The 57405-nt window shown below is 59.8% G+C and carries 49 protein-coding genes (1 of these 49 only partly in view); 31 read left to right on the forward strand and 18 right to left on the reverse strand.

What is annotated here, in order from left to right:
* Both ACTZWY_RS02235 and ACTZWY_RS02240 read left to right on the forward strand, forming a co-directional pair.
* On the forward strand, window positions 1-1106 hold a 1106-nt coding region (locus ACTZWY_RS02235; protein WP_444789046.1), incomplete at its 5' end, for an FtsX-like permease family protein.
* A gap of 9 nt (window positions 1107-1115) precedes the next feature.
* Window positions 1116-1826, forward strand: a complete 711-nt coding sequence (locus ACTZWY_RS02240) for an ATP-binding cassette domain-containing protein (protein ID WP_444789047.1) — start codon at window positions 1116-1118, stop codon at window positions 1824-1826.
* A gap of 39 nt (window positions 1827-1865) precedes the next feature.
* Here the strand turns inward: ACTZWY_RS02240 and ACTZWY_RS02245 are convergent, their stop codons facing one another.
* Entirely contained in the window at window positions 1866-2606 is a 741-nt protein-coding gene (locus ACTZWY_RS02245; protein ID WP_444789048.1) for a cyclic nucleotide-binding domain-containing protein, read from the reverse strand.
* Window positions 2607-2864: 258 nt separating this feature from the next.
* Here ACTZWY_RS02245 and ACTZWY_RS02250 point away from each other — a divergent pair, with 258 nt between their 5' ends.
* The 10 genes from ACTZWY_RS02250 to mog all read left to right on the forward strand — a co-directional run bounded on the left by ACTZWY_RS02250 (window position 2865) and on the right by mog (window position 15442).
* A complete protein-coding gene (locus ACTZWY_RS02250) occupies window positions 2865-3338 on the forward strand; it encodes a universal stress protein (RefSeq protein ID WP_444789049.1) in 474 nt (157 codons plus the stop codon).
* 46 nt (window positions 3339-3384) lie between these two features.
* On the forward strand, window positions 3385-5028 hold the full coding sequence (locus ACTZWY_RS02255; protein ID WP_444789050.1) for an MFS transporter: 1644 nt from the start codon (window positions 3385-3387) through the stop codon (window positions 5026-5028).
* A 57-nt stretch (window positions 5029-5085) separates the two neighbouring features.
* Window positions 5086-6477 (forward strand): NarK family nitrate/nitrite MFS transporter, encoded by a 1392-nt coding sequence (locus ACTZWY_RS02260; protein WP_444789051.1) that lies wholly within the window; start codon window positions 5086-5088, stop codon window positions 6475-6477.
* Between the two features lie 57 nt (window positions 6478-6534).
* Entirely contained in the window at window positions 6535-10269 is a 3735-nt protein-coding gene (locus ACTZWY_RS02265) for a nitrate reductase subunit alpha (protein ID WP_444789052.1), read from the forward strand.
* 3 nt (window positions 10270-10272) lie between these two features.
* Entirely contained in the window at window positions 10273-11796 is a 1524-nt protein-coding gene (narH, locus tag ACTZWY_RS02270) for a nitrate reductase subunit beta (RefSeq protein ID WP_444789053.1), read from the forward strand.
* The gene (narJ, locus tag ACTZWY_RS02275; RefSeq protein ID WP_444789054.1) at window positions 11793-12491 is read left to right on the forward strand and encodes a nitrate reductase molybdenum cofactor assembly chaperone; all 699 of its coding nucleotides are present in this window, start codon (window positions 11793-11795) and stop codon (window positions 12489-12491) included. Before narH ends, narJ begins: the two co-directional genes overlap by 4 nt.
* A gap of 12 nt (window positions 12492-12503) precedes the next feature.
* The gene (gene narI / locus ACTZWY_RS02280) at window positions 12504-13226 is read left to right on the forward strand and encodes a respiratory nitrate reductase subunit gamma (protein WP_444789055.1); all 723 of its coding nucleotides are present in this window, start codon (window positions 12504-12506) and stop codon (window positions 13224-13226) included.
* 54 nt (window positions 13227-13280) lie between these two features.
* Window positions 13281-14063: a peptidylprolyl isomerase gene (locus tag ACTZWY_RS02285; RefSeq protein ID WP_444789056.1), complete on the forward strand. Its 783-nt coding sequence runs from the start codon at window positions 13281-13283 to the stop codon at window positions 14061-14063.
* 343 nt (window positions 14064-14406) lie between these two features.
* Window positions 14407-14916 carry a DUF2478 domain-containing protein gene (locus ACTZWY_RS02290; protein ID WP_444789057.1) on the forward strand — a complete coding sequence of 170 codons (510 nt, stop codon included), beginning with the start codon at window positions 14407-14409 and terminating at the stop codon, window positions 14914-14916.
* Window positions 14906-15442 (forward strand): molybdopterin adenylyltransferase, encoded by a 537-nt coding sequence (gene mog, locus ACTZWY_RS02295; protein WP_444789058.1) that lies wholly within the window; start codon window positions 14906-14908, stop codon window positions 15440-15442. Before ACTZWY_RS02290 ends, mog begins: the two co-directional genes overlap by 11 nt.
* On the opposite strand, the gene ACTZWY_RS02300 is transcribed toward mog, so the two are convergent.
* The 6 genes from ACTZWY_RS02300 to ACTZWY_RS02325 all read right to left on the reverse strand — a co-directional run bounded on the left by ACTZWY_RS02300 (window position 15439) and on the right by ACTZWY_RS02325 (window position 21542).
* Entirely contained in the window at window positions 15439-15729 is a 291-nt protein-coding gene (locus tag ACTZWY_RS02300; protein ID WP_444789059.1) for a hypothetical protein, read from the reverse strand. The genes mog and ACTZWY_RS02300 overlap by 4 nt on opposite strands.
* A gap of 339 nt (window positions 15730-16068) precedes the next feature.
* Window positions 16069-17544, reverse strand: coding sequence for an aldehyde dehydrogenase family protein (locus ACTZWY_RS02305; protein WP_444789060.1), 1476 nt, complete (start codon window positions 17542-17544; stop codon window positions 16069-16071).
* A 13-nt stretch (window positions 17545-17557) separates the two neighbouring features.
* Entirely contained in the window at window positions 17558-18853 is a 1296-nt protein-coding gene (locus ACTZWY_RS02310) for a TRAP transporter large permease (RefSeq protein WP_444789061.1), read from the reverse strand.
* A gap of 10 nt (window positions 18854-18863) precedes the next feature.
* Window positions 18864-19349: a TRAP transporter small permease gene (locus ACTZWY_RS02315; RefSeq protein ID WP_444789062.1), complete on the reverse strand. Its 486-nt coding sequence runs from the start codon at window positions 19347-19349 to the stop codon at window positions 18864-18866.
* Between the two features lie 163 nt (window positions 19350-19512).
* On the reverse strand, window positions 19513-20541 hold the full coding sequence (dctP, locus tag ACTZWY_RS02320) for a TRAP transporter substrate-binding protein DctP (RefSeq protein WP_444789063.1): 1029 nt from the start codon (window positions 20539-20541) through the stop codon (window positions 19513-19515).
* Between the two features lie 107 nt (window positions 20542-20648).
* Window positions 20649-21542 (reverse strand): LysR family transcriptional regulator, encoded by an 894-nt coding sequence (locus ACTZWY_RS02325; protein WP_444789064.1) that lies wholly within the window; start codon window positions 21540-21542, stop codon window positions 20649-20651.
* Window positions 21543-21633: 91 nt separating this feature from the next.
* On the opposite strand from ACTZWY_RS02325, the gene ACTZWY_RS02330 reads away from it, so the two are divergent.
* Genes ACTZWY_RS02330 through ACTZWY_RS02345 form a run of 4 tightly spaced genes read left to right on the forward strand, consistent with a single transcriptional unit; the run spans window position 21634 to window position 28067 of the window.
* The gene (locus tag ACTZWY_RS02330) at window positions 21634-22446 is read left to right on the forward strand and encodes a coniferyl-alcohol dehydrogenase (RefSeq protein ID WP_444789065.1); all 813 of its coding nucleotides are present in this window, start codon (window positions 21634-21636) and stop codon (window positions 22444-22446) included.
* Entirely contained in the window at window positions 22443-24629 is a 2187-nt protein-coding gene (locus ACTZWY_RS02335) for a cytochrome P450/oxidoreductase (protein WP_444789066.1), read from the forward strand. Before ACTZWY_RS02330 ends, ACTZWY_RS02335 begins: the two co-directional genes overlap by 4 nt.
* Window positions 24629-26293 (forward strand): sulfatase-like hydrolase/transferase, encoded by a 1665-nt coding sequence (locus ACTZWY_RS02340; protein ID WP_444789067.1) that lies wholly within the window; start codon window positions 24629-24631, stop codon window positions 26291-26293. The genes ACTZWY_RS02335 and ACTZWY_RS02340 overlap by 1 nt, the downstream gene beginning before the upstream one ends.
* Window positions 26262-28067: a SulP family inorganic anion transporter gene (locus ACTZWY_RS02345; RefSeq protein ID WP_444789068.1), complete on the forward strand. Its 1806-nt coding sequence runs from the start codon at window positions 26262-26264 to the stop codon at window positions 28065-28067. The genes ACTZWY_RS02340 and ACTZWY_RS02345 overlap by 32 nt, the downstream gene beginning before the upstream one ends.
* 48 nt (window positions 28068-28115) lie before the next feature.
* Here ACTZWY_RS02345 and ACTZWY_RS02350 read toward each other — a convergent pair whose 3' ends face one another.
* Window positions 28116-28700 (reverse strand): carboxymuconolactone decarboxylase family protein, encoded by a 585-nt coding sequence (locus tag ACTZWY_RS02350; RefSeq protein WP_444789069.1) that lies wholly within the window; start codon window positions 28698-28700, stop codon window positions 28116-28118.
* A 541-nt stretch (window positions 28701-29241) separates the two neighbouring features.
* Between ACTZWY_RS02350 and ACTZWY_RS02355 the strand changes: the two genes are divergently transcribed.
* The 4 genes from ACTZWY_RS02355 to ACTZWY_RS02370 are packed head-to-tail and all read left to right on the forward strand — an operon-like array spanning window position 29242 to window position 36585.
* On the forward strand, window positions 29242-30393 hold the full coding sequence (locus tag ACTZWY_RS02355) for an acyl-CoA dehydrogenase family protein (RefSeq protein WP_444789070.1): 1152 nt from the start codon (window positions 29242-29244) through the stop codon (window positions 30391-30393).
* Window positions 30393-32459 carry an acetate--CoA ligase family protein gene (locus tag ACTZWY_RS02360; protein ID WP_444789071.1) on the forward strand — a complete coding sequence of 689 codons (2067 nt, stop codon included), beginning with the start codon at window positions 30393-30395 and terminating at the stop codon, window positions 32457-32459. The genes ACTZWY_RS02355 and ACTZWY_RS02360 overlap by 1 nt, the downstream gene beginning before the upstream one ends.
* Window positions 32456-34507 (forward strand): 3-hydroxyacyl-CoA dehydrogenase NAD-binding domain-containing protein, encoded by a 2052-nt coding sequence (locus ACTZWY_RS02365; RefSeq protein WP_444789072.1) that lies wholly within the window; start codon window positions 32456-32458, stop codon window positions 34505-34507. The genes ACTZWY_RS02360 and ACTZWY_RS02365 overlap by 4 nt, the downstream gene beginning before the upstream one ends.
* The gene (locus ACTZWY_RS02370) at window positions 34504-36585 is read left to right on the forward strand and encodes an acetate--CoA ligase family protein (RefSeq protein ID WP_444789073.1); all 2082 of its coding nucleotides are present in this window, start codon (window positions 34504-34506) and stop codon (window positions 36583-36585) included. Before ACTZWY_RS02365 ends, ACTZWY_RS02370 begins: the two co-directional genes overlap by 4 nt.
* Window positions 36586-36591: 6 nt before the next feature.
* Here ACTZWY_RS02370 and ACTZWY_RS02375 read toward each other — a convergent pair whose 3' ends face one another.
* Window positions 36592-37005, reverse strand: coding sequence for a PaaI family thioesterase (locus tag ACTZWY_RS02375; protein ID WP_444789074.1), 414 nt, complete (start codon window positions 37003-37005; stop codon window positions 36592-36594).
* A gap of 163 nt (window positions 37006-37168) precedes the next feature.
* On the opposite strand from ACTZWY_RS02375, the gene ACTZWY_RS02380 reads away from it, so the two are divergent.
* The 3 genes from ACTZWY_RS02380 to ACTZWY_RS02390 all read left to right on the forward strand — a co-directional run bounded on the left by ACTZWY_RS02380 (window position 37169) and on the right by ACTZWY_RS02390 (window position 40196).
* Window positions 37169-37618, forward strand: a complete 450-nt coding sequence (locus ACTZWY_RS02380; protein WP_444789075.1) for a tripartite tricarboxylate transporter TctB family protein — start codon at window positions 37169-37171, stop codon at window positions 37616-37618.
* The gene (locus ACTZWY_RS02385; RefSeq protein WP_444789076.1) at window positions 37618-39135 is read left to right on the forward strand and encodes a tripartite tricarboxylate transporter permease; all 1518 of its coding nucleotides are present in this window, start codon (window positions 37618-37620) and stop codon (window positions 39133-39135) included. Before ACTZWY_RS02380 ends, ACTZWY_RS02385 begins: the two co-directional genes overlap by 1 nt.
* 107 nt (window positions 39136-39242) lie before the next feature.
* On the forward strand, window positions 39243-40196 hold the full coding sequence (locus ACTZWY_RS02390; RefSeq protein WP_444789077.1) for a Bug family tripartite tricarboxylate transporter substrate binding protein: 954 nt from the start codon (window positions 39243-39245) through the stop codon (window positions 40194-40196).
* A 51-nt stretch (window positions 40197-40247) separates the two neighbouring features.
* On the opposite strand, the gene ACTZWY_RS02395 is transcribed toward ACTZWY_RS02390, so the two are convergent.
* Together ACTZWY_RS02395 and ACTZWY_RS02400 are read right to left on the reverse strand one after the other, a co-directional pair.
* Window positions 40248-41246, reverse strand: a complete 999-nt coding sequence (locus tag ACTZWY_RS02395; protein WP_444789078.1) for a D-2-hydroxyacid dehydrogenase family protein — start codon at window positions 41244-41246, stop codon at window positions 40248-40250.
* Complete coding sequence (locus ACTZWY_RS02400; RefSeq protein ID WP_444789079.1) at window positions 41243-42361, reverse strand: AbrB family transcriptional regulator; 1119 nt, start codon at window positions 42359-42361, stop codon at window positions 41243-41245. Before ACTZWY_RS02400 ends, ACTZWY_RS02395 begins: the two co-directional genes overlap by 4 nt.
* A 119-nt stretch (window positions 42362-42480) precedes the next feature.
* Between ACTZWY_RS02400 and ACTZWY_RS02405 the strand changes: the two genes are divergently transcribed.
* The 4 genes from ACTZWY_RS02405 (at window position 42481) to ACTZWY_RS02420 (ending at window position 46523) form a co-directional block, all read left to right on the forward strand.
* Window positions 42481-43410: a LysR substrate-binding domain-containing protein gene (locus ACTZWY_RS02405; RefSeq protein ID WP_444789080.1), complete on the forward strand. Its 930-nt coding sequence runs from the start codon at window positions 42481-42483 to the stop codon at window positions 43408-43410.
* A gap of 104 nt (window positions 43411-43514) precedes the next feature.
* A complete protein-coding gene (locus ACTZWY_RS02410) occupies window positions 43515-44306 on the forward strand; it encodes an SDR family NAD(P)-dependent oxidoreductase (RefSeq protein ID WP_444789081.1) in 792 nt (263 codons plus the stop codon).
* 4 nt (window positions 44307-44310) lie between these two features.
* Window positions 44311-45699: an MmgE/PrpD family protein gene (locus tag ACTZWY_RS02415; protein ID WP_444789082.1), complete on the forward strand. Its 1389-nt coding sequence runs from the start codon at window positions 44311-44313 to the stop codon at window positions 45697-45699.
* Between the two features lie 5 nt (window positions 45700-45704).
* Window positions 45705-46523: an enoyl-CoA hydratase/isomerase family protein gene (locus ACTZWY_RS02420; protein WP_444789083.1), complete on the forward strand. Its 819-nt coding sequence runs from the start codon at window positions 45705-45707 to the stop codon at window positions 46521-46523.
* A 91-nt stretch (window positions 46524-46614) separates the two neighbouring features.
* On the opposite strand, the gene ACTZWY_RS02425 is transcribed toward ACTZWY_RS02420, so the two are convergent.
* Both ACTZWY_RS02425 and ACTZWY_RS02430 read right to left on the reverse strand, forming a co-directional pair.
* Window positions 46615-48033, reverse strand: coding sequence for an amidase (locus ACTZWY_RS02425; RefSeq protein ID WP_444789084.1), 1419 nt, complete (start codon window positions 48031-48033; stop codon window positions 46615-46617).
* Window positions 48034-48044: 11 nt separating this feature from the next.
* Window positions 48045-48245: a hypothetical protein gene (locus tag ACTZWY_RS02430; protein ID WP_444789085.1), complete on the reverse strand. Its 201-nt coding sequence runs from the start codon at window positions 48243-48245 to the stop codon at window positions 48045-48047.
* Between the two features lie 473 nt (window positions 48246-48718).
* Here ACTZWY_RS02430 and ACTZWY_RS02435 point away from each other — a divergent pair, with 473 nt between their 5' ends.
* Together ACTZWY_RS02435 and ACTZWY_RS02440 are read left to right on the forward strand one after the other, a co-directional pair.
* Window positions 48719-48931 carry a hypothetical protein gene (locus ACTZWY_RS02435; RefSeq protein ID WP_444789086.1) on the forward strand — a complete coding sequence of 71 codons (213 nt, stop codon included), beginning with the start codon at window positions 48719-48721 and terminating at the stop codon, window positions 48929-48931.
* Window positions 48928-50367: an amidase gene (locus ACTZWY_RS02440; protein WP_444789087.1), complete on the forward strand. Its 1440-nt coding sequence runs from the start codon at window positions 48928-48930 to the stop codon at window positions 50365-50367. The genes ACTZWY_RS02435 and ACTZWY_RS02440 overlap by 4 nt, the downstream gene beginning before the upstream one ends.
* A gap of 46 nt (window positions 50368-50413) precedes the next feature.
* On the opposite strand, the gene ACTZWY_RS02445 is transcribed toward ACTZWY_RS02440, so the two are convergent.
* The 4 genes from ACTZWY_RS02445 to ACTZWY_RS02460 form a co-directional block, all read right to left on the reverse strand.
* Window positions 50414-51355: an acetamidase/formamidase family protein gene (locus tag ACTZWY_RS02445; protein WP_444789088.1), complete on the reverse strand. Its 942-nt coding sequence runs from the start codon at window positions 51353-51355 to the stop codon at window positions 50414-50416.
* Window positions 51356-51375: 20 nt separating this feature from the next.
* Window positions 51376-52275 carry a DMT family transporter gene (locus tag ACTZWY_RS02450; protein ID WP_444789089.1) on the reverse strand — a complete coding sequence of 300 codons (900 nt, stop codon included), beginning with the start codon at window positions 52273-52275 and terminating at the stop codon, window positions 51376-51378.
* Between the two features lie 241 nt (window positions 52276-52516).
* Window positions 52517-53965 (reverse strand): amidase, encoded by a 1449-nt coding sequence (locus tag ACTZWY_RS02455; protein WP_444789090.1) that lies wholly within the window; start codon window positions 53963-53965, stop codon window positions 52517-52519.
* Window position 53966: 1 nt separating this feature from the next.
* Complete coding sequence (locus ACTZWY_RS02460) at window positions 53967-54173, reverse strand: hypothetical protein (protein ID WP_444789091.1); 207 nt, start codon at window positions 54171-54173, stop codon at window positions 53967-53969.
* Window positions 54174-54756: 583 nt separating this feature from the next.
* On the opposite strand from ACTZWY_RS02460, the gene ACTZWY_RS02465 reads away from it, so the two are divergent.
* The gene (locus ACTZWY_RS02465) at window positions 54757-56355 is read left to right on the forward strand and encodes an ABC transporter substrate-binding protein (protein WP_444789092.1); all 1599 of its coding nucleotides are present in this window, start codon (window positions 54757-54759) and stop codon (window positions 56353-56355) included.
* Here ACTZWY_RS02465 and ACTZWY_RS02470 read toward each other — a convergent pair.
* On the reverse strand, window positions 56333-56506 hold the full coding sequence (locus ACTZWY_RS02470) for a hypothetical protein (RefSeq protein ID WP_444789093.1): 174 nt from the start codon (window positions 56504-56506) through the stop codon (window positions 56333-56335). The two genes, ACTZWY_RS02465 and ACTZWY_RS02470, sit on opposite strands and share 23 nt — an antisense overlap.
* Here ACTZWY_RS02470 and ACTZWY_RS02475 point away from each other — a divergent pair.
* On the forward strand, window positions 56505-57405 hold the 5' portion of the coding sequence (locus ACTZWY_RS02475) for an ABC transporter permease (protein WP_444789094.1). Its footprint extends 56 nt past the window's final position; only the first 901 of its 957 coding nucleotides appear in the window; it begins with the start codon at window positions 56505-56507; the stop codon falls past the right edge of the window. The two genes, ACTZWY_RS02470 and ACTZWY_RS02475, sit on opposite strands and share 2 nt — an antisense overlap.

The following is a 57405-nucleotide window of genomic DNA, read 5'->3' on the forward strand; positions in this document are numbered from 1 at the left end:
GGGGCCGCTTCATGGCGGCCCTGTCGGGTGTTGCCTTCGCCAATGTTCTGGTCTTTGTGCAACTGGGCATCATGAATTCCATGGCCACGGCAACCCTGCGCCCCTATGCGTTTTTCAATGCCGACATCATGATTTCGGCGGGGGATGCGAACGCGCTTGCGGTGGGGGGCAATGTCGCGCGGCAATGGATGCTGCAAGCCTTCGCTGACCCCGATGTGATTGCCGGAACAGGTCTGTTCATCGCCAATACCCCCCTGAAGCGCGACGATACCGAGATCAGCCTGACCACTTTCGGGGTTGACCCCGCCCAACCTGATTTCATTGCCCCCCAGAACGCGGGGGACATTGCGTTGTTGCAGGTGCGCGATGTAGCAATTCTTGACAGGCTTGCGCGCGGCATTCCCAAGGACGAGGCGGCGGCCATCCGGCCCCAAACGCCGCTGTCTTTTGAAACGCAGGGCCGGACCCTTGCGGCGCTGGCCACGTTTGCCGGTGGTGGCGGTTTTGGCGGGGTTGGTTACATGTTCGTGTCTGACCAAACCTTCCTGTCGCTATTTGCGTCGCGCAGTTCCACGGCACCCGACCATATTCTGTTGCGCCTGCGTCCGGGCGCAGATGTCGCGGTTGTGGCCGCGCGGCTGCGCGGGCTGATATCTGACAACACCCTGCGCATAAGAAGTGACGCAGACGCCGCGCAGGAAGATTTGCGCTACCAGCAGACGCAACGCCCCGCAGGTGTCATCTTCGGCTTTGGTGTGCTGATCGGGGTTTTGGTGGGGTTGGTGATTGTGTATCAGGTTTTGTCGGCGGATGTGGCCGACCATTTGCGCGAATACGCAACCTGCAAGGCAATGGGCTATGGCCCGCGGTTTTTCCTTGGCATTGTCGTGGAAGAAGCGCTGGTGCTGGGGGGTCTGGGCTTTTTGCCGGGGCTTGTCGTGGGGACTGCCATTCTGACATTGATGGCCAAGGTTACGACCCTGCCGCTGGTGATGACGCCCTCCATGGCGGTTGCGGTGTTTGTGGGCACAGTGGTCTTTTCGGTCCTGTCAGGCGTCATTGCGACCCGCCGTTTGGCGGCGGCTGACCCTGCCGATTTGTTTTAAGGGGCCATCATGACCAGCCAGACGATTATTGCAGCGCGGGGGCTGAACCACTGGTTCGGCCATGGCGAGGCGCGCAAGCAGGTTTTGTTTGACATCGATCTGACGCTGGCGCGTGGCAGCTTTACAGTGCTGATGGGGCCGTCAGGGTCGGGCAAGACCACGGTTCTGACCTTACTGGGGTGTCTGCGCGGGGTGCAGGATGGGTCAGTGCAGGCGATGGGGCAGGAATTGCACGGCGCGGGGGATGCGCAACTGACCAAGCTGCGCCAGCGGATGGGCTTTATCTTCCAGTCGCATAACCTGCATGAAAGCCTGAGTGCGCTGCAAAATGTCATCATGGGCGTTCAGGTGCGCCCCGGCGTGGACGATGCCCTTGCGCGGCGCGCGGGTGCCCATGCACTTGGGCTGGTGGGGTTGTCCGACCGTCTGGATTATTTGCCTGCCAACCTGTCGGGGGGGCATAAGCAGCGCGTTGCAGTGGCCCGCGTGCTTGTGGGAAACCCTGCCATGGTGCTTGCGGATGAACCGACAGCGGCGCTTGACAAGGACAGCGCGGCAGATGTTGTTGATTTGCTCAAGCGGCTGGGAACACAACGGGGCACAACGACCCTGCTTGTGACACATGACCCCCGGATACTGGATCGTGCGGACAGCATTCTGACGCTGGAAGATGGCAAGATCGTCTCTTGCACGGGGGGGCGCACCGGAAGCCGCGCTTGATTCATTGCGTTACAGGCTTGCTCGGGCGGGAAAGCCGTTTTAGCTGCTTGCGCCCGGCAGGTCCGATCCATTGGCGTCAGCAAGTGCGTCGGGGCCATCAATCAGCTTGTCGGGTTGTGCAAGTGCTGTCAGCTTTTCGCGGTCGGTGATGATGACCCGTGCGCCGTCCATCTTTACCCCGTCAGCTTCCAGCAAGCGCAGGGTGCGCGACAGGTTTTCGGGCGTCATGCCAAGGTAGGATGCGATCAGGCGTTTCTCAACAGGTAGGGTATAGGATGTTGCGCCGCCCGCCAGCATGGATTGACGCAACAGGTAGGATGCAACCCGTTCGCGCGAATTGCGCAGCTTCAGGGATTTGGCACTGCGCACGACAGACCGATAGCAGGCCGCAAGTTCGGCGATCACGGATACCGCGAATTCAGTGTCGCGCCGGAACATCGCGCGCAGGTCGGCGGCAGGCACCAGAATGATGCGCGTGCGTTCCAGTGTGCGCGCCGACATAAGATAGGGCGCGTCCCGAATGCTGGCGGCAAGAATGAACGTGGAAACCGGCTGCACCACGGCCATGGTGCAGTCGCGCCCGGACCATTGCGCGAATAATTCCACCGACCCTTCCAGCACGATATGCAGAAAATCGGCCGGGTCACCCTGCCGAATGATTTCCAGCCCTTGGGGGAAATTTTGTGCATAGGAACTGGCCATCAGGCTTTCAAAGCTGGCCTGCGTCATGTCGCGGAACAGATGCAGATGGCGAATCTCTGGCAATTCTTCGGGTCGCAAGGGGGCTGCCTGATAAGTTTTGGATTTTTGCTTGATTAACATCAAGCGGCGAGCGCAGCAAGATCAAGCCTTCGGAAAACATATATTGGCGGGTTGGGCCACGGATTTCTGACAGGAAAATGACGAATTCCAAATCCGGCACGATTGTTGGATTCAGGTGCAGGGACTTTGATCTCGATCAAATTTTTCCGTGGCGCGCTATGACTGGGTGCTTGCGAACGGGTGGTCAAGAACACCTGAACCGCCAAGGAGATGCCCATGCATGTGATGCTGGCCTATGATAATTCCCGCAACGCCCGGATTGCGCTGGATGGCGTGCGCGGGCTGCTATCCGCGTTGAACCCCAGCATCACGCTGATTTCGGTGGTCGAGGATGTGGGCAGTGCAACCGCAGGTGCGGACGAGCTGTTTTCCGAACAATACGCCGAGCAGAAGGCAGGAACCGAAGCGGCAGCGGCAGAACTTGCCGCAGCCGGGTTCAATGCCTCTGTGCTTATTGCGGAAGGGGATGCGCGCAAGATGATCCTGCGCGCCGTGGAAGAACGCAAGCCCGACCTGCTGGTTATGGCGCGCCACAGCCACAAGCCCGACCCCGGCCCGCTGAATTTCATCACCCGCAAGATTGATGCGCTGGTCGAGGAATTCGACCACATGACCTTCGGTTCGGTCAGTGCATTTCTGGCGCGGCGCGCGTCCTGCCCGTTGCTGATCATCCCGACACATTCCGACTGACGCGTTCGCAACACCCATAGCCGTCTTCAAACCTTCGAGGTCTGACATGCAAGTCAGTGATATTTTCCGCTTCAAGAACGCCGAGATAAAGGCCCTCCATCTGACATGGATTGCCTTTTTCATATCGTTCTATGTCTGGTTCAACATGGCGCCGCTGGCGTCGTCCATGCTGCGTTCTGTCGACTGGCTGACGCGCGAGGATCTTCGCCTGTTTGCCATCGCCAATGTCGCGCTGACCATTCCTGCGCGCATCATCGTGGGCATGGCGCTGGACAGGTTCGGGCCGCGCCGGGTGTTTTCGGTGCTGATGGTGCTGATGGCTGTGCCCACCTTCGTCTTTGCCTTTGGGGACACGCGCGAAGTGCTGTTCATGTCGCGTCTGGTGCTGTCGTCCATCGGGGCCAGCTTCGTGGTGGGCATTCATATGACCGCGCTGTGGTTCAAGCCGCGCGATATTGGTTTTGCGGAAGGGTTCTATGCGGGGTGGGGCAATTTCGGGTCGGCGGCAGCGGCAATCACGCTGCCCACCATCGCGCTGACGCTGTATGGCGGTGATGATGGCTGGCGCTACGCGATTGCCACTTCGGGCGTTGTCATGGCCGCATATGGCGTGTTCTACTGGTTCGCCATCACCGACGGGCCCAGTGCCGATACCCACAAAAAGCCGCGCAAGGCGTCGGCGCTGGAAGTTTCCAGTTGGCGTGATCTGGTGCTGTTGTGCATTTTCACGGTTCCTATGGTGGGCATTCTGTCGATCCTTGTCTATCGCGTGCAGATGATGGGCTATATCGACCCGATGACCGCAGTGTTCATCCATGCGGCGATTGCGATAGTCGTGACCTGGCAGGTCTGGCAGGCGATCCGCGTCAACGTGCCGATCCTGAAGCGCGGTGTGCCGGAAGATGACAAATACCCGTTCAGTTCGGTCGCGGCGCTGAACGCCACCTATTTTGCCAATTTCGGCGCCGAACTGGCCGTGGTGTCCATGCTGCCCATGTTTTTTGAGGAAACATGGGGCCTGACGGCTGCCGCTGCGGGGCTGATTGCTGCCAGCTTCGCCTTCGTCAACCTGTTCGCGCGGCCCATGGGCGGGCTGGTGTCCGACCGTTTCGGCAACCGCCGTTTCGTGATGCTGGCCTATATGTTTGGCATTGCCATAGGCTTTGTGCTGATGGGGCTGCTGAATTCCAACTGGCCGCTGATCATTGCGATTGCGATCACCATCATGTGCTCTTTCTTCGTGCAAGGCGCCGAAGGGGCAACTTTCGGGATCATCCCGTCCATCAAGCGGCGTGTGACGGGCCAGATTTCGGGCATGGCCGGGGCTTACGGCAATGTTGGCGCGGTGTTTTACCTGTTCGTGTTCATGTTCGTCACACCGCAGCAGTTCTTCTTCATCATCGCGGCGGGCGCGCTGATTTCATGGGTCATCTGCTATTTGTGGCTGAAAGAGCCGGAAGGCGGGTTTGGGGATGAATACATCATCTCCTCCGTCGACCGGGAGATTGCCTTGGAAGCCGCAGAAAAAAAGGCGGCCATGTCCGAAGTCGAAAAGGTGTTCGCCAAATCCGTCAAGGTCGAACTGACCGATCGTGGCGGGGAAGTGCACCTGAAGGCGCAATTCAAATCCATAAATGACCTGCGCGCGGCGCTTGCTGGCCTTGATGGCGCAGCGCGCACCGCAGGCTGACATATCCGCAGGCCCGCCAGCCCGGACCTGCCCCCAAACCTACAAGGAAGACACGCAATGTCCATCACAGCCACCCACGCAGCCAAAGGGCCGATCCTGACGGATTGGCGGCCAGAAGACAGTGACTTCTGGCAAAGCACCGGCAAACGCGTCGCCAATCGCAACCTGATGATTTCTGTCCCCTGCCTGCTTCTGGCCTTCGCGGTGTGGATGGTCTGGTCCGTCGTGGTGGCGCGCCTGCCCGCAATCGGATTTGCGTTCACAACCGACCAGTTGTTCCTGCTGGCGGCCCTGCCGGGGCTGTCGGGCGCGACATTGCGCATTTTCTACAGCTTCGTCATTCCCATCTTTGGCGGCCGGCGCTGGACGGCGATTTCCACAGCCTCGCTTCTGCTGCCTGCGCTGGGTATCGGCTTTGCGGTGCAGAACCCCGAAACGCCCTATACGATTTTCGTGATCCTTGCGCTTTTATGCGGGTTCGGGGGCGGTAACTTCGCCTCGTCCATGTCGAACATCAATTATTTTTTCCCCAAGGCACAAAAGGGCAATGCGCTGGCCGTGAATGCGGGGCTGGGCAATCTGGGGGTGTCGGTGGTCCAGTTCGTGGTGCCCGTCGTCATCACCATGGCGGTTTTCGGGGCCATGGGGGGGCAGTCGCAAACCATTTCCGGCGGGGGGGAATTGTGGCTGCAAAATGCGGGCTTTGTCTGGGTGCCGTTTTTGGTGATCTTCACGCTGGCCGCATGGTTCGGGATGAATGACCTGGCAGATGCGAAAGCCAACCTGTCCGACCAACTGACCATCCTGAAGCGCAAGCATAACTGGATCATGTCTTTCCTGTATATCGGGACATTTGGCAGCTTCATCGGCTATTCGGCGGGCTTCCCGCTGCTGATGCGCACCCAGTTTCCTGCCGTGGACGCGCTGCATTTCGCCTTTCTTGGGCCGCTTGTCGGTGCCTTGTCGCGGGTGTTCACGGGCTGGATTTCCGACAGGTTCGGGGGCGGGCGCGTGACGCTGTGGGCCTTCGTTGCGATGATTTTTGCAGTGGTCGGCGTGATCTGGTTCCTGCCGCTGGCGGGCAGCGAAGGGAACTTCTGGGGCTTTTTCGCCTGCTTCATGGCGCTGTTTTTCCTGACAGGTGTGGGCAATGCATCCACCTTCCAGATGATCCCGGTGATCATGCGCAAGGAAATCCCGCTGCTGATGCCGCATCTGGACAAGGCGGCGGCGCTTAAGACCGCTGAACGCGAAGCGGGCGCGATTATCGCCTTCACCTCTGCGATGGCGGCGTATGGCGCGTTTTTCATTCCCAAATCCTACGGCACGTCAATCGCCATGACCGGCGGCCCTGCGGGCGCATTATGGGCCTTCGCGGGCTTCTATGTCCTGTGCGTGCTGGTGACATGGGTCTTCTACACCCGCAAGGGCGCCGCAACGCCCTGCTGAGACATGCGCGGGCGCAAAGGCGCGCCCGCCCCACACAAACTTTGAACGGAGACAGCGATGAGCCATCTTCTTGATCGCCTGAACTTTTTGAAATCCAACCGCAAGGATACGTTTTCAGACGGCCACGGCCAGACCACAACCGAAAACCGCGATTGGGAAGACGTGTATCGTGACCGCTGGCGGCATGACAAAATTGTGCGTTCGACCCATGGTGTGAACTGCACAGGGTCCTGTTCGTGGAAAATCTACGTCAAATCGGGCATTGTGACATGGGAAACCCAACAAACCGATTATCCGCGCACGCGCCCTGACCTGCCCAACCATGAACCGCGCGGCTGTGCGCGCGGGGCGTCCTACAGCTGGTATCTTTATTCGGCCAACCGCGTGAAAACGCCGCTGGTGCGCGGCGCGCTGATGCGGCTGTGGCGCGAAAAGCGCAAGACGATGACGCCGGTTCAGGCATGGACGGCGATTCAGCAAGACCCGATCGCGCGCGCCAGCTACACGGCCAAGCGCGGCACAGGCGGCTTTGTGCGTGCCACATGGGACGAAGTGACCGAAATTACCGCCGCCGCCAATGCCTATACCGCCAAGCAATACGGCCCTGACCGCGTGTTCGGGTTTTCGCCCATTCCCGCCATGTCGATGGTCAGCTACGCGGCCGGGTCGCGCTATCTGTCGCTTCTGGGCGGCACCTGCATGTCGTTTTATGACTGGTATTGCGACCTGCCGCCTGCCAGCCCGATGACCTGGGGCGAACAGACCGACGTTCCCGAAAGTGCCGACTGGTATAACGCGGGCTACTTGCTGTTATGGGGGTCAAACGTGCCCCAGACGCGGACGCCGGATGCCCACTTCTATACCGAGGCGCGCTATCGCGGCACAAAATCCGCGGTCATCTGCCCGGATTATTCGGAAGCTGCAAAATTCGGCGATGTCTGGCTGAACGCCAAGCAGGGCACGGACGCGGCCATCGGCATGGCCTTTGGGCATGTCATCCTGCGCGAATTCCATCTGGACCGCCAGACGCCCTATTTCGAGGAATACTGCCGCAAATATTCCGATATGCCCATGCTGGTGCAACTGGACAAGAAGGGCGACAGCTATTTGCCGGGCCGCCAGTTGCGCGCAAGTGATCTGGCCGACAACCTGGGCGAGGCGAACAACGCGGAATGGAAAACCATCTGCATTGACGAAACCACCGGCCAACTGGTCGCGCCCAATGGGTCCATCGGGTTTCGCTGGGGCGAACAGGGCATGTGGAACCTTGAGGAGAAGGCCAAGGGCGCGGACATCAGGCCCAAGCTGTCGCTGATCATGGACGAAGACCGCGACGATGTGGTGGGCGTAGATTTCCCCTATTTCGGCGGCATGGCCACAGGCCAGTGGGAAAACGACGCGCGCGGCGACGTGCTGACACGCAATCTGCCGGTCAAGGTGATCACGCTCGCTGACGGGTCCGAGGCACTGGTCACAACCGTGTTCGACCTGTTCTGCGCCAATTACAGCCTTGATCGCGGCCTTGGTGGCGATCATGTGACGGATGACTACAACGCTGATGTGCCCTTCACGCCTGCATGGGCTGAACGTATTACCGGCGTGCCTGCCGACAAGATCATCCATGTGGCCCGCGAATTCGCGGGTAACGCCGAAAAGACCAATGGTAAATCCATGGTCATCATCGGGGCGGCAATGAACCACTGGTATCATATGGATATGAACTACCGCGCGGTCATCAACATGTTGGTGATGTGCGGGTGTGTGGGCCAGTCGGGCGGCGGTTGGGCGCATTATGTGGGGCAGGAAAAACTGCGTCCGCAAACTGGCTGGACGGCGCTTGCCTTTGCGCTGGACTGGGCGCGCCCGCCACGGCACATGAATTCAACCAGCGCGTGGTATGCCCATACCGACCAGTGGCGTTATGAAACGGTGACCGCAAAAGATATCCTGTCGCCCACGGCACCCGCAGGCGATTGGGAAAGCCTGAGCCTGATCGATTATAACATCCGGTCGGAACGCATGGGCTGGCTGCCATCTGCGCCACAGTTGAAAACCAACCCCCTGCAGGTGGGCGCGGCAGCGAAAGCGGCGGGCAAGGATATTCCCGCCTATGTCGCCGAGCAGTTGAAGGCTGGCGCGCTGGAAATGTCCTGCGAAGACCCGGATGCGCCGGAAAACTGGCCGCGCAACCTGTTTGTGTGGCGGTCCAACCTGCTGGGGTCGTCGGGCAAGGGGCATGAGTATTTCCTGAAACACCTTCTGGGCACCAGCCACGGTGTTCAGGGCAAGGATCTGGGCCACGAAGGCCGCCAAAAACCCGTTGAGGCCAAGTGGCATGATGAAGCACCAGAGGGCAAACTCGACCTTTTGGTGACGATTGACTTCCGCATGTCCACAACGGCGGTCTATGCCGATATCGTCATGCCGACGGCCAGCTGGTATGAAAAGGATGATCTGAACACCTCCGACATGCACCCTTTCATCCACCCGCTGCAAGCGGCAGTTGATCCCGCGTATGAGAGCAAGACCGACTGGGAAATTTTCAAGGCGATTGCCAGGAAATTCTCCGAAGTTGCGCCGGAAATTCTGGGTGTCGAAACCGATGTGGTGCAACTGCCGTTGCAGCATGACAGCCCCGGCGAATTGGCGCAGCCTTTTGTCCAAGACTGGAAGAAAGGCGAATGTGACCTGATCCCCGGCAAGACGGCCCCGGCCTATATCGCGGTCGAACGCGACTATCCGAACCTGCACGCGCGCTTCACGGCGCTTGGGCCGCTGATGGAAAAGGTCGGCAATGGCGGCAAGGGCATTGCCTGGGACACGAAAACCGAAGTGCACCACCTGAAGGCGCTGAACGGCACCCATACGGACGGGCCGACCAAGGGCATGGCGAAAATCGACACAGCGATTGACGCTTGCGAAGTGGTGCTGATGCTGGCACCTGAAACCAACGGCGAAGTGGCGGTCAAAGCGTGGAAGGCGCTGGAAAAGGCCACTGGACTCGAGCACGCCCATCTGGCCGATGTCAAGAAAGACGAGAAGATCCGCTTCCGCGACATCGCAGCACAACCGCGCAAGATCATTTCCTCGCCCACATGGTCGGGCATTGAATCCGAAGAGGTTTGCTACAACGCAGGCTGGACCAATGTGCATGAACTGATCCCGTGGCGCACGGTTTCGGGCCGCCAGCAACTGTATCAGGACCACGAATGGATGCGGGCCTTTGGCGAATTCTTCGTCACATGGCGTCCGCCTGTCGATCTGAGGACGATCACGGTCGATGCGACCAAATCACTGAAATCGGCGGAAAAGCATGTGGTGCTGAACTTCATAACCCCGCACCAGAAATGGGGCATCCACTCAACCTATTCCGACAATTTGCTGATGCTGACGCTGAACCGTGGCGGGCCGGTTGTCTGGCTGTCGGAAGTAGACGCGGCCAAGGCTGGCATTGTCGATAATGACTGGGTTGAGGTGTTCAATTCCAACGGTGTGATTGCCGCGCGCGCGGTGGTCAGCCAGCGGATGAAGGACGGCACGCTGTTCATGTATCACGCGCAGGAAAAGATCGTGAATACGCCCGGCAGCCAGATCACCGGCCAGCGCGGGGGCATTCACAACTCGGTCACGCGCACCGTGCCCAAACCCACGCATATGATCGGGGGCTATGCGCAACTGTCCTACGGTTTCAACTACTACGGAACTGTGGGCGCGAACCGCGATGAAATGGTCATCGTTCGGAAAATGGAAAACGTGGATTGGCTGGATCAGCCCGCAAAAGTGGAGGCGTAGGACATGAAAGTACGTGCCCAGATCGGTATGGTGCTGAACCTTGATAAATGTATCGGGTGTCACACCTGCTCTGTTACCTGCAAAAACGTCTGGACCTCGCGCGAGGGGGTTGAATATGCGTGGTTCAACAATGTCGAAACCAAGCCCGGCATTGGCTACCCGAAGGATTGGGAAAACCAGAAACGCTGGAATGGCGGCTGGAAGCGCGACCCGTCAGGCCAGCTGGTGCCCAAACAGGGCGGCAAATGGCGCATTCTGGCAAATATCTTCGCCAATCCCGACCTGCCTGAAATTGATGATTTCTATGAACCCTTCGATTTCGATTATGACCACCTGAAATCCGCGCCCGAAATGCAGGCGTTCCCCACTGCGCGCCCGCGTTCCAAGATCACCGGCGAGCGGATGGAAAAGATTGAATGGGGGCCAAACTGGGAAGAAATCCTAGGCGGCGAATTTGCCAAACGCTCGCAAGATTACAATTTCGAGGGGATTCAGAAGGATATTTACGGGGAATATGAAAACACCTTCATGATGTATCTGCCGCGCCTGTGCGAGCATTGCCTGAACCCCGCTTGCGTGGCCTCCTGCCCGTCAGGCGCGATCTACAAGCGCGAAGATGACGGCGTTGTTCTGATCGATCAGGAAAAATGCCGGGGCTGGCGGATGTGCGTGTCGGGCTGCCCCTACAAGAAGATTTATTACAACTGGTCTTCTGGCAAATCCGAGAAATGCACCTTGTGCTATCCGCGTCTGGAATCCGGTCAGCCCACGGTATGTTCGGAAACCTGTGTGGGGCGTATCCGCTACTTGGGGGTCATGCTGTATGACGCCGACAAGATCAGTCAAGCGGCTGGCGTGGCAGATGAAAAGCAGCTCTACGATGCGCAGCTTGATGTCTTTCTTGACCCGAATGATCCGGCCGTGATTGACGCCGCCCGCGCCGAAGGCATCCCCGAGGACTGGATAAAGGGCGCGCAGAATTCGCCCATCTGGAAAATGGCGATGGAATGGAAGATCGCCTTCCCGCTGCACCCGGAATACCGCACATTGCCGATGGTGTGGTATATCCCGCCGCTGTCGCCCATCCAGAACGCGGCTGAAGCGGGCAAAATCAGCGCGCAGGACGATATGCCCGATGTCGCATCCCTGCGTATTCCGGTGCGGTATCTGGCCAATATGCTGACCGCAGGCGACGAAGCCCCCGTTGTCAGCGCGCTGGAACGGATGCTGGCCATGCGGTCCTATATGCGGTCGAAAACCGTTAACGGGGTCATCAACATTGGCGTTGCCAAGCGCGTCGGCATGACGCCGCAACAGATCGACGAGATGTATCAGCTGATGGCAATCGCCAATTATGAAGATCGTTTCGTCATCCCGACCACGCACCGCGAACTGGTAGAGGATGCCTATGACCTGAAGGGGGGCTGCGGCTTCACGGATGGCAATGGATGTTCCAGCGGGTCGTCTGGCGGCACATTGTTTGGCGGCAAGAAATTCCGCAGCCCGCAGGAGTTTATCCAGTCATGAAAACCTATCGCGCCCTTTCCGCCTTGCTGACCTATCCAACCCCCGAGTTGCAGGCGGCAGTGCCTTCGATCTGGCAAACTCTTTCAAAGGAGGAGTTTTTGCGCCCCAGCCAGCTGGCCACGCTTGACCCCCTTCTGACCGAACTGGAGAACGGCGACATTTACGACTTGCAGGAACGCTATGTCCTGCAATTCGACCGCGCACGCACGCTGTCGCTGAACCTGTTTGAACATATCCACGGTGAAAGCCGCGACAGGGGCGGGGCCATGGTGGACCTGCTGGAAACATACCGCGCGGGCGGCTTTGATCTGGTCGGGCCGGAACTGCCCGACCACCTGCCGGTGCTGCTTGAATTCCTGTCCACACAAGACCCCGAACAGGCGCGCGCCATTCTGGCCGATGCGGGCCATATCATTGTGGCGCTGGCAGAACGGCTGGCGCGGCGCGAAAGTGTCTATGCGCCGGTTCTGGCCGCGCTGGTGACGCTGGCGCAGGTCGGAACCACCCCCGAGGCCGAAGCGCTTTTGTCCGAAAAAGACGACGACCCCGAGGACCTTGAAGCGCTTGATGCGGTTTGGGAAGAAGCGATGGTCACGTTTGGGCCTGATCCTAATGCAGGCTGCCCGGTGTCGCGCGACATTCTGGCCCGCATGGACATACAAGCACCGGCGCACCCGCGCGCCGCCAGCCAGTAACCGGAGGCAGTGATGCATAACTTCATTTTCGGAATATTTCCCTATATCGCTGTAACGGTCATGGTGATCGGATCAGTGGTACGCTATGACCGCGACCCTTTCACATGGAAAAGCAAGTCCAGCCAGATGTTGCGCAAGCGGCAATTCGTTATTGGGTCAGTGCTGTTCCATTTGGGGGTGCTGGTTATCTTTTTCGGCCATGTTGTCGGCCTGTTGCTGCCAAAAGAGCTGTTCTATGCCTTTGGCATCACATCTGGCGCGAAACAGATCATGGCCATTGTTGTTGGCGGCGCGGCTGGTGTTGCGGCGCTGATCGGGGGGGTCATTTTGCTGCATCGCCGGCTGGGTGACCCCCGCATTCGTGCCAATTCCAGTTTTGGTGACAACGCTGTGATGGTCCTGTTGGTGGCGCAACTTGTGCTGGGGCTGGCCACGGTGCCGCTGGCGCTGGGCCATCTGGATGGCAGTGAAATGTTGAAATTCATGGCTTGGGCGCAGGGTGTCATTACCTTCAAGGCGGGGGCGGCGGCGCATATCGTTGATGTGCACCCAGTCTTCAAGCTGCATATCTTCCTTGGTCTGGTGCTGTTCCTGATCGTGCCGTTCACGCGGCTGGTGCATATCGGTTCGGTGCCTGTCAGGTATTTGTGGCGACCGGGCTTTCAGATTGTGCGGTCGCGTCAAGGGGCAAAAGCTGCACCTTCCGGCCTGAAGCCCATGAAACCGGCCAAGTAGCCAATGCGGGCGCGTGCACGACGCGCGCGCCCCACCCACAACCGGAGAAATACCATGAAACCGCTTCTGCCGCCTGTTTTTGTCAACGGCATTGAAATTTCGCCTGAACGCATCGCCGCAGAGGCCCAGAACCACCCCGCCCCCAAGGCAAAACCGGGGCTGGCATGGAAAGCCGCTGCGCGCGCCTTGGCCATCCGCGAATTGATGCTGCAAGAGGCCCGCGCGCGCGGCCTGTCCCCTGACCCCGTCGAAATTGCACCGGGGCAGGTGGAAACCCACGATGAGGCGCTGATCCGCCAGCTTTCCGACATGGCAATCACGCCCGCCCCCGCCGCGGATGAGGCCGCGTTGCGCCGCATCTATGACGCCCACCCAGACCGTTTCCGTGCGCCATCGCTGTATGAGGCAGCGCATATCCTGTTTCCCCGCCAGAACGATATGGCCCGCGTGCGCGCCCATGTAGACGCGGTGCTGGCGCAGTTGCGCGAAAACCCCCGCCGCTTTGCAGAGCTTGCGCGCAGCCATTCCGCCTGTTCGTCAAGGGACAATGGCGGGGTGCTGGGCCAGTTGGCCCAAGGCGACACAGTGCCCGAATTCGAAGCCGGGATGGACGCGCTGCGCGAAGGGCAAATCAGTGACCCGGTGGAAACCCGTTTCGGCCTGCACCTGATCCGGCTGGACGCGCGCGCACGCGGCGATGTGCTGCCTTTTGGGGCCGTTCTGCCGCGCTTGCGCGATGCCCACGCGAAAGCGGCATGGGCGCGGGCGGCGGCGCAGTTCACTGCTGATCTGGTCGCAAAATCCAGCATCGAAGGCGTGCAGCTTCAGGCGGCCTGAACCGCGCGACATGCCCAAGCCCGCCGCAACCCGTTTGCGCGTGCCAAACTGATTGGCGACAACGGGCCTGCGCGCGCGGTTGCCGCCCGTGCTGACCTGCACTCAGTGCACTTTGTCGAAGGGCCTTGCGCCCGCAACCGCAATCGGTGGGGTTCCAGGGGGTGGCAGCGATAGTGATATTCAATTGATATTGATCAACCTGAATATACAGCCGGGGAAGAAATTAAAAATTATAATAGGAAAAAAATTTCCACTGACGATATTTGATTTGATTTATATCAAGGATTATGGCTCAATTATGCCCTAAAAATAGACTTAGGCCACCACATAAAGGACGCGCGCCATGCTGTTGGGATATATTAGCCTGCCGGGTCGCGGTGCAAATGACCTGTTTTTGTCCGGCGTTGTCGCGCGTCTGGACGGGCGTTTGCGGTTGTGCGGCACGGTGCAAACCAACACAGCGCGGGCCGACCGGCGCAAATGCGATATGGATTTGCGGCTTCTGTCCTCGGGGCAAGTGGTGCGCATCAGCGAGGATCGCGGCGCAATGGCGCGCGGTTGCACCCTTGATACCAGTGTCCTGGCGCAGGCCGTGGCCGCGACAGAGGATGCTTTGTCAGGCGCTGATCTGCTGATCGTCAACAAATTCGGCAAAACCGAAGCCGAGGGGCGCGGCTTTACCCCCGTTATCGGGGAAGCGCTGTGTATCGGCTTGCCGGTTCTGGTGGGCGTAAACGGCCTGAACCTGCCCGCGTTCAAGCGCTTTACCGACGGGCTTGCCACAGCACTTCCTGCGGATATGCTGCAGGTCACCGACTGGTGCCTGCGCACGGGCCTGCGCCATGCTGCCTGAACCTGCGCAGATTGCCATTGTGACTGTTTCGGACCGTGCATCGCGGGGGGAATATGCGGACCTTGGCGGCCCCGCTGCCGAAGAATGGGTGCGCAATGTGGTTACCACGCCAGTTGCCGTCACCCGTCAGATTGTGCCTGACGGGCGCGAAACTGTGGCTGATGCCTTGCGCGCATTGGCGGCGGGTGGGGCCGATCTGGTGCTGGTGACGGGCGGCACCGGCCCTGCGCCGCGCGACCGCACCCCCGAAGCGCTGGCCGATATCATCGATTTCGACCTGCCCGGTTTTGGCGAGGAAATGCGCCGTGCGTCCCTGGCCGAGGTGCCGACTGCAATTTTGTCCCGACAGGGTGCGGGCGTGCGCGGGCAAACCCTGTTCATGACCTTGCCTGGCAAACCCGCTGCAATTGCGACCTGCCTGCACGCGGTTTTCGCGGCTGTGCCCTATTGTCTGGACCTGATCGGCGCGCGGCGCATTGAAACCGATCCTGCGCGCTGCGCGGCGTTCCGGCCCAAATCCGGCTAGGGCATCTCTCGCGCATTGGCATGAACGCGCGGCACCTTGACCGTCTGACAGTGCGCTGTCATCAAGCGGAAAACCGGCACCCCCTTCATGGCAGGACGCGTGGCCAGATCGTCACGCATCTTGCCAAACCCCGTAGCGTCGGGGGCCAAGGTTGCCGGGGCAATATCGGCCAGAAAGCGCGACAAATGCGGGGGCGGTGCCACGGCCCGAACGGGTTGCAGAAAAACACCCAGCGCAAGCCTGCAGGTCAGCAGGACGGTCAAAAGGGGGGCGATGCGATACATCATGCGCCTGACCTACCCAAGTGCGACGCGATGTTCCGTAGTGCGTGCCCGCGTTCATTCGCATTCACGCGACCCACTCTAACCTTATGGTGTCGCATGTCTGTTGGCGCAAAACCGGGTCCCACTTTTGCGCGACATACGCTAATCAAGGTGAAATGAAATATCCCGTTGGCAGCATAAAACGCCTTGGCCGCCGGATTATGAAACAAAGCCAGCGTCAAGCCCTTGTGAAGTTGCAGGAAAACGCCAAGCTATGCTGGATTATCGTTCTGAAAATCATAAGCGCTGCGGCATCGCAGGCCGTCCATGCGGGCATGCACAAGCCTGCGCCAGATCTGGTATTCAGGCCAAGCTGCCCGGCGCAGCGGTGATGGAATGATAGCCCTGAAACTGGATCACGCCTTCATATCCGAAATTGCGCCCGATGCCGGATTTCTTGAACCCGCCGAATGGCCCGTTGCCATCCTGCGCAGACGGGCCATGCGCGTTGATGAAGCTGTATCCGGCCTCGATGCGCCGCGCGAGGGCCACGGCCCGGTCGATATCTGCCGACCAGACCGATGAAGCAAGGCCGAACTGGTCGTCATTGGCAAGCGCCAGCGCCTGGTCCTCGGTGTCGAAGGGCATAATGGGCAGGATGGGCCCGAATTGTTCGTCACGCACCACTGAAAGCGATGGATCGGCATCAATCACCAATGTGGGTCGCTGGAAATACCCTTGCGCATACAGCGCAGGGTCCGGCACCTGTCCCAGTTCTATGACATTGTGCCCCTTGGCGCGGGCCTGCGCAATCATATCGGTGACAACTTTCAGCTGTTTGGCGTTGTTCATTGGCCCCATGGTGGTTTCGGGCAGCAGCCCATCGCCGATCACTTGCGCATCGACAACCGCGCGCAAGCCGTCAACCACCTGCGCAAAGCGGGAGCGATGCACATAAAGCCGTTTCAGCGCGAAGCAGATTTGCCCTGTCGACATGAAGGCCGCGCGGTAAAGCCTGTGGAAGGCATCCCCTGACAGGTCGGCGTCATGCAAGACCAGACCGGCATCATTGCCCCCCAGTTCAAGCGTCACCGGCGTAATATTGCGCGCGGCCACTGTCATAACATGACGCCCCACATCAACCGAGCCCGTGAAATTCACATAGCGCACCAATGGATGGCCAATGATTGCGTCCCCTATGCGACTGGCCGAGCCGGTCAGGATATTGACCACCCCCGGCGGCAGCAATTCCGCGATTCTGTGCAGGGTAAGGGTTGGTGCCAGCGCCGAGTTGGCCGAGGGCTTGACCACCACAGTATTGCCAGCCATCAAAGCCTGCGGCAGTTTCGCGCCCAGAATGGCCAGCGGCCAGTTCCACGGCACCACCAGCGCAGCCACCCCGCGCGGCTGGCGGGTGATGATGGTGTCATTGGGGGCGGCGCGGATCATCTCGTCACGGGCCAGGCGTTCGGCGTAATTGGCCGATTGAACGAAGCGTTCGCCCAGTCGGCTGATTTCCAGGTGTGTCTCCCTTAGGATTTTGCCGTGTTCGCGGGTGAACAGCCGCGCCCTTGCGTCAACTTCTGCCATGTCCTGCGTGATTGCGGCGGCCACTTTGCGCAGCAAGGCGCCGCGCTGCTCATAGCCAAGGGACGCCCATGCAGGGAAGGCCGCATGTGCCGCTTTCACGGCGCGGTCCACATCATCGGGCGTGCCCGCTGCAGCACGCCCCACCAGTTCGCCAGGCCTTGCGGGGTTGAAAATATCGTAGCTTCCGCCATCCGATGCTGCAGTGGCAGCGCCGTCGATATACAATAGGGTTTCAACGGGGTCAGTCATGTCTGGACCTTTCTTAGCGCATCGCATCCGGCAGGAGTGTCGCTATTTGTGGGAACATCAGGATCAACACGCCACCCACCACCATCGCCACGATATAGGGCAATACCCCCATGAAGATTGACCCAAGCGGGATTTCGGGCGCGACCGCTTTTACAGTAAATACATTCATCCCGATCGGCGGCGAGATAAGCCCCAGTTCGATCACGATAATGACAAGAATGCCAAACCAGATCAGGTCCACCCCCACAGCGCCAAGCGCGGGCAGAAACACCGGGATAAGCAAAAGCAGAATACCGATGGATTCAAACACCATGCCAAGCAGCACACAGATTGCGCAAATCATCAGCACCAGGCCAATCGGCCCCAGCCCCCACCCCAGGATCATTTCGCGCAATTCATGCGGCATGCCGGTCAGATTGACGAATTGCGCAAGGATCAGCGCCGTGAAGACGATTGCAAAGATCATCGCAGTGGTCTTGACCGTTTCTTCAAAAACGCCGCGCAGGCTTTCCAGATCAAGGAAATGGCCGCGGAATACCCCGAAAACGAACGCCCCGGCACAACCAACGCCTGCGGCCTCTGTCGGGGTGAAAATTCCGCTGTAAATGCCGCCCAGAACGACCCCGAACAAAATGATCACTGGCCATGTTGCGTAGGACGCGCGCAGCATGTCTGCAAGGCGCATGGCGCGGCCGGCAGGGCCATAATCGGGGCGGATGGTGGTCACAATGGCCGCCACCAGCATGAACAGGCATACCAGCATGATCCCCGGAAGGACCGCCGCGATGAACAGCACCCCGATATCCTGACCGGCCACGATGCCATAGATAACAAGCGGAACCGATGGCGGGATCATAATTCCAAGCGTGCCGCCCGCTGCGATCGTGCCCGCTGAAAAGCCGTCATTATAGCCAAAGCTGCGCATCGGCGGAATGGCAACGCGCGTCATCGTCGCCGCAGTCGCAAGCGAAGACCCGCAGACCGCTGCGAACCCCGCGCAGGACAGCACCCCCGACAAGGCCAGCCCGCCCCGAAACCGCCCGAACCACGCATAGGACGCATCAAACAAATCCTTGCTGATTCCGGAACGGTGGATAAGCGCGCCCATCAGGACGAATAAAGGAATAATCGAAAGGTTGTAATTCGTCGCCGTGTCCACCATCCATTGCGATGACACTGCAAGGGCCGCATCCAGCCCGCGCATATACATGATGCCGAAAAAACCGACCGCCAAGGTGGCAAAGGCCAGTGGCACCCCGACAAAGGCCAGAAACAGAAGAACAGCGAAGCCTATCAGTGCAAGTTCCATGATCGGTTCCTTATCCGTCGATCTGCGGGGAATGGGGCGGCGTTTCGCGTTTGTCGTCGCGCATTGCGGCAACAGCGCCAATGATGGCCAGCGCGGCAAGGATGGTCATCCCCCCCAGAAACCAGATCATCGGCAGCCGTAGAACGATTGTGGTTTCGGGGTATTGTGTCAGATCCCAGCTGCGCCACCCCAGAATGCCCGCCACAGCCAGCACGCCCAACAGGGTCATCACATCAAAAATGCTGCGATACCCGCGCCGGAAATACCTAAGCAAAAGCGGCTCGAACAGGGACACGTTGACATGCCCGCGGTCGCGCGTGACGATGAACATGCCACTGAAGACAAGCACGCCAAGCAAAAGCTGCACCATTTCGGACGACCCGAAAACCGGGCGGCTGAACACATACCGCATGAAGACCTCTGCGCAGGTGATCGCAATCATCGCAATCAGGCAGATTGCCCCCAACAGGGTTGTGAATTTCCGCAAAAAGATCATCGCATCCTCCTCATGCGGTGGTGTGCACGGCGACGTGACTGCGCCGCGCGGTGTTTTGCTTAGGGTGTGGCGCGTTCATTCGCATTCACGCCACACACTCCAACTTATTGATTTCGCAGGTTCGAGAAGCGCAAAACCGGTTCCCACTTTTGCGCAACCTGCTCTAGTCGACCGAGTTTGCGGCAACGCGCGCGCGCGTGGCGTCAATCAGGGCCATCCCGTCAATGCCATAGGCGGCGTTGACCGCATCGGCCCACCCCTTTGCAATATTGTTTGAGGCGTCTTGCATGGCGGCAAGCAGGTCTGCGTCCATCGGGGCAAAGGTCACGCCCATGGCCTCAAGCTGCGCGCGGGCCGCATCATCGGCGGCATCGGTGGCGGCACCCAGACGCGCGGCCAGCGCGGCACCGGACAGTTCAGTGATGGCCGCGCGGTGTTCTTCTGGCATGCGATCCCATGTCCGCTGGTTGAAAAAGATCGAAAAGCTTGCCGATTGCAGCGCAGGCACCATTTCCACGCAGGATTTTGTATAGGGGGCAACCCCGAAGGCGATGATGGTTTCCATTGTCACGCCAAGATGGGCATCGACCGTATTGCGCGATGTCAGTTCCTGAAGCTGGACCGCCGGAGAGGCCGTAATCGCAAGCCCCATCGCGGCCAGCGTGTCGGCAATTGTGCCCGGAAGCGCCCAGACGCGCCGGGCGCGCAGGTCGTCAAATGTGGTAATCGGTTGGTCCGTCGTCGAACACAGATAGGTGGGGCCAAGATGGAAGCCTGATGCGATTTCGACACCGCGCAGGTTCTCGACGTCGACAAAGGTGTCCTTGTAGGTTTCCCAGAATGCAACGGACATCGCTTCGCTGTTTCCCCGGTCGATGAAGGGCATTTGCGTAATCATGGTTCCAGGCGCGTTCTGGGCCAGAAACCCGTTGAAGATGAAGCCCCCATCCGCGACACCATTGCGCACGGCATCGACAATGCCCGGCGGCGGCGCAACTGATTGTGGCGGGAAGGAGATCTTGACTTCGCCATTGGTGGCGGCGGACACATCTTCTGCCCATGCCTCGAACACAGGCCAGGAAAAATGCGTCGGCGGAAATAGAATATTGAAGGTCAGCCGGGTTTCCGCAGCGGCTGGGCTGGCAAAAGCGGTGGCTGCCAAAAGGCCAGCAAACAAGGGCGAGCGCGTCATTTTGAATCCTCCCATGGATCGACGAACAGGTGTCGCACCTTTCCTAGCGCCTTGATGTGATAACGATCAACGGCGTTTGTCAAATCGCGATATGCTGGGCTTATCACCTACAGCGCCGTCACCCTGCGGCGAATACAATTCACCAAGGCATCCGCCGCAGGGGTCAGGGGATGGCCCGCGCGTGTCATGAGCGAAATTTTCAAAGGTTCGATTTCCTCGCGGATTGGAATTGGGGCAATGCGCGATGTCTGTTGCATTTTTTCAAGCAGCAGGGCCGGAAAGGTGCACACCGCCCCCAGATGTTCGACCAGCGCAAGCGCGCCGAAATAGGATTCCGATGTCGTTGTCGCATGCGGGGGCACAAGCCCGTTGTCAATGAAGGGTTGGCGGAAAATATCGCCCGGCCCCCCCGGCGCGCCGATCATGATCCACTGTGCGCCCGTCAGTTCCGCAAGCGACCGTGCCTTCAGCAGTGGTGAACTGGCAGCGGTCACAACAAGAATCTGCGTGTCGATCAGGTGTTCGATGCCAATTTCGCGCGCCATTCCCGCAGGCGGTGTCGGGCCTATCAGAATGTCAATGCGCCCTTCGCGCAGGGGTTTCAGCGCGCCGGGAAACAGCCCGCTGGACAGGCGCACGTCGATGTCAGGATGTGTCTTGCGAAACAGCGTCAGCGCGCGCGGCATGATCCGCATTGCGGCCAGTGGCGAAACACAGACATGAACTGCGCCAATCTGTTCGCCCCGAAGTTGGGCAACTTCCTCATCAAGGCGGTCAATCTCGGATGTGATGGTGCGCGCGCGCAGCAAGATGCGTTCGCCTATTTCGGTCAATTCGACCCCGCGTGACGTGCGCGCGAAGATAGCCACGCCCAGTTCATCCTCGGCCTGCCGTAAGGCTTGCGTCAGCGCGGGTTGCGATTTTCCCACTGCCGCCGCTGCCGCCCGAAGGCTGCCATGTTCGGCTATGGCCACAAGAACTTGGATGTGTTGAACCTTCATGTGATAACCTAGGATTATACATAGTGATTTTTCAAGTCTATTCTTGATCGGTTGCGCTGCCGTAACTTCCCCCCCAACAAGGAGGATACACATGGCGCAGTCAATCTATGCAGTCACTGGTGTTGCAAGTGGTATCGGCGCTGAACTGGCGCGGGTGCTGAAAGCGCGGGGCGACCGGGTGATCGGCCTCGATATTCGTGAAACCAGCGCGAATATCGATTGCTTCATCCCGCTTGATCTGGATGATCCACAAAGTATTGTTGAAGCCGCCGCGCGTATTGATGACCCGTTGGACGGGCTGTGCAACAACGCCGGCCTGCCGCCACGTCCGGGCCTGGAGGAGGCGATACTGCGTGTCAACTTTCTGGGCACACGCGCCTTCACGCATGCGCTGGTGCCAAAGATGCGCGCCGATGCGTCGATCGTCAACATGGCCAGCCGTGCCGGCCACGGGTGGCGCGACGGGCTGGAGCAGGTCAAGCGGTTGGGTCGATTGTCCCACCGCGACCCGCTGGAGCGTTTTATCACCCACGAAAAACTGGATGCGACACGTTGCTATAACCTGACCAAAGAGGCCATGATCCTTTGGACCATCGCCGAAGCCGAGGCGATGGTCAGTCGCGGCCTAAGGATCAATTCGCTAAGTCCCGGTGGCATTTCCACGGGCATTCTAAGCGATTTTCAAAAAGCCTTCGGGGATAAAATGATGCGCAACGTGCAGCGCGCGGGCCGCCCCGGTCAGCCTGCGGAAATTGCCGAAATCGCGGCATTCCTATTGTCGGGTGCGTCCAATTGGATCAAGGGAACAGATATTGCCATTGATGGGGGCATGGGGGCGTTTAACCAGGCCGACTTGATGGACCTGCAAGTGCTGCGCCTGATGCAAGAGGAGACGACCACATGACCACACATGCCCCGCTTGCCAATGGCATTCCCAACTCGGACATTGATTTCTACAGCGACGAGTCGATCCGCAACCCCTATCCTGTCTATGAGGAACTGCGCGCGCTGGGTCCGGTGGTCTATTTGTCGAAACACGATCTGTATGCGCTGCCAAATTACCGCGAAGTCAGCGAGGTTCTGCGCCAGCCCTTGCGGTATTCCAGTGCGCGCGGCGTGTCGCCCTTGCAAAAGGTGAATGACATTCTGGTGGGGTCGACGCTGAATTCCGACCCGCCCGCACATGACCGCACCCGTTCCATCACGTCCGAACCGTTGCTGCCCGGTGCGCTTGCCGCAGTTGAGGGGCGCATCCGCGATGCTGCTGAAGGGCTTGTCGATACGCTGTGCCAACGCGGCGAATTCGATGCCGTTGCCGATTTTGCGCGCTTTCTGCCCGTGACCATTGTTGCCGAACTGGTGGGCTTGCCCCCGGCTGTGGACAGCGCGCAGATGCTGAAATGGGCATCCGCCACCTTCAACCTGTTTGGCACCGAAAATGCGCGCACCAAGGAAGCGTATGAGGATCTGAAGGATCTGCGCGATTTTCTGTTGGTCTATGGCCGTCCGGAAAAGCTGAAGGACGGGGGTTGGGCCAAACGCATCTTCGAGGTTGGCCCAGAACGCGGGATTGATTTCGAAACCTGCGCGCAACTGATGCGCGACTACATCAACCCTTCGCTGGATACCACGATTTCGGTATCAGGGCAGTTGATCCGCCTTTTTGCCGAAAACCCGGACCAATGGCAAAAGCTGCGCGATGATCCCGCCCTGATTGGCAATGCCATCGAAGAAGCGGTGCGCATTGCTGCGCCAGTGCGCGGCTGGACGCGCTATGTCGCCCAGGATAGCCAGATTGCGGGCCACCCCATCCCCGAAGGTGCGCGCGTCCTGGTGATGTTTGCGTCGGCCAACCGTGACCCGCAGAAATTCCCTGATCCCACCCGTTTTGACGTGACGCGCGATGTGCATGACCATGTTGGTTTCGGTCAGGGCGTGCATATGTGCATGGGAATGCATCTGGCACGGCTGGAAATGCAAAGCCTTGTGCGGGCCTTGCGGCGGCGCGTGGCGCGGTTTGAACTGACCGCCGAACCACAGATCGCGCTGAACAACTCTATCCAAGGGTATGCCACCATGCCGGTGCGCGTGCATCTGGCAGATCAGGTTTTGGCGCGTGATACTGTTGAACAGGCCGACAGCCCGTGGCTGGATGTGACTGTCACGGCCCGCGAACCGGCTGCGAAGGACATCATCAGCCTTGAACTGCGCAGCACGCAAGGCCACCCGCTGCCAGCCTATGCGGCGGGCGCGCATCTGGATGTTTATATCCGCTCCGGGCTGGTCCGGCAGTATTCGCTGACCGGGGACCCGGCGGATACCACAAAATACCGGCTGGGCATCTTGCTGGACCCCAAATCGCGGGGCGGTTCGGCGGCGATCCATGCGCAGTTCCAGCAAGGTGCGAAAATTCGAGTCGGGCGACCGCGCAACAATTTCCCCCTGAACCTGTCTGCCGCGCATACAGTTCTTTTCGCGGGCGGTATCGGCATTACGCCCATGCTTGGAATGGCCTATGCGCTGCAGGCGGCGGGGGCATCGTGGGAAATGCATTATTGCGGGCGTGCGCCTGAACGGCTGGCGTTCGTGGATGAACTGGCCCGCTTTGGGGACAGGGTGCATCTGCACCTTGACAGCGGCCCGAAGCACCAGCATCTGGATATCAACGCCGTCCTTGCAACGCCAGCGCCCGACAGGCAGCTTTATGTTTGCGGCCCGAACGGATTTATGGATTTCGTGCTGCGCGCCGCCGAACAGAACGGCTGGACACAGGATTGCATGCATCTTGAACGCTTCGGCGCCGAGGTGAACACAGATGGCGCCCCCTTCACCGTTGTCGCAAAGAAATCCGGCAAGACATTTGACGTCCACCCCGGCGAAACGATTGCCCAGAAGCTGGAAGAAAACGGTGTGCATGTGCAAGTGTCCTGCCAGTCGGGTGTGTGTGGCACCTGCCTGACGACAGTTCTGGACGGCATGCCCGATCACCGTGACCTTGTGCAGACCGATGTTGAAAAAGCCGCAAATGCGCGTATCACTGTCTGCTGTTCACGGTCAAAGACCCGCAAACTGGTGTTGGACATCTGATGGCACAGGCGAAAAACATACTTTTCATCATGTTCGACCAATTGCGGTGGGATTACCTTAGCTGCGCGGGGCATCCTTATTTGCAGACGCCACATATTGACGCGCTTGCCGCAGAAGGCGTGCGCTTTACGCGTGCCTATGTGCAATCGCCCGTGTGTGGTGCCTCGCGGATGAGTTTTTATACTGGGCGCTATGTGCATTCGCATGGCGCGACATGGAACCGTGTCCCGCTGAAGGTCGGCGAACGGACTATGGGCGACCATCTGCGCGATGCTGGCATGGATTGTTGGCTGATTGGCAAGACCCATATGCGCGCCGATGACGAAGGCATGGCCTGGCTGGGCATCGACCGTGACAGTGTTATTGGCGCGCGTGTTGAACAATGCGGCTTTGATGTCTGGGAACGCGATGACGGCATGCGCCCGGAAGGTCCAGACGGCTTTTATGATGAAGAATACGGTGCCGCGACATATAATGAGTGGCTTCGCAGCAAGGGGTATGACAGCGCCAACCCGTGGCATGACTTCGCCAATAGTGGCCGCGATGCGCAAGACCCTGAAAAAATGGCCTCTGGGTGGTTTCTGAAGAACGCGCGCAAGGCGGCCACAATCCGCGAAGATGACAGCGAAACACCCTACATGACCTCGCGCGCGATTGAATTCATGCAACAGGCGGGGGACACGCCCTGGTGTCTGCACCTGTCCTATATCAAGCCGCATTGGCCCTATATTGCGCCCGCACCCTATAATGCGATTTATGGCCCCGAACATGTTATTCCCGTTGCGCGCCACCCGCGCGAAAAAACCGAGGCGCACCCGGTTTTCAAGGCGTTCATGGAAGGGCGCATTGGCAAGTCCTTCAGCCGCGACGAGGTCCGAGAGGCGGTGATTCCAGCCTATATGGGGCTGATCAAGCAATGCGACGACCAGATGGGGCGTCTTTTTGCATGGCTGAAGGAAACCGACCGCTGGGATGATACCCTGATCGTGCTGACGTCGGATCATGGCGATTATCTGGGCGATCACTGGATGGGTGAAAAGGACCTGTTCCATGAACCATCGGTCAAGGTTCCGCTGATCATTCGTGACCCGGACCCCAAGGCCGATGCGACACGCGGCACAAGCTGCGATGCGCTGGCAGAGGCGATCGATCTGGCCCCGACATTTCTGGAAGTGGCGGGCGGCACCCCGAAGACGCATATTCTGGAAGGCCGTTCCCTGATGCCATGGCTGCGTGGCCAGGCGCCGGACTGGCGGGAATTCGTTGTGAGTGAATATGATTATTCGGCAAATCCGGCTGTGGCGAAACTTGCCAGGGACCCGTCCTCGGCGCGGTTGTTCATGATTGCGGATAAACGCTGGAAATTCATGCATGCCGAAGGCATGCGGCCACAATTGTTCGATATGCAAAACGATCCGTTCGAATATGTCGACCTTGGCGAAAACCCGGACTTTGCCGATATCGTGTCGCTTATGTATGACAGGTTGGGCCAGTGGGCGCGGCGGCTGTCGCAACGCACAACCCGTTCTGACGCGCAGATTGTTGCGGAACGCGGGCGGTCCGCCACGCGCGGGGTTACACTTGGAATCTATGACACTGATGAAATTGCGGAACCGCTGACCCAGTTCTATCGTGGCAAGCCGCGCCCCGGCCCTGCGCGCTGATATGGGCCGCCTTAGTGTTTTTTCGGCTGCCGCATGGCTGCGGCGGACCAATGGCGCGTCGTTGCGCGCCGATGCCCTTGCGGGTTTGACGAATGCGGCCATTGTGCTGCCACAGGGGGTTGCCTTTGCAACCATTGCCGGGCTGCCGCCGGAATTTGGCCTGTATACAGCGATGATCACGGCCATCGTCGCGGCCCTGTTCGGGTCCTCCATGGTCATGGTATCGGGGCCGACGACCGCGATATCGGCGCTTATGTTTGCCACGCTGGAAGGGGTCGCTGTTCCGGGAACTGCGCGATATATCGAACTGGCATTGTTGCTGACATTGCTGGTCGGGGTGTTCCAGATCGCAGCGGGCCTTGCGCGGTTGGGCGGGCTGGTGTCGTTTGTGTCGCATTCCGTTATCGTGGCTTTCACTGCGGCGGCTGCGCTGCTGATTGCGACAAGCCAGCTTGCGGGCGCGCTGGGCCTTGATGTTGCAGGGGGCGGAAATGTGCTGGACCGGCTGCGAAATGTGCGGGCCGCTATGGGGGATGTGAACCCGCTGGCCGCCATGATTGCGGGTGCCACCTTCGTGACCGTGGCCACAATCCAGATGTTTGCGCCACGGCTTCCTGGCTTTCTTGTGGCGCTTCTGGTGGGCGCAGGCATTGCCACGCTAAGCGATGCGGCGCAAAACGGGGTCAAGATGCTGGGGTCCATTCCCAGTGCCTTACCCAGCCTTTCGGTGCCGCATGTCCAATGGTCCGATATTGCGATGCTGGCGCCGGGCGCTGCGGCTGTTGCGCTTGTCGGCCTGTTGGAGGCAATTTCCATCGGGCGCACCTTCGCGCTGCGCAGAAAGGAACCGTTTGCGCCCAATCAGGAAATTATCGGACAGGGCCTGTCCAACACCATTGGCAGTTTCTGGATGTGCTATGCCGGATCTGGGTCCTTCACGCGATCGGGCGTCAACGCCGAGTCTGGCGCATATTCGCCGCTGTCGGTGGTTTTTGCCAGCCTGTTTCTGGCGGGCATTTTGCTGGCTTTCGGGGCCTATATCACATCCATCCCGCAACCCGCCATGGCCGGTCTGATTATCTATGTTGCGTGGCGTTTGATCGACCGGAAGGAAATTCTGCACATCTTGCGGACCTCTTGGCCGGAAACGCTTATCTTGTTGCTGACACTTGGGGCCGGGCTGCTGATCGAACTGGATTTTGCAATCTACATCGGGGTGATTGCGTCATTTTCGGTGTTTATTTACGAAAGTTCGCACCCGTCCTTGCGGGTCAGCGCGCCTGTAATTTCTGCCAGCGGGCGGCGCAAGTTCCGCAATGCGGACCTGCACCGCGTGCCCGAATGCCCGCAACTGGTGTCGGTCCGGCTGGATGGTCCGTTATATTTCGGGTCTGTCGAACATGTCGAGGCCCAGTGGAAAGCGCTTAGGGCCAAGCGCCCGTCGCAAATTCACGCGATTTTCTACCTGAAGGGGGTCGGCAAGATTGACCTGTCAGGCGCTGATTTTCTGATCCATGCGATCCGCGAAATCCGCGCCGATGGGGGCACCTTCCGTATTGTTGCGTTGTTCCCGCCCCTGCTGGAATGTCTGCGGAGGTTCCATGTTCTGGACGAGCTGGACAAGGACTGTCTGCACATCTCGAAAGGGGATGCCGTCAGCGCCGCAGTGCGCATGCTGGACCACCGACTCTGCGCGGGCTGTGAAAAACGGGTGTTCACAGAATGTGCGCAACTGCCCAACGCAACTGCCCCGCCGCCACCCCCGCAGCGCTGACGCGCCCCGCCGCAGCCGGTGGGTATCCGTGGGGCTGTGGGGCGGGCGTCAAGCCAGTTCTGGCGGGCCCTGTTCATGCGGGGGTATGCGAAACACGTTCAAGGTCATGGAAATAAGCGTATAATAGCCCAAAAGGCCCACCAGATCGATCAGCGTTTCGGTGCCCAGTGTCGTAACTGCCGCAGCATACAAGCAGTCTGGAACGTCGCGGGTTTCAAGGATCGAACGCGCGACGGCATGGACAACCCTTTCGTGGTCGTCGGCATATTCGGGCGGTGTTCCAGTGCGGATTGCTTCAATCACACTGGCCGAAAGCCCCGCCTTCAGGGCTTCTTTCTTATGCGCGGCCCATTCATATTCTGCGGACCAATGGCGCGCCATGGTCAGAATGGCAAGTTCGCTCAGGCGGGGGGGTAGCAAAGTGTCGTATCTGCAATACCGCCCAAGGTCCTGCGCACGGGCCGCCAGTTCGGGGCGATACAGCCATATTGCAAGTGGGCCGCGCACACCGCCGCGCGGTCCTGATGCGATACTGTCGTGGATCTCGCGCTGACGGGCACCATAGCTTTGGGGATCTGGTGCGGCCAACCGCGCGGCGGGCCAGATATGGGTGTTATTGTCGGGTGTCGTCATTGCCGCCCTCCGGGATTTAGCGCGTGTCGCGTTCATTCGCATTCGCGCGACCCACTCTAACCTTATGTTGTCGAATGTCTTTTGGCGCAAAACCGGTTCCCACTTTTGCGCGACATACTCTAATACTGACTTTTGCGCGCATACCATAGTTTGATCGCTGCAGAACCTGACAATTCGTCGGGCTGCGCGAAGCCGTGGTCCGGTGTCGCGTTGGTGTGGAACCTGAACAATGCGCTGCAGAAGGGAAGGACTGCGTTTATGGCTGATAATCTTGGCGCAGTCGCGTTGCGGGCTTGATGGCGCGCGCGTTGGACGTTGCGCACCGTGGCGGGGGCGGCCCACGCTTGCCGCGATGTGCTCAGGCGTTGGTCAGGGCATTGCCATCGCCCTTGAACACGCCCGACCCTGCGCCCGATTTAGCCTGATCTGCGATTAGGCAATCACCACATATGATCACTTTTATGTCGGAAAAATCAGGCATCATATGCGTCTACCGGCGAATTGCGCGCCCGGCACTTCTGCGACGAAAGGACCCTATCGCGTGACATACGGACTTACCCCCGAACAAGCCGAACTGGCGCAGGCCGTGCGCCGCTTCGCAACAGGCACCTTGGCCGAAGGTGCCTTGGCGCGGGCGCATTCGCGTGACTACCCATGGGATATTGCGCAGAAACTGGCCGATATGGGCATGCTGGGAATCACCATCCGCGAAGAAGATGGCGGTGTCGGCGGCACATTGATGGACGCGGTCATCACCATTCAGGAACTGGCCATGGTGTGCCCTAAAAGTGCCGATGTGGTGCAGGCGGGCAATTTCGGGCCGATCCGCACCTTTGCTGAATTCGCTACCCCCACCCAAAAGGCGCGCTGGCTGCCCGACCTGCTGGCAGGGCGCAAGCTGATCTCCCTGGGGATGAGTGAGCCGGACGCTGGGTCCGCCGTGACCGAGTTGAAGACCAGCGCGCGGCAGGATGGCGATGACTATATCATCAACGGGTCCAAAGTGTTTTCCACCCACAGCCCGCATGCAGACCTGTTTTTGATCTATGTGCGCTTCGGGCCGGGGATCGGGGGTATTGGGTCCGTGCTTGTGGAACGTGGCACGCCCGGGTTCACCATAGGCCAGCCCGCCCCCTTCATGAGCGGCGAGGAATGGTGCCCGCTGTATTTTGCGGATTGCCGTATCCCAGTGGAAAACGTGCTGCTTGGCCTTGGTGGCTTCAAGCGCCAGATCGCGGGCTTCAATGTGGAACGTATCGGTAATGCCTCTCGGGCGTTGGCATTGGGGCGTCATGCTTATGAAACCGCGCGCCAGCACGTCGCCGAGCGGTCGCAGTTCGGGCGCCCCTTGTGCGAATTTCAAGGGCTGCAATGGAAATTCGCGGAAATGACAGTCAAACTGGAAGCCGCCCAGATGCTGCTATACCGCGCCGCACAGGACGCTGACGCCAATGGCCTGCCATCAGCGTTTGATACCGCAGTGGCAAAACTCGTCTGCAACGAGGCGGGGTTTGATGTGGCGAATGAGGCGATGCAGGCGATGGGGGCCTATGGGTATTCGACCGAGAGTCTGGTGGAGTATTGCGTGAAACGCACGCGCGGCTGGCAAATTGCCGGGGGATCATTGGAAATGCTGAAAAACCGAATTGCCGAACATGTCTTTGACCGGCGCTTCAGTCAAAGGTCGTCATGATGGCGGCGCAGATCTGGCAAAAGGCGCTGTTGCGGCCCGACAGCATTGCGCTTTTGGGTGTGTCGGATGACCCGTTGAAAACGTCGGGCCGCCCGCTGCGGTTTTTACGCGCGGCCGGATATGGCGGCGCAGTCTACGCGATCAATCCCACCCGCGCGACAGTGCAAGGCGAGCACGCCTATGCATCGCTTGACGACCTGCCAGAAGTGCCGGAACATGCGTTTATTCTGACTGGCGCCGCGCGCGCACTGGACGCTTTGGAACATTGCGAAGCGCGCGGTGTCGCGGTGGCAACGGTTCTGGCCACAGGCTTTGCCGAGGCAGGCGCGGCAGGGCAGGAAAACCTGACACGCCTGAAGGCGCTGATTGCCCGTCGAAAACTGCGTGTGCTGGGGCCGTCATCCATCGGGTTGGCCAATCTGCATAATGGCATGACCTTGACCGCCAATGCAGCCTTCGCTGAACCGGACCTGCCAACAGGTGGGCTGTTCGTGGCGTCGCATAGTGGCAGCCTTATCGGTGCGCTGATGTCGCGCGGCAAGCGCAAGGGGCTGGGCTTTGCCGGGCTTGTGTCGGTGGGCGGGGAAAGTGACCTGTCTGTGGGTGATGTGTGCATGGCCGCGCTGGATGACCCGAACGTGACGGGGTTCTTGTTGTTTCTGGAACATATGAACCATGCCGACCGCTTGCGCGATTTCGCGCAAGCCGCCGCAGCGCGTGGCAAGCCTGTCGCGGCCTTCAAGTTGGGACGTTCCGATGCGGCGGCGGAGCTGGCGCAATCGCATACAGGTGCGCTGGCTGGCGCGGATGAGGTGGCTGATGTCTTCCTGAAGGCATGCGGGATCGCGCGTGTCAGCTCCTTCGAAGGGTTGTTGGACGTGGTGCCCCTGCTGGCGCGTGTCGCGCCCACTGCCGCAGCGCGTCCGGGACGGGTGGGCGTTATCACCACCACAGGCGGCGGGGCGGCCATGGCCGTGGACCAGATGGCCGCGCGCGGGGTGGAAATTGTCCCGCCAAGTGCGCAGACACGGGCCGCGCTAAGTGCCCAAGGCATTGATCCGGGCGAAAGCCGCATTCTGGACCTGACACTTGCAGGCACCCGTTATGATGTGATGAGCGCGGCACTGAAGATATGTCGCGCCGCGCCCGAATTTGACGCCGTGCTTGTTTGTGTCGGGTCATCGGCCCGGTTCAACCCCGATCTGGCAGTGCAACCCGCGCTGGACCTGATCGATGCGCCGGGCCACCCTTTTGCGGTGTTCCTTGTGCCGGATGCGCCGGATGCTACCCGCCAGCTTGCTGCGGCTGGTGTGCCGGTTTTTGAAGACCCCGAAACCTGTGCCGATGCGGTGGCCGCAGCCCTGCAACGGCAGGTGCCCGCCTTGCCCGAACCCACTGTGGCCCCTGCAACAGTTGCACTGCGCGTTCTGGATGAAGCGCAGGCTTATGCTTGCCTGTCTGGGGTGACAGTTGCCGATTTCATAGAACTTGACACGGCAGCGCCACTGCCTGATTTGCCGTTTGACTACCCCGTTGTCGTCAAGGTTCTGGACGGTGCCATTGCCCATAAAAGCGATGCGGGCGGCGTGGTGGTCGGTGTGGCGGACCAACCCGCGCTGGCAGGCGCCATCCGCGATATTCAGGCGAATGTGGCGCGGGACCGGCCCGGTCACACTGTGGCGCGGGTGTTGGTGCAACGCATGTGCGTGGGGGTGGGCGAGGTGCTGATCGGCATGCGCCGCGACCCTCAGATGGGCGCGATTGTTGTTCTTGCGGCGGGGGGGATCTTTACGGAAATATACCGCGACAGCGTCATGCGGCTGGCCCCCGTCGATCTGGCGGGCGCGCAGGACATGATTGCCAGCCTGAAGGCCGCGCAAATCCTGAACGGGGCGCGGGGCCGTCCGAAGGGCGATCTGGACGCGCTGGCGCAGGCGGTCGTGGCGGTGTCGAATCTGGCCACCGATCCCGACATCATCGAGGCTGAAATCAACCCCCTGATGGTGCTGCCACAGGGCAGGGGCGTTGTGGCCGTGGATGCACTGATACAAGTGACGGCGCAATGATAGGACAGGTTCATTTTGAACGTGACGGGGACATTGCGGTTGTGGTGATTGACAACCCGCCCGTGAATGCGGGGTCGCATGACATCCGCGAGGGGCTGATGGCGGCCATCGCGCAGGTTCAGGCTGATGACACGCTGACCGGCGCCGTGCTGATCGGGGCGGGGGGCAGTTTTATCGCGGGGTCGGATTTGCGTGAATTCGACCTGCCGCTTGGCCCGCCGCAAATGCCGCAGGTGATCGCGGCCATCGAACAGGCGTCCAAGCCCTTTGTTGCGGCGCTGCACGGGGCGGCGCTTGGGGGGGGGTATGAACTGGCGCTTGGCTGTGATGCGCGCATTGCCGCGCCCGGCACCCTTGTCGGACTTCCCGAAACTGCCCTTGGGATTATTCCGGGCGCGGGCGGCACACAGAAATTGCCCCGCCTTGTGGGCAAGGCCAAGGCCGTCGCGCTGATTGCCAGCGCCGCGCGCGTGTCTGCGCAAGACGCGCTGTCGCTGGGCATGGTCGATGGCATTGAAGCGGGCGATCTGCGCGGCGCGGCCATTGCCACCGCGCGCAGCATGGCGGGCCGCAAACGGCGGGTCATCGATCTGCCCTTGCCCGAAAGCGGGGGGGATCTGGCGGCGGCGTGCCGCAAGGCCGCAATGCGCGCGCGCCCGCATGTGCTGGCAGCCATCGATCATGTGTGTCAGGCTGGGGATGTTCCCGTTGCGCAGGCCCTTGCACAAGAGCGCGCGACATTCGAGCATTTGCGCGTGGCGCCCGAAGCCAAGGCCCTGCGCCACATATTCTTTGCGGAACGCGAAGCGGCGCGCGGCATGGCTGGACGCACCGCCAAACCCGCGATTGTCAAGGTGTTTGGTGTCATTGGCAGCGGCACCATGGGCGCCGGAATTGCCACAGCGATCTTGCAAGCAGGCAAGCCGGTCATTCTGGTCGACACTGACAAGGCCGCACTTCAGCATGGTATCTTGCGCATAGAGGACGCCTTGAACAGTGCTGTGAAACGCGGCCGCATGGGGGCCGCCGCCGCGCAGGCCGCGCGCGCGCAATTGCAGCCCGCGTCCCATCTGGACGCGCTTGCGCCCTGTGATCTGGTGATCGAAGCGGTGTTCGAGGACCAGCAGGTGAAGGATGGTCTGTTTCAACGTCTGGACAGCGTGCTGCACCCCGGTGCGATACTGGCTACAAATACATCCTATCTTGATATTGACCGCATGGCAGCGCAAACCGCGCGGGCGGATCATGTCATTGGCCTGCATTTCTTCAGCCCTGCGCATATTATGAAATTGCTGGAAATCGTGCGCGGAACACATAGCAGCGATCAGGCCATGGCCACTGGCTTTTCGGTGGCGCGGATGCTGGGCAAGCAGCCCGTCGAGGCGCGCAATGCCTTTGGTTTTATCGGCAACCGTGTTTATGCCGCGTATCGCATGGCCTGTGAATTCATGCTGGAAGATGGCGCTTTCGTGCACGAGGTCGACACGGCCCTTGAAGCGTTCGGTTTTGCAATGGGGCCGTTTGCAGTGGCCGATCTCTCGGGCCTTGATATTGCATGGCGTATGCGCCAGCACCAAGCTGCGCGCCGTAACCCTGCGGACCGCTATGTTCATATTCCTGACCGCCTGTGCGAAGCGGGGCGGTTCGGGCGCAAAACACGCGCAGGGTATTATCGCTATGATGATGCGGGCCAGAAAGCGCGCGATCCCGAAGTCGAGGCGCTGATCACTGCGGCATCGGCACAAAAGGGCATTGCGCGCAAGGCGCTGTCTGCCGCCGAAATTCAGTTGCGCGCCTTGGCCGCCATCGTCAACGAGGCGGCGTTGCTTGTTGGCGAAGGCGTCGCCTTGCGCGCAAATGATGTCGATGTGGCGCTGGTGAATGGCTACGGGTTCCCGCTTTGGGTGGGCGGGCCGGTGCATTGGGCGCGCCAGCAAGATGCCGATGAATTGCAAGCTGCCTGTAGGGAATTCGCAAAAACTGCGGGACCGGGCCGGCGCATGGGGGATCTGCGCCTTCTGGGTGTGGAAACTGGAGGGAAAGAATGACACATCACACATCGTCGCTGGACATGCTTTGGGCACCAAGAAGCGTGGCCGTTGTGGGCGCTTCGGCAGACCCGAAGAAAACCGGCGGGCGTCCGGTCAACTACTTGTTGAAACACGGGTTTACCGGCGCAATCTGGCCCATAAATCCGCGTGTGGCCGAACTGGAGGGGCTGACCTGTTATGCCAGCGTTGCCGACCTGCCCGGCGCGCCCGATGTGGCGATTGTGCTGTTGGGGGTTGACCGCGCAGAAGCGGCAGTTCGTGATCTGGCGGCCAAGGGCTGTGGTCTGGCCATCGTGCTGGCCAGCGGCTATGCCGAGGCCGGGCCGGACGGACGCAACCGGCAGGACGGGCTGCGCAGCGCCGCGGGGGCCATGCGGCTGTTGGGGCCGAACACGATTGGTGCAATGGACCTGACGCGCGGGATTGTGCTGTCGGCCAGCGGTGCGCTGGAAGGGGACAATCTGCGCAAGGGGGGCATTTCTGTCGCATCCCAAAGCGGGGGTATTCTGGGGGCGCTGTTGTCGCGCGGTGCGGCGCGCGGCATTGGGTTTTGCAAGCTTGCCTCGACCGGCAATGAAGCCGATATCGACATCGCGGACCTGATTGCTGCCTATGCGCGCGATGACGCCACAACCGTGATCGCCGCCTATATAGAGGGGATCCGCTCGGTTGAGAAATTTCGTTCTGCCGCCAATGCCGCGCGCGCAGCAGGCAAGCCGCTGGTTGTCTATAAAGTTGGACGGTCGGAATCGGGTGCGCGTGCCGCCGTGTCGCATACTGGCGCCATGGCGGGCGAGGACCGGACCTATGACGCGCTGTTCCGGCAGGTCGGGGCCATCCGGGCCGAAACATTCAGCGATCTTCTGGACATTCCCGCCATGCTGACCAGTGCGCGCAAAATGCGTGGCAAGCGCGTGGCCATTCTGACCTCGACCGGGGGGGCGGGCAGTCTGGTGGCGGATAATTGCGGTATGCTTGGGTTGGATGTGCCGATGCTGGACCAGAAAACCGGCACTGTTCTGGCGGGTTTGCTGGGGCAAGATGTGCCCATGACCGGCAATCCCGTGGATGTGACATTGGCAGGCGTGGAACCATCCATCATGACTGCGGCCACCGAAGCCTTGCTTGCATCTGAAGGTATCGACGGTGTGGTGGTCGTGGTGGGGTCGTCCGCGCTTGCGCGGCCTGACGTGGCTGCAGGCGCAATCCGGGCTGGCGCGGCCCAAAGCGACAAACCCCTGATTGCCTATGTCAGCCCGAATGCGCCGCATATTGTCGAATTGCTGAACCGCGACGGGGTGCCCGCCTTTGCCGCGCCGGAAACCTGCGCAACGGTGCTGAAGGCCGCGTTGCCCGCCGCGCCGCAGGGCGGGGCGCTTGACATGGGGGGGCGTGTCGCAGTTCCGGACCCGTTGCCCACAGGCCCCCTGAACGAGGCAGAGGCACGCAACCTGTTTGACGCATTCGGCCTGACAGGGGCCGCAAGCCATGTGGTCCACACCCCCGAGGAAGCCCGGCAGGCCGCGCAAAAGCTGGGTGGGCCCGTCGTGCTGAAGGTGCTTTCGCGCGAGATTGCGCATAAATCGGATGTCGGCGGTGTGCGCGTTGGCCTGTCCGCGCAAGATGTCGGCCCGGCCATGTCTGCGATGGGCCAGCACCTGGCGGCGCAAAACCTGCCAAAGCCCGAAGGCTACCTTGTTCAGGCCATGTTGGGCGGCGGGATTGAAATGATCCTTGGGTTCCGCCATGACCCGCAATTGGGGCCGCTGGTCTTGTTGGGCGCAGGCGGTGTGCAGGCAGAATTGTCGGGCGACAGCACCTTGCGGCTGCTGCCCCTGTCCGAAGGCTGCGCGCGCATGATGGTTGAGGAGCTGCGCATCAAGCGCCTGTTGGAAGGGTATCGTGGCGCGCCGCCCCATGATATTGATGCCCTTGTCGCCGCGATCGAGGCAATGGCCCGCATGGGCGCAACCCTTGGCGCGCGCCTGCAAGAAGCCGAGATCAACCCGCTTTTTGTGCTGCCAAAAGGGCAGGGCGTGGCCGCTGCCGATGGGTTGGTCGTCATCGCTGGCTGAAGTCCGTCATTGCGTGCGATGAAAAACGCGAAAGACGCCCTGGGCAGAAATTACCGGGGCGTCACACACACAGGCGGTTCCCGCCACAAACACCATGCGTCGGGTGATTTTCACGATCTGGGGCGTGATCTCGACCACATCCCCAATGTTGACCGGCGCCAGAAACTGATAGTTCAGGCTGATCGTGGCCCCACGTTCTGCGCCGGCTGCCAGCCGTGCGGCCTGTCCCAGCGCGCGATCCACGAATGTCATCAGCATGCCACCATGCACGACACCATTGCGGTTGGCATGAATTTCCTGTGCGATGAAGGCAACCTGCCCCACGCCTGCGACATCGCGCCGCCACAACCCGCCGACATGCCCGATAAACCCGTCATCAGGTTCAAGATACCAGCCAGCATTTTCCAAACTTGTGCTCATAGCGAATCTTGTGCGGCAAGGCAGGCCATCAGGCAAGTCAATCTTGTGCGGCCAGAGGCATACTTTTTGTTATGCTCGCCCCAAGTTTAGACTGTTGTGCGAATTGGTCATTACACAGACACTCGGCCCACAAGAATGGGTGCCGAACCACAGGGAGGGGAAAGTGCTGGATCGCAATTACAGAGATATCGTTGCCGGTTTCGGCTTGACGGTCTTTGGTTCAGGGGCCGTCATTTACGCCTTGTCGAATTATGCCACTGGAACCGTCACCCGCATGGGACCGGGCATGATGCCTGCAGCATTGGGGGCGATGCTGGCTGTTTTCGGGCTGCTGATCGCGGTTCCTGCCTTCCTGCAGAACGGAACGAAAGTTGATGTCCGCTTCCGTGCTTTGGTGGTTCTGTCCGCAAGCATCCTGAGTTTCGCGCTGATGATCGAGGAATTCGGGCTGGTCCCGTCAGTCTTTGCGACAACGCTTATTGCAACCTTCGCGGAAGCCAAGGTCCCTGCGACACGCGCCCTTATTCTTGCGGGTGCGACGGCCTTTGTGACATGGGCCGTCTTCATTCTGGGGCTGGGGCTAAGTATTGCTGCATTCGGCTGGCCTTTCTGATGGATCTTCTTGCAAACCTGTTGCTGGGTCTTGAAACGGCAATCACGCCCACGAACCTGTTTTATTGTTTCGCGGGTGTGTTCCTTGGAACCTTCGTGGGGGTCATACCGGGCATTGGCCCGCTGGCCGCGATTTCGATGTTGTTTCCGATCACCTTCTATCTGGACCCGACCGCGGCCCTTATCATGCTGGCGGGCATATATTACGGCACGACCTATGGCGGGTCGACGGCGTCCATTTTGCTGAACATGCCCGGCGCTACATCATCGGCGGTGACCTGTCTGGACGGGTATCCGATGGCCCAGAAGGGCCGCGCCGGTGTCGCGCTTTTCATGACAACCATTGCGTCCTTTGCCGGGGGGTCAATCGGGATTGTCATCCTGAGCCTGTTTTCGCCAGTGATTGCCGAATATGCCCTGACCTTCGGACCGGCGGAATATTTCGCCCTGATGGTTCTGGGGCTGGTCGCGGCCTCGACCATCACCAACGCGACACCGTCCAAGGGCATTGCGATGGTCATTCTGGGCATGCTGATCGCAACTGTGGGTATCGACAGCCAAAGCGGGGCTGCGCGCTTTACCTTCGGGTCCATGAGTTTGATGGACGGATTCGGCATCAGCGCAATGGCAATGGGGCTGTTCGGTATTGGCGAGATTCTGAGTTCGGTGGGCACGAAACGCGATGGCAGCATCGACAGGGAAAGCACACGGTTGCGGAATATGGTGCCAACCCGGAAGGACTGGGCGCGGTCGTGGAAGCCGGGCCTGCGCGGGTCTGCGATCGGGTCGTTTTTCGGGGCATTGCCGGGCACTGGCCCGTCCATTGCCGCTTTCATGGCCTACGCGGTCGAGCGGCGTGTTTCCGCCACCCCAGAGCGTTTTGGCAAAGGGGCAATCGAAGGGATTGTTGCGCCTGAAAGCGCAAATAACGCCGCCGACCAGACGGCATTCATTCCAACACTGGCGCTTGGTATTCCGGGCAGTGCCACCATGGCGTTGATGCTGGGGGCGTTGATGGTGCATGGCATCCAGCCCGGGCCCACGCTGATTTCGCAGCAACCGTCATTGTTTTGGGGGCTGGTGATGAGTTTCTGGATCGGGAATCTGCTGTTGCTGGTGCTGAACCTGCCGCTGATCGGGCTGTGGGTGCGGCTTTTGATGGTGCCATACCACTACCTGTATCCGGCCATTCTGGTTTTTGTGTGCATCGGTGCCTATAGCGTTCGCACCAATCCCGCAGATGTGCTGATGGTGCTGGGTTTTGGGGTGCTGGGCTATTTGATGCGCCTTGCTGACCTGCCAGCGGCCCCGCTGTTGCTGGGCTTCGTGCTGGGGCCGTTGGTCGAAATGCAGTTCCGGCGCGCAATGGTGCTGGCGCGGGGGGATTTCACGGTCATTCTTGAACGCCCGCTTGCTGGCACTGTGCTGGCCCTTGCCGCACTCCTATTGATCTGGACGATGATCGGCGCGCTTCGGCGCTACCGCTACAAGGTCCGGATACGCAGATCATCGCACTAAATTGGGCGATGCAAAGGGCGCTCGATGGCTGTGCCAATCGTGCAGCGGCTGCCCGAAGGCCGCACTGGCGCAACTTCGCGTGTATTACCAAGGAGGAGGAAAGACTCATGAAACCAATCATACTTGCCGCAGTCATCGCCGCGCTGGGAACGGGCAGTGCGTTCGCCCAGCAGGACTATCCAACTGGGCCTGTCACCATGATTGTTCCCTACGGAACGGGCGGATCAACCGATACCACCATGCGCGCCCTTGCCTTGGAATTGGAGCAGATTTGGAACCAGCCGATTGTTATTGTGAACCGCCCCGGCGCCGGGTCCATGATCGGCACGACGGAGCTGACACAGGCTGCGCCTGACGGGCATACGCTGCTGATCAATACTGCCGCGATCACCACAGCCCCCGCCCTGCAAGGCGATCTGCAATTTGACCCGATCGACGATATCACGCCGATCTCGCTTCTGATCACCAGCCCATATGTTCTGGTCGGCGGTGCAAATGTCCAGTCCGAGGACTTCTCCAGCTTCATGGAAGAAGCGCAAAACCGCCCCATGTTCATGGCAACCGCCGGGCCGGGCAGTTCAGGGCATTTCATGTCGGAACTGGTGATTGCGGCTGCGGACCTTCCGGCTGATGTGGTGCATTTCGGTGGCGCAGGCGAAGCGCTGACCAATCTGATGGGGGGCCATGCAGACACTTATATTTCCACCACGCAAAGTGTGATGCCCTATGTCAATGACGGGCGCGCGAAGGCGCTGGCCGTTCTGGCACCAGAACGGTTTGCCCTGTTGCCGGATATCCAGTCCAGTGGCGAAGTTGGCGTGTCGGGCGTGGAACTGGAAGGTTGGGTTGCAATCTTTGCCCCCGGTGGCATGGAAGAAGACCTTGCAAACCGGATCAATGCCGATCTGGCTGCAGCGATGGCCACAGACCGCATGCAGGACCAGTTGATGCAAAACTATGCGATTGCAGGAAACCTGTCACCGGCAGAATTCAGCGAAGTCTATGTGCGCGACCTGCAAATATGGAAAGATCTGGCCGCTGAACGGGGCATTGGCCAGTAACGACCCCAAGGCATGAAATCCGAACGCCGGCCCGTCTTTGGGCCGGCTTTTTCAGTTTGCCGCCAACAGTCGCATTGGTTTTCCATTCAGCCAGCCATCCAGATTCTCGACGGTCTGGCCATAGAAGCTTTCAAACGTCTCTTGCACGGCATAGCCCAGATGCGGGGTTGCCAGCACATTGGGCAGGCTGCGGATGGGCGCGTCCGGCGACAGTGGTTCATGGTCATAGACATCAATTCCCGCCCCGCCAATCCTGCCGCCGGACAGTGTGTCCAACAGCGCACCCTGATCGACCAATGGCCCGCGCGCGGTGTTGATCAGCAATGCGTCGGGTTTCATGCGCGACAGGTCCACGGCGCCGATGATCCCCTTGGTGGCCGGACCAAGCACCAGATGCAGGGACACTATGTCAGCACGACGAAACAGCGTTTCCTTGTCGGCATATGTAGCCCCGCCTGCGTGTGCGCGTTCTGGCGTCAGGTTCGGACTCCAGGCGATGACATCCATCCCGAACGCCTTTGCGACCAGCGCCATGCGCGTGCCCAGCTTGCCAAGGCCCACCAGCCCCAGCGTGCGGCCATGAACCGCGCGTCCAAGGCGGGTTTGCCAGTCCCCGGCGCGCATCGCGGCAGCTTCTGCGGGCAAGTGGCGCATCAGGCCAAAGATCAGTCCCCATGCCAACTCGACCGTGGCGAACACGCCATTGCCGCTGCCATCAGTTGTCATGACGGGAATGCCAAGCGCCGCCGCAGTGGCGCTGTCAAGGGTGCGGTTCTGACGCCCTGTCGCGGCGATGGCCTTCAGGTTCGGCAATCCGCGCAGAATGTCGCCGGGCAGGTCGGTTCGTTCGCGCAACAGGCAAAGTGCATCGAACGGGGCCAGATCACGGGTCAGGCGTTCAGGGGCAATGGCCGTTGTCAGAAAGGTGACATCCGCGCGGTCGGCCAGCCGCGACCAGTCGGCAAGGCGGTGTGCGACGCCCATGTAATCATCAAGGACAGCCACCCTGACCTTGCGGCCAGTGGGCAATGGGCGGTGGTGCTGGGTCATTTGCGGTGCTCCTTGGGGTGTTTTCGGGTTTCGTAGCGCACGATCTGTCGCACGATCCATGGAATGTTCGGCATAAAAATGAAAATCCGGACAAGATGGAATGTTGTGATCAACACAACGTTCTGGCCCAGAAACTTGGCTGTCAGCGCCATTTCAACCACCCCGCCGGGGGCAGCGCCCAGCACCATGATGTGCCAATCCACCCCTGATACCACTGCAATCAGGACTGCGCTGAGTGAACACAGCGCCAATAACAAGACCGACGATACAGCGCTTACAAGCGTCAAGCGCAGGGACGATGCCACGAAGTCGCGCCGGAATGTTGCCCCAAGCCATGTTCCAAGCAAGATTTGCGCCAGCGCCAGAATATCGGGCGGATAGGGCATAAGCCCGGACCCGCTGACTGCCAGCAGCGCCGCTACGGCCATTGGTCCCAGAAAATTCGGGTTCGGCACGCGCAGGATGCGAAACAGCCACGCCCCCGCCACGCCGATCGCGGCAAGGACCAGTAACGGCAGGGGGTCGAATTGCCCCAAAGACACAGGTGTGCGCTGTGCGTCCGGCCAGCCTGACAGGGCGTATATGGTGAAAGGCAGCACGATCACGACAGATGCCAGACGCAGCGTTTGCGAGAATACCACAGGCGCGGGGTCTATGCCTGCCGCCTGCGCCATCGTCGCGGCCTCGACCGGGCTGGTTGGAACAAATGATAAAAAGGCTTGCGCCAGACTTTGCCCGGTTATGCGCGCCACCAACAGCGCAACAACGAAGATGCACAGCCCCGTCGCCAGCGCCGCGCCCACAATCACAGGCGCAAGTGCCAAAAGCAGGTCCAGCGCTTGGGGCGAGAAGGCAAGGCCCACTTGCGTGGCAACCACCACCTGCCCCAACGGGCGCAGCCGGTTTGGCACCGTGACCGATGGGGCAGGCCCCATGAAAATGATTGCCGTGACAACCAGCGGCCCTATCATCCACGGCAGCGGGGCGCCGATGCGTTCGAACGCCCATCCCCCACACCCCGAAACCGCGAACAACAGCGCAAGGCCAATGGTGTGTCGCCATCCCCCACCTGATGGTGGACGACTGGATTGGGCGGGCGATTGGGGAAATGCCATAACGTATGCTTGGCCTCGGCGGGTGGGTTAGCCATCTTGACGGTTTGTTCAAGGGGTGTTTAGCATAACCCGCGCCATAGTAGACTGGCCTGTTCCTTATCGTAGGATAAGCAAAAATTATGCAACCACGCCGAATTAACCTGCCGCTGAACCCGCTGCGATCCTTTGCCGTGGCGTCGCGCCACAAGACATTCACCGCCGCAGCGCAAGAACTGGGGGTCAGTCAGGTTGCAATCAGCCGCCAGATTGCCATTCTGGAGGATTTTCTGGATGTCAGCCTGTTCGAGCGCGGCGTACGTTCTGCCAAGCTGACAGAAGTTGGCCGCGCCTTTGGCTTAGAGATTGCGGGCCTTTTCGATGATCTGGAACGCGCAACCCAGCGGATGATCAGTCATGAAACAGAGGGCACCGTCAATCTGCGGGTTCATCCCACTGTCGCGCATCACTGGCTTATGCCGAAATTGCTGGATTTCACACGCCAGCACCCTGACATTCGCGTGCGGTTTGATACGCGGGTTGAACCACTGGATTTTCGCGGCACACATCTGGATGTTGCACTGCAATTGGGCAATGGCAATTGGCGCGACACGCGCACCCGCAAATTGTGGGACGAGGAAGTGGATGTCGTGTGCAGCCAGCGATATCTCGACTCTATCGGGGGGGTGGACACACCGCAGGATGTCACCAAGGGGGAACTGCTGCATTCGCGCTACAGGCGGCGGGCATGGGAATTCTGGGCGCGCGCGGTGAATGTAGACATGGATTTCAACGCCGGCACCGATTTTGATACATCGTTGCTGACCTTTTCTGCGGCGGAACAGGGGTTCGGGCTGACGGTTGGCCAATTGGGCTTGCTGGATGACGTCATTCGTCAGGGGCGGCTTGTCCGCCCGCTGGACATGCGTATTCCAACCGGCGCGGCGTTTTATGTCATATGGCCCACAACGGTTTCGGTCAGTGTGAAAACCAAACGGTTCATTGACTGGTTGCTGGACCAAGTGGGCCAGCCGCGCGAATTCTTCAAGTCTCGTCCGACACCACGACCCTGATCCCGGTCAGACCCGCGATTTGCCGAGCCTGACCTCTAATCAGGTATTTTCGCGCGCAACCCCTGTTAAGCTGAGTTTGAATTCGCTGACAGCAGGGGGGACACATGAGCGGTCGTCTGGACGGAAAGATAGCAATCATAACCGGCGCAGGGCAGCAACCGGGGACCACCCCGGGCAATGGCCGCGCCACCGCCCTGCGCTTCGCACAGGAAGGGGCGACCTGTGTGCTGGTTGATGTGAACCCTGATTGGGCCAATGAAACGCTGGACATGATCGGCGGGGGCGATTCAATCGTTGTCACCGCAGATGTGACAGACGAACGTGCCTGTCAGGGCATTGTGCAGCAAACCCTTCAGCGTTTTGGCCGGATAGATGTGTTGCACAGCAATGTCGGCATGTCCAAGGGCGACCGCGCAACCCCGGATCTGGACAGTGATGTCTGGGACAGGTTGATGACGCTGAACCTGAAAAGCATGTTCATGCTGTGCAAGGCCACGTTGCCCACGATGCGCATGCAAGGGGGCGGGTCGATCATCACCATTTCCTCCACCGCCTCGAAAGCGATGCGCCCGACGGTGGCCTACAAGACATCAAAAGGGGCCATCAACACCTTTACCCAGCATGTCGCCGCCGAGAATGCGAAATTCGGTGTGCGGGCCAATGTCATCCTGCCCGGCCTGATCAATACGCCCATGGCCATTGAACGCCGCGCGCAGGAATCAGGCCGCCCCCGCGAGGATATTCAGGCAGAACGCGATGCATTGGTGCCCATGGGCCATATGGGGACTGCGTGGGATGTGGCGAATGCCGCCGTGTTTCTGGCCTCGGATGAGGCGAAATACATCACTGGTGTCCTGCTGCCCGTGGATGGCGGTCTGCTGCTGAAACGGGGGTAACCAGATGACAACCAATCCCCTGATAACCCTTGCACAGGCCGCCGATTCATGGCGCAGTTGCGATATGCCCGCCCCGGTTTTGCATGACGCGCGGCGCGCGGTTCTGGACTGGTTCGCGGCCATGCTGCCGGGGTGCACCGAAGGGCCAGCCCCAGCGCTGGCGCGCGTGTTGCACGCTGCCCGTGGTGAGGGGGCTGCGATCTCATATGTTGATGGCAGTTGCGGACATGCGCGCCATGCGGCCTTGTTGAACGGGGTTGCCAGCCACACGGCAGAATTTGACGATATCTTCCGCGATGGCGGGTATCATCCCGGTAGTCCCACAATTTCGGCGGCGCTGGCGGTTGCGCAATCCGAAGGGGCCACAGCACAGGCGTTCTACCGCGCGGTCATTGGCGGGTATGAAGTGGGGTGCCGCATTGCCATTGCCCTGCAGCCCAGCCATTACCGAAACTGGCACATAACCGCGACGGTCGGCACCATGGGCGCGGCGGTGGCAACGGCCATGCTGAAGGGGTGCGGCGCGGACGGGATTGGCAATGCCATCGCCATTGCCAGCAGTTTCGCAGGCGGTCATCAGGAAAATCTGCAAGGGCAGGGAATGACCAAACCCCTGCATTGCGGGCACGCCGCCGAAGCGGGGGTGCTTGCCGGGCTTGCCGCTGCCGCAGGGGTAACAGGTTCGCCCGACAGCCTGCATGCCGCCCATGGCTATGCGGCGGCCACCAGTGACACGACCGGCAACTGGGATGCAGGGCTTCAGGGCCTTGGCGAATGGACCCCCATTTCGCGCATGACGTTCAAGAATCACGGGTGCTGCGGTCATATTTTTCCCACGCTGGACGGGTTGCGCGCGGTGCAGGCGCAGCGCCCTTTCGGCCCCGAGGACGTGGCCCATATCGCAGTGCAGGGCTATGGCCCGACAGCCGCCATCTGTGACAGGCTGCGCGTGGACAGTGCCGCCGATGCCCGCTTCAGCGTGCAATATTGCGCAGCGGCCTTGTTGCATTTGGGTGGCGTGCGGCTGGACGCGTTCACACCTGCATCGCTTGCGCGCGCTGACCTGCGGGCCTTCATGCCGAAGGTGACAGTCACTGCAGACCCCCAGATTGCCGCCGCCTATCCGGCGCGCAGGCAGGCAAGGCTTATCATAACCTTCACCAATGGTGACGTTGTCACGCATTTCCAACCTACCCGCAAGGGTGACCCGGATGACCCGTTAACTGACACCGATCTGTTTGAGAAGTTTGCCGAACTGACGTCCGGGGTACTTGACCCCAAGGTGGCGGGCGGCCTGCGCGACAGGATCATGCTGTCGGACGATGTGCCGTCGCGCGTCGCGCTTCTGCCCTGCAACGGTCCAGAACCTGATTTGCACAACCCGCAAGGATGATACCCATGAAAGATACCAGCATCCCTTCTGCGCCGCAGGCCGCGTTTATTGAAACCGAAATTCGCGGCGCAATCGCGGTGATCCGCCTGAACCGGCCAGAGGTGCGCAACGCCATCAATGACCAGATGCGTCAAGAGCTTGTGAATGCCTTTGAATGGGCGGATACAACGCCCCAGATCCGCGCCGTCATTCTGACGGGGGCGGGCAAAGGGTTTTGTTCCGGGGGCGATATTGGCGGCATGCGCGAGCGTCTGAATGCGCCACAAGACGAAGTTTCCTTCAACGGCTGGATGCGCCAGAAAAAAACCCATCGCGGCGTTGCCGTTATTCACGGCTGCACAAAACCCGTGATCGCAGCGATGAACGGTGCGGCATTCGGCCTTGGCCTTGATATGGCGATGGCGTGCGATTTCATCATCGCGGCAGATGGCGCAAAAATGTCCATGAGCTTTCTGAAGCGCGGGCTGGTTTCGGACGGGGGCGGGATGTATTTTCTGCCCCGCCGTGTCGGGCTGTCGCGGGCGAAGGAACTTATCCTGTCAGGGCGCGTGGTGCAGGCCGAGGAAGCGGTGTCAATTGGTCTGGTCGACCGGGTATGCAGCGGCGAAACATTGCTGGATGCGGCATGCGCATGGGCCGAAGAGTTAACCCAAGGGTCCCCCGCTGCAGTGGCCCTGACCAAGGCTATTCTGGACAAGACATTCGAAAGTTCGGACGAAGACATCTTTGCGCTTGGCCGGCAAGCGCAGGCAATCTGCTATTCAACCAAGGAACATCGCGCGTCGGTTGAATCCTTCCTGCGGAAAACTGACACAAATCCATAGGTGCGCTGTCACGCAAGGGCAGGGCGCATGCCCTGCATGCCCGCCCCCGATGCGCAGCCCATCGCGGGGGCGGGCCTGCAACCCGTGCGGGTTATGCGCAGGCCAGCGCGGGTTCCTTGCTGGCGCATATGGCGGGGCGCTGTGCCCGCCAGTTGGTGGCCAATTCATAGGCATGGCCTGCCCGCATCAAATCCGCTTCTTCAAAGGGGCGCGCGACAAGCTGCAGGCCCAGTGGCAAACCCTGTGGCCCAAAGCCACCACATAGCGATAGTGCAGGAACCCCCGCCACATTGAAGGGGAAGGTGAAATTGGGCTTGGTCAGATTGTCCCATCGCGGCACCTGATCAATCAGCGGCGCTTCACCGGGGTTTGATGCGGTCAGCAAGATGTCGACATCGCGCATGACCGCCGCCAGTTCCGCGCACAGTTCCCGCCGGAAACGAACGGCCTGCAGGTAATCGGCCCCCGTAACGAAACTGCCAAGGAACATACGGTCCCGAACCCGCGCTGAAAACGTATCAAGGCGCGTCATTGCCCAGTCTTCATAGGCGGCCAACCGTTCAGCGGCGGAAATCAGAAAACCGCAGGCGGACCAGTCCTGCAGGGGGGGCAAGGTCACATCGACCACAGTTGCGCCCGCACCCTCGTAAATTTTTATGGCATCGGTGATGCTGGCCTGGGTTGCTGCGGAAACCGGGTGGTCGGTTTCATGGAAATGGCGCACAACGCCAATGCGCAGCCCCCTGACCCCGCCGCCAATTCCCGAAACATAATCAGGGACGGGCCTGTTGGCGCTGGCCGGGTCGGCGGGGTCATGGCCAGCAAGGCTTTGCAACATTATGGCGCAATCCTCGACGGTCCAGCACATGGGGCCGATATGGTCCAGGCTATAGGCCGCTGGCGCAACGCCCGCGCGGCTGACCAGCCCATAGGTCGGCTTCAAGCCCGCAATTCCGCACAGGGACGCCGGCCCGCGAATGGACCCGCCCGTATCTGTTCCGATCCCGCCCAGAACCAGACCTGCCGCCACTGCCGCGCCGGTCCCGCTGGACGATCCGGCGGTAAAATGCGCAGTATTCCACGGGTTGCGTGAAGGCGGATCAGGCAGGTCAAAGGACGGGCCGCCATCTGCGAATTCATGCGTTGTCAGTTTGCCCATCAGAACGGACCCTGCCGCATCCAGACTGGCCGCGCAGGTCGCGTCCTTATCCGGTATGTTGTCGGCCAGAAAACGCGACTGGCAGGTTGTCAGAATGCCCTTGGTATCCACAATATCCTTCAGGCCGACCGGAATGCCATGCATCTGGCTGCGCGGGCCTGATGCCATGATCTCGGCCTCGGCCTTGCGCGCATCACTTAGGGCGCGGTCTTCTGTCAGGGTCACAAAGGCATGAAGCTCTGGTTCCAGGGCGCGAATGCGTGCAAGGCAGTCTTGCGTCAGTTCCACGGGGGACATGGTTTTTGCGGCCAGCGCTTTTGCGGCTGCAGCAATGGTGGGGATCTGTGACATGGGGGGGTCCTTCAGGTTGAAGATGGCTGCACAGGGGCAAAAATTGCCATGGGTTCGGCCATGTGGGTGCGTGGTTTGCGAACACGCGCCGCCATGGCGCGCACCAGACCGTAGGCCTCGTAAAACTCCGCGAGTTCGGCGTCGTCATAGGTCAGGCCTTGCTGGGCGATAAGCGCGTGGAAATCCTTTCGGGATAGGTCGGTCTGTGTCATTCGATGCCTCTTTCTTGGAAGGAATGCTGCGGGCAGGGCGAAAGCCTGCCTTGGGAAGTATGCAGTATTGTATCCAATTTGCGCCAAGCGAATCTTGAATGCGGGAACAGATTGCAGTTTTGGCGAGGGCATATGCCTTGAATCTGTCACCTAGACCAATTTTTCATCAAATTTCTGTCAGGCTTTACCACCGGTGTATTGGTTTTCTGCAAAAAAATAAGGCGAGATGCTAAATTTGAATACAAATTGGTTTAGAAAGTTGGATTGGATTTGGTGGGGGTTGAGTTGATTGCTTAAGGTATATGAACTTAATACACTGAAAAGCATGTATTAAATCTATTTAAACTTGAACTGCCCCAAGTGATTCCATCGACATAAGGTCATTTACACATGCTATTTTGTATCCAAAATATGATAAATACATTACACCGTGTCCCATATTGGTGCGGTCTTAACAGGGAAAGGGAAGTCGCATGTCCGAAATCGTTGCAACACAAGCACTTGTTACGCAAACCATCAAGTTCTGGTCCGGGATTGAGGTCCCCAATGCCGCTGCCATGCACATGGCCGGGCAGTTTCTGGCGGCGCGCGATGATCTTGCACCCCTGCGCGGCAAGGCCCGGTTCGAGGATGAACCCGCAAGCTTTCTGGCCGCCCTTCAGTCCACCAAGGAGTGCATGGAATGACCAAGCTGGAAACAAGGTTCGAAAGCCTGACATCGCTAAGTGTCGTGGAGCAGGCGGACGCTGTTGCGCGCGGGGACACCACTGCAGTGGCCCTGACCGAAGCCGCGCTTGCCGCCTTTGAACTGCAAAATCCGTCCATCAATGCCGTAATCTGGTTGCAGCAAGATGCCGCGCTGGAAGCCGCAAGCGCGCTGGACGCAATGCAACGCGCAGGCCGCCCGCTGGGGCCGCTGCATGGTGTGCCGCTGGCCCATAAGGATATGTATTATCAGGCTGGAAAACCCTGCACTTGCGGGTCTGAAATCCGCAAGAATTTTGTGCCGGACTACACTGCAACGGTGATTGAACGCTTGCACGCGGCCGGTTCGCTGACATTGGGTGGCTTGAACATGGCCGAATTTGCCCAGAACCCCACGGGGCACAATGCGCATTTTGGCGATTGCTGCAATCCGTGGGATCTGGCCTATTGCACAGGGGGGTCATCGTCCGGGTCAGGGGCGGCTGTGGCCGCGCGCTGTGTAGGGGCCTCGCTGGGGTCCGATACGGGCGGGTCCATCCGGTTGCCTGCAGCGCTTTGCGGTGTGACGGGCATCAAGGGCACGCAAACCCGCGTGTCGCGCTATGGCGTCATGCCCTTGTCCTTCTCGGCGGATAATGTCGGCCCGCTGGCGCGGTCGGCGCGCGATTGTGCGCGTATCATGTCGGTCATTGCAGGGCATGACCCGAAAGACCCGACATCCGCACCAAACCCCGTCCCCGATTACGAGGGCGCGTTGACAGGCGATATTCGGGGCCTGCGTGTGGGTGTGCCGACAAATTACTTCTTCGATGAGATTGATGAGGAAGTGAATGCCGCCTTCGTGCAGGCAATGACTGTTCTGGCGGACCGAGGGGCAGTTCTGGTTCCCGTGACATTGCCGCATATGGCCGATATCAGCGCGTATGGTGGCATTGTTTCGCGCTGCGAAGGGGCCGCCATTCATGGGCAATGGATGCGCGACGCCCCCGAAAGCTATTCTGTGCACCTAAGTGCAAGACTGTATGGCGGCAATGCCATTCCTGCCGTCATGTATCTTGAAGCGCTGAACCGCAGGGGGGCTATCTTGCAGTCCTTTGCACATGATGTGTTCGGGGCGTGTGATGTGTTTGTTGCCCCTGCGCTGCGCACCAAGGTTCCCACCCGCTATGAAACCGATATAGACAGCGGGCGCGATGGCACAATCGAAGCGTTCATGAATGTGTCAATCAACACACGGCCCGCGAACTATCTTGGGCTGCCGTCGGCGTCGGTTCCTTGCGGGTTTGACAGCAATGGTCTGCCCATCGGGTTGCTGGTGCATGGCCGGCCATTTGCCGAAGGGCGCGTGCTGAAAGTCGCAGATGCCTATCAGCGTGACACAGACTGGCATTTGCAACGCCCCCCGATTGCGGCCTGACCTCATGCCCGCGCCCCAATGGATCGGGGGCGCGGGGTTTCAGGGGTTACCCCTGTTCAAGCAGCGACTTGGCAATCATGCAATGCACACCCTTGTTGCCATTGACGGTCTGGGTGATGCGCAGATCGGCGGCAAGCGAGCATAGCGTATATGCATCTTCAGGCGACAACCCGGCCTTTTCGCCCAACACGACAATCATGTCGCGCAAGGCCCGGATGACACATTGATCCAGATCGGGGTCCATGCCCATTGTGATGATATGCGTTGGCGTTTCCGCACGCGGGTATGCAAGCCCCGCCTTCTTATGCAAAACGAAGGTGAAATCACCTTCAAGCGCAGTTTCTATGGCGGTCACGCACACTTCGCCGTCCCCTTGCGCGCCATGCCCGTCACCACACGAAAACATCGCGCCCGGCACAAAGACCGGCAGAAAAAGTGCTGTTCCCGCAACCAGTTCCTTGTTGTCCAGATTGCCGCCATGCGCGCGCGGCTGAATTGATGAAATGCGTCCCCATGCCGGGGGCGGGGCCACGCCCATTACGCCAAAAAACGGCGCAAGCGGCAGGTCCAGCCCCCATGGCAGGCGGCCCGTGTTTTTCTGTGCGTCCAGCGCAATGGTGATGTGGCGGGTTTCGTGGAAATCATCTGTCAGGGTTCCGACAAGGGGGCGGATGACATTATAGCCCCAATCGGTGCGCAGCGCGACCTTGTCGATGCGTATTTCCAGCATATCGCCGGGCATGGCCCCGTCAATGGCGATGGGGCCGGTCAGGATATGGCCGGGCAACGGGCGTTCGGAGCGTTTGTGAATATCCAGCAATTCGGGCGGAACATGGAAGCCCTCGGGGGGCAAAACCTCGGGGGCACCGCTGACAGTGCGAATGGTGGCCGTGTCCCCCGATTGCACGACCAGCGCAGGCGCAAGCCCGGCATCAAAATAGCCCCAGTGGCAGGTTTCCGGCGAAGCATTCAGGGTATGATGTGGCATGTTATGTCCTTTGGGGCGCGTCACTGTGAGGGGGGTATAGCGGGATTGGGTTTCCCGCGGGCACTGTTTCTGTGCATTGTGTAAACTGTAGCGCCGACAACCAGCGCCGCGCCTGCAAATGTGGTGCTGTCGGGCAATTCCGCGAAGATAAAAAAGCCTATCGCCGTCGCAATCAGCAGGCGCACGAATTCCAGCGGTGCCAGCGCGGACGCCTGCCCTGTCTGATGGGCGCGCGTGATAAGATACTGGCCACCTGTTCCGGTAATACCCACAAGCGCAATCAGCGCCCATTGCCGCATGTCAGGTTGCACCCACCACAGCAGCGTCGGCACCGCCAGCGCCAAAATCAGGCAAACCGCTTGATAAAAAAGGATTGTTTCTGTCCGTTCGGATTTTGCCAGAACGCGCACTGTTATGGTAATGCCCGCCCCGAACAGCGCGCCTATAAGGGTCAGCAAGTAGTAATACCCGATCCCGTCGCCACTGGGGCGCAGCATGATCAGCACCCCCACAAACCCAATGGCCGTTGCAATCCAGCGCCGCGTGCCCACCTTTTCATGCAAGACAATCACTGCGCCAATTGTCACAAACAAGACCTTGGCGAACCCCAGCGCCGTGACATCGGCCAGCGGAATGTGCAAAAGCGCCGTGAAACCGCACAGCATTGCGCCCAGTGAAAACACGCCACGCACCAGTTGCAGGCCCGGATAGCGCGTGCGCAGCGCTGCGGGAAACCCCCGTATGAACAGCGGCAACAGCAGGATTGTAACGATGATCTGCCGGATGAACAGCACCTGCACCAGTGGCAAATCGGTTCCAATCGCCTTGATCCCGGCCATCATGGCCCCGAAAAGGAAGAATGACGCGATCATAAGGATGGAACCGCGCAGGTTGTCAGGGGCGCCCCCCCACCACAGCATCAGCCGAACCCGGCGCAACAGGGGCGGTGCCGTTTGTGACGCTTTGGCCGCCTGAACCAATGTGGGGGCGTGCCGGTCCCCGGCTGGCCCCGACGCAGAAGCAGGAGTGGGAGGAGGAGTTGGCTTGTTCATTCTTTCGCCTGATAATGGATGTGGGCGGGGCAATTTGTCCGGCCATGCCGGGTGCGCCCCGTCCCCGTTTGTGCGGGAAACGGAACGCGAAGGCGGCGCGCTTGCGCTGCTATGCGGCCTTGGCCATGGTGATGTGCGGACGATGCGCCAGCAGGCCCGCAGCCGTTTCATAGGCTTTGCCGATCCGCAGAACTGTGGGGTCTGCGAATGGTTTGCCCACAATCTGCATGGACAGCGGCAGTCCCTGCGCAGAGAACCCTGTCGGGATGGACATAGCAGGGTTGCCGGTCACATTGAACGGCATTGTCTGAATGGCCCAGGCGGGCGGGGTTTCCGGGTCGATCTGGTCAAACCGCCCCGCCGGGGACAAGGTGGATGCCGCGATGATGGCGTCATACTTGCCTAAGATGGTGTTATTGACGCTGATGGACAACTGACGGCGCACCCGCAATGCCTGCATCAGGTCCGATGCCGACAACAAGCCGCCCACCGCCATACGCGCATGGGTGAAGCGCCCGTAATCCAGTGGGCGGGTTTTCATGTCGGCCTCGTGAATGGCATAGGCTTCCGATAGCAGGATGACGCGGCCAGCGGCATTGAACAATTCGTAATCGGGCAGGGTGACAATATCGACTGTCGCGCCCAGGTCCCCCAGCTTCACGATTGCGGCGTCCAGCGCTGCAACAACTTCGTCACTTACCCCTTCTGCATCCTCGAAGAAATGGCGGGGGAAGGCAAATTTCATCCCCTCGATGCCGTCATTGATGCCGCCCAGAAAATCAAGGGCGCCGGGATCGGCAGAAGCCGGGTCCAGCCGGTCATAGCCAGCAATAACCTGCATTGTGGCGGCCGTATCGTCCACGCTGCGCGACAGCGGGCCTGCATGGTCAAGCGTGAATGACAGTGGAAACACCCCCCGCCGCGACACAAGGCCATAGGTCGGCTTCAGCCCCACCGTGCCACAATATGCCGCCGGGCCACGGATGGAACCGCCCGTGTCCGACCCCATCGCCATGCGCACGAAACCCGCCGCCACTGCGGCCCCCGACCCTGATGATGACCCGCCAGGAATATGGTCGGGGTTCCACGGGTTGCGCGCGGGCGGGAAGGGCAGGTCAAAAGATGGCCCGCCGAATGCGAATTCATGGGTTGCCGTCTTGCCAATCAAAACGCCCCCGCCACTGCGCAATTTTTCCGCCACCACGCAGTCGGACGTCGGCACATGATCCTGCAGCAATTTGGAATGGCAGGTCGTCCGAATTCCGGCAGTGTTGAAGATGTCCTTCAGGGCGTAGGGAATGCCCTGCATCGGCCCTTTGTCGATGCCGTTTGCGAAATCGGTATCTGCCGCTTCCGCATCTTCAAGCGCCCTGTCAGTGGTAAGGGTGATAAAGCTGTTCAGCTTGTCATCCAATGCGCCAATCCGCGCCAATGCATCCTTGGCAAGGTCTTTTGCGCTGATGGTTCCAGCCCGCAAAAGCGCCCCTGCGTCTAATATGGACAGGTCATTGAGGGGAATTGTTGGTGCGTTCGGGGTGATTTTTCCTTGTTCAGACATGTCATGCAATCCTTGTGATTGGGGCAAAACCATAGGTGTTCGCGGGTTCGTCTGCCGCGGTCAGGTTGGCGGTGCGAAGCCGGGCGCACATGGCTTCAAGTTCCAGAAAGCCGCTTACAATTGCGGGTTTGCGATCTTCTGGCAGGGGCAGGCCGTTCCGCGCGGCAATCGCTTCGACCAGCAGTTCGGGATCGGTTTTTTGCGACATGGTCAATGGTCCTTTCGGGGTGGGGGTGGGGTAAATCACGGTTCAAATGTGCTGGCGCATGGCAGCGATGCGCTGGAATCAATCTGTAGCTATCATCGTATGCTATAATGTTAGGTATCGCAATATTGCATACAATAATGCAACCGCAGCATAATTTTTTTGACAGATATGTGCATCCTGCTTGTGGGGGTGTCGTTCGAATCGGGTGGTCGGAAATCCTGCGTGGTGCTGCGGCTTGGCTGAGAATTGCCCCTTATACATTGATTTTAATGTGATAAATGCAGTCATTTTCTACAATTGTGCTGTTTGGGCTGGGTTTTTCCGTTCTGGAGGGGTCGGTAATGGTGTGCTGGAAATTAAAGCCGAAAGATGAATTATTCGGCATTGCGGCATTATTGTATCCAAAACGGTATATCGCAAGATCAAGTTTGTTGACCGGCCAGCGCGGGCGCGTGCACAAATTTTCCATGAGGCCGCGATGTGATCCGGCTCTCAAGGTCACAAGCGCGATCAGGGTATCCGCGTCTGCAGGCTGCGTATGTCAAGGCAAGACCCATCAACCAAAGATGAAAGGCTGACAAACATGACACTCCGAAAGTTTAGGAAAGAAATTGCCGCAGGTGTTGCTGCGCTGTCATTGGGGGCGATACCCGGTGCGGGGTATGCAGAAACAGTGTTGCGCGTGGCCATGACGGCGGGTGACATTCCCCTGACCATTGGCCAGCCCGATCAAGGGTTCGAGGGCTACAGGTTCGTCGGCTACAAGCTGTATGACTCGCTTCTGTTGTGGGACCTGTCGCAAGGGGACACGGAATCCGATGTCATTCCGGGCTTGGCCACTGATTGGTATATCGACCCTGACGACAATAAACGCTGGGTTTTTGAACTAAGGCAGGGCGTCAGCTTCCATGACGGCTGCCCCTTCAATGCTGATAATGTCGTGTGGAATTATGAACGCCTGACATTGGAAGATCACCCCGCGTTCAACCCGCAGCAATATGCAGCCATCCGCACAAGAACGGTGGACATCGCTAGCATTGACAAAATCGACGATTATACCGTCGCCATCAACATGAAGCGCACCGACAGCCTTTTCCCATTGCAGACCAGTTTCATATTCATGATCTCGCAATGCGCGTTTGAGGCGGCAGGCAGCGATTATGCCGCCTATGCAATGGCCCCTTCAGGAACCGGCCCCTACAAGTTTGACCAGATGGTGCCGCGTGAGCGCTTGGAACTGGTTGCAAATACTGACTATTGGGATGCGGACCGCATACCGCGTCATGACCGGCTTTTGCTGCTGCCAATGCCAGAAGCCACCACCCGCGCGGCGGCCCTGATGGCTGGGCAGGTTGATCTGGTCGAAGCGCCATCGCCGGACACAATTCCCATGCTTCAGGGCGCGGGCATGACGATTACAACAGCCCCCTATCCGCATAACTGGGGCTATCAGCTGAATTTTGTGGATGGTCCCTTCGCGGATATCCGGGTCAGGCAGGCGGCTAACTATGCGATCAACCGCGACGAAATGGTGGCCATGCTGAACGGCTATGCGCTGCCGGGGTATGGCGCGTATCCACCGGATTCGCCTTATTTTGGGGACCCGCTGAAATACGAATTCGACCCCGAAAAGGCCCGCGCCCTGTTGGAGGAAGCCGGCTGCCTGCCTTGTGACGTGACTTTCGCGGTGTCGACATCCGGTTCGGGGCAGATGCAGCCCTTGCCAATGAATGAACTTGTCTCCTCGCAGTTGAACGCCGCCGGATTTCGCGTGACCCTGGAAGTTATGGACTGGAACAAGCTGATTGATGTGGCGCTGAGCGGGCGTCCAACCTATCCCGAATATGACGCCATCAATGTCAGCCGGGCACTGCAAGACCCCTTCTCTGGTTTGTTCCGCTTTATGCTGGAAAGCCAGCATGGACCGGCAGGCGGCAATTTCGGCCATTATTCCAGCCCCGAAGCCGAAGCGCTGATTACCAAGATCTATGAAACTTTCGATCAGACAGAACGCGACGCCCTGATCACCCAGGCGCATGAGCTGTTTGTGTCCGATGCGATCATGATTTTCGTGACCCATGACACCAATCCGCGTGCGCTGTCACCAACGCTGAGCGGTTTTGTGCAGGCGCAAAGCTGGTTTCAGGACATGACACCCATCAGTTTTGGTCAAACCAATTAAGCACTGCGCCGGGGTCCTGCGGCCCCGGCACCTGTTCCCCTGCGGCGGCACACGACCGTTTGCCCCGCATCGCATGGCGATCAAGCTGCACCAGATCATCGCCACCCGTCCGTGCCCGGCCCTGACGATCATCACTGTAAGGAAACGTCATGATTTCATACATCATTCACCGCATTCTGTATGCTATTCCCATTTCGATTGGCGTGACGGTGTTCTGTTTCGCGCTTGTCTATATGGCCCCCGGCGACCCGCTGACCCGTTTGTTGCCCGATGACGCCAGCCCCGAAGTTGTCGAGATGATGAAGCGGGCATACGGGCTGGATAAGCCTATTCCGGTTCAATACCTGATCTGGCTGGGAAATGCGCTGTCAGGGGATCTTGGGACCTCGATCCAGACAGACCGGCCCGTTCTGAACGAGGTCAGCAAAGCGCTTGTCAACACAATCATCCTGTCTGCGGTGTCGGTGGTGGTGGCTTTTTCTGTGGCTTTCGTTCTGGGAACAGTGGCCGCGTATTATAATGGTCATGCAGTTGACCGGCTTGCCACAGGGTTTTCGGTGCTTGGGGTCAGTATTCCCAACTACTGGTTCGGGATTGTGCTGATCATCATTTTTTCCGTGCAGCTGCGCTGGCTTCCTGCCACGGGCATGGGGCCAGCGGGGTCTGGCGGGTTTTCATTGTTCAGTCTGGACAGCTTGCGCCATCTGGTGCTGCCGGTCATTACCATGGCGCTTATTCCGCTGGGAATTATCATGCGCACCACCCGTTCCGCCGTGTCCGAGGTGCTGGGTCAGGATTTTGTCCAGACATTGCGCGCCAAGGGCCTGAATGAATGGGCCGTGCTGAACCACGCGGTGCGAAATGCCCTGCCCGGTGTGCTGGCCGTCATGGGGCTGCAATTTGGCTATCTTATGGGCGGATCAATCCTGGTTGAGACGATCTTCACATGGCCCGGCACCGGTTCCTTGCTGAATCAGGCCATTCTGAACCGCGATATTCCAGTGCTGCAAGGGACCATACTTGTTCTGGCGCTGATCTTCGTTGCGACCA

The organism is Roseinatronobacter sp. NSM (assembly GCF_052379845.1).
Taxonomy (GTDB): domain Bacteria; phylum Pseudomonadota; class Alphaproteobacteria; order Rhodobacterales; family Rhodobacteraceae; genus Roseinatronobacter.

What these genes read in the sequence shown, in the direction of transcription:
- ACTZWY_RS02440 (WP_444789087.1), top strand. Translation starts at nt 48,928, where the DNA reads ATGACCAAGCTGGAAACAAGGTTCGAAAGCCTGACATCGCTAAGTGTC.
- ACTZWY_RS02250 (WP_444789049.1), top strand. Translation starts at nt 2,865, where the DNA reads ATGCATGTGATGCTGGCCTATGATAATTCCCGCAACGCCCGGATTGCG.
- ACTZWY_RS02430 (WP_444789085.1), bottom strand. Translation starts at nt 48,245, where the DNA reads ATGACACAGACCGACCTATCCCGAAAGGATTTCCACGCGCTTATCGCC.
- ACTZWY_RS02315 (WP_444789062.1), bottom strand. Translation starts at nt 19,349, where the DNA reads ATGATCTTTTTGCGGAAATTCACAACCCTGTTGGGGGCAATCTGCCTG.
- ACTZWY_RS02350 (WP_444789069.1), bottom strand. Translation starts at nt 28,700, where the DNA reads ATGACGACACCCGACAATAACACCCATATCTGGCCCGCCGCGCGGTTG.
- ACTZWY_RS02385 (WP_444789076.1), top strand. Translation starts at nt 37,618, where the DNA reads ATGGATCTTCTTGCAAACCTGTTGCTGGGTCTTGAAACGGCAATCACG.
- ACTZWY_RS02305 (WP_444789060.1), bottom strand. Translation starts at nt 17,544, where the DNA reads ATGACTGACCCCGTTGAAACCCTATTGTATATCGACGGCGCTGCCACT.
- ACTZWY_RS02445 (WP_444789088.1), bottom strand. Translation starts at nt 51,355, where the DNA reads ATGCCACATCATACCCTGAATGCTTCGCCGGAAACCTGCCACTGGGGC.
- ACTZWY_RS02365 (WP_444789072.1), top strand. Translation starts at nt 32,456, where the DNA reads ATGATAGGACAGGTTCATTTTGAACGTGACGGGGACATTGCGGTTGTG.
- ACTZWY_RS02300 (WP_444789059.1), bottom strand. Translation starts at nt 15,729, where the DNA reads ATGATGTATCGCATCGCCCCCCTTTTGACCGTCCTGCTGACCTGCAGG.
- ACTZWY_RS02375 (WP_444789074.1), bottom strand. Translation starts at nt 37,005, where the DNA reads ATGAGCACAAGTTTGGAAAATGCTGGCTGGTATCTTGAACCTGATGAC.
- ACTZWY_RS02400 (WP_444789079.1), bottom strand. Translation starts at nt 42,361, where the DNA reads ATGGCATTTCCCCAATCGCCCGCCCAATCCAGTCGTCCACCATCAGGT.
- ACTZWY_RS02415 (WP_444789082.1), top strand. Translation starts at nt 44,311, where the DNA reads ATGACAACCAATCCCCTGATAACCCTTGCACAGGCCGCCGATTCATGG.
- ACTZWY_RS02455 (WP_444789090.1), bottom strand. Translation starts at nt 53,965, where the DNA reads ATGTCTGAACAAGGAAAAATCACCCCGAACGCACCAACAATTCCCCTC.
- dctP (WP_444789063.1), bottom strand. Translation starts at nt 20,541, where the DNA reads ATGACGCGCTCGCCCTTGTTTGCTGGCCTTTTGGCAGCCACCGCTTTT.
- ACTZWY_RS02260 (WP_444789051.1), top strand. Translation starts at nt 5,086, where the DNA reads ATGTCCATCACAGCCACCCACGCAGCCAAAGGGCCGATCCTGACGGAT.
- ACTZWY_RS02340 (WP_444789067.1), top strand. Translation starts at nt 24,629, where the DNA reads ATGGCACAGGCGAAAAACATACTTTTCATCATGTTCGACCAATTGCGG.
- ACTZWY_RS02450 (WP_444789089.1), bottom strand. Translation starts at nt 52,275, where the DNA reads ATGCTGTGGTGGGGGGGCGCCCCTGACAACCTGCGCGGTTCCATCCTT.
- ACTZWY_RS02255 (WP_444789050.1), top strand. Translation starts at nt 3,385, where the DNA reads ATGCAAGTCAGTGATATTTTCCGCTTCAAGAACGCCGAGATAAAGGCC.
- ACTZWY_RS02465 (WP_444789092.1), top strand. Translation starts at nt 54,757, where the DNA reads ATGACACTCCGAAAGTTTAGGAAAGAAATTGCCGCAGGTGTTGCTGCG.
- narH (WP_444789053.1), top strand. Translation starts at nt 10,273, where the DNA reads ATGAAAGTACGTGCCCAGATCGGTATGGTGCTGAACCTTGATAAATGT.
- ACTZWY_RS02240 (WP_444789047.1), top strand. Translation starts at nt 1,116, where the DNA reads ATGACCAGCCAGACGATTATTGCAGCGCGGGGGCTGAACCACTGGTTC.
- mog (WP_444789058.1), top strand. Translation starts at nt 14,906, where the DNA reads ATGCTGCCTGAACCTGCGCAGATTGCCATTGTGACTGTTTCGGACCGT.
- narI (WP_444789055.1), top strand. Translation starts at nt 12,504, where the DNA reads ATGCATAACTTCATTTTCGGAATATTTCCCTATATCGCTGTAACGGTC.
- ACTZWY_RS02335 (WP_444789066.1), top strand. Translation starts at nt 22,443, where the DNA reads ATGACCACACATGCCCCGCTTGCCAATGGCATTCCCAACTCGGACATT.
- ACTZWY_RS02460 (WP_444789091.1), bottom strand. Translation starts at nt 54,173, where the DNA reads ATGTCGCAAAAAACCGATCCCGAACTGCTGGTCGAAGCGATTGCCGCG.
- ACTZWY_RS02360 (WP_444789071.1), top strand. Translation starts at nt 30,393, where the DNA reads ATGGCGGCGCAGATCTGGCAAAAGGCGCTGTTGCGGCCCGACAGCATT.
- ACTZWY_RS02290 (WP_444789057.1), top strand. Translation starts at nt 14,407, where the DNA reads ATGCTGTTGGGATATATTAGCCTGCCGGGTCGCGGTGCAAATGACCTG.
- ACTZWY_RS02410 (WP_444789081.1), top strand. Translation starts at nt 43,515, where the DNA reads ATGAGCGGTCGTCTGGACGGAAAGATAGCAATCATAACCGGCGCAGGG.
- ACTZWY_RS02435 (WP_444789086.1), top strand. Translation starts at nt 48,719, where the DNA reads ATGTCCGAAATCGTTGCAACACAAGCACTTGTTACGCAAACCATCAAG.
- ACTZWY_RS02325 (WP_444789064.1), bottom strand. Translation starts at nt 21,542, where the DNA reads ATGAAGGTTCAACACATCCAAGTTCTTGTGGCCATAGCCGAACATGGC.
- ACTZWY_RS02370 (WP_444789073.1), top strand. Translation starts at nt 34,504, where the DNA reads ATGACACATCACACATCGTCGCTGGACATGCTTTGGGCACCAAGAAGC.
- ACTZWY_RS02420 (WP_444789083.1), top strand. Translation starts at nt 45,705, where the DNA reads ATGAAAGATACCAGCATCCCTTCTGCGCCGCAGGCCGCGTTTATTGAA.
- narJ (WP_444789054.1), top strand. Translation starts at nt 11,793, where the DNA reads ATGAAAACCTATCGCGCCCTTTCCGCCTTGCTGACCTATCCAACCCCC.
- ACTZWY_RS02470 (WP_444789093.1), bottom strand. Translation starts at nt 56,506, where the DNA reads ATGACGTTTCCTTACAGTGATGATCGTCAGGGCCGGGCACGGACGGGT.
- ACTZWY_RS02395 (WP_444789078.1), bottom strand. Translation starts at nt 41,246, where the DNA reads ATGACCCAGCACCACCGCCCATTGCCCACTGGCCGCAAGGTCAGGGTG.
- ACTZWY_RS02425 (WP_444789084.1), bottom strand. Translation starts at nt 48,033, where the DNA reads ATGTCACAGATCCCCACCATTGCTGCAGCCGCAAAAGCGCTGGCCGCA.
- ACTZWY_RS02330 (WP_444789065.1), top strand. Translation starts at nt 21,634, where the DNA reads ATGGCGCAGTCAATCTATGCAGTCACTGGTGTTGCAAGTGGTATCGGC.
- ACTZWY_RS02405 (WP_444789080.1), top strand. Translation starts at nt 42,481, where the DNA reads ATGCAACCACGCCGAATTAACCTGCCGCTGAACCCGCTGCGATCCTTT.
- ACTZWY_RS02310 (WP_444789061.1), bottom strand. Translation starts at nt 18,853, where the DNA reads ATGGAACTTGCACTGATAGGCTTCGCTGTTCTTCTGTTTCTGGCCTTT.
- ACTZWY_RS02285 (WP_444789056.1), top strand. Translation starts at nt 13,281, where the DNA reads ATGAAACCGCTTCTGCCGCCTGTTTTTGTCAACGGCATTGAAATTTCG.
- ACTZWY_RS02265 (WP_444789052.1), top strand. Translation starts at nt 6,535, where the DNA reads ATGAGCCATCTTCTTGATCGCCTGAACTTTTTGAAATCCAACCGCAAG.
- ACTZWY_RS02390 (WP_444789077.1), top strand. Translation starts at nt 39,243, where the DNA reads ATGAAACCAATCATACTTGCCGCAGTCATCGCCGCGCTGGGAACGGGC.